Raw genomic sequence first — 57,671 nt, 5'->3', positions numbered from 1 at the left:
GTGACCCACTGCGCGCCGGGGATGCCGATGGAGTTGTCGAGCGTCTGGCCTTCGAGCTTGGTGGCCCAGCCCGCCATGTAGCGCACGAACTCCGCGCCCGCGCCCACGTCGACCATGCGCGCGATGCCGCGCAGCTTGCCGCTTTGCAGGGTTTCGAGCGCGCTGAGTTCGTCGGCGTGCGACTCGATGAGCGTCGAGAGCGTGTACAGCATGCGCTCGCGGTCGGCCGGGCGCAGCGACTTCCAGGCGGCGCTCTCGAAGGTGCGGCGCGCGCCGGCGACCGCCGCGTGCACGTCCTCCGCGTCGCTGTCGGGCGCCTCGGCCACGGTCATCTCGGTGGCCGGGTCGACCACCGGCAGGTACTGCCCGTTGCGGGGCACGACCTCGTGGCCGTCGATGTGGTTGCCGCGGCGGCGCTGCGCCAGCAGGCCCACCTGGCCGAGGTGTTCGATCGAGAGGTCGCGCAGATTCATGGGCGGGCTCCGGGAAGGGATGCGAAAGAAAGAGGCATCACGGCTGCATGGCACGGGCCACGAGCAGCGTGTCGGTGAACTGCTCGAAGCGCCGCACCTGGCCGCCCTGCACCTGCCACACATGCGTGACGCGGGCCTGCATCGGCTTGCCCGTGGTGCGGTGGCGCGCGTGGTAGTCGCCGATGCCGACCACGGTGTCGCCGCCGTCGACCAGCCGCTCGAGTACGAAGCGGTAGCCCTCCCATTCGGCGCCGAGCACCTGGAAGACCTTCTCGACCACCTGCGCGGGGCCGACGTGCGTGCCGGCGCAGGGAAAGCCGGCCATCTCGGTCCACTGCACGTCGTTGGCCACGTCGGCGAACATCGCGGCGAGGTCGTGGCGGTCGGAGGCGGCGTAGTGGTCGGCCACGATCTGGTAAGGGGTGCGCATGACAAAAGCTCCTGGACAACGGTGAAATCAGACGGGCCCGAACTCGGGCGGATAGAAGGTCTGCGAGGCCTTGCGCATGAAGGCGCCGGCGGGGTTGTTGGCGATCGCGCCGGTGCCGGTGAGCCCGAGGAACTTGCCGGTCGAGCGGCCGTTCGCGAAGTCGAAGAAGAACACCGACGCAACCGGAATCAGGAACTCGCGGAAGGTGAAGACGTACTGGTCGTCGTCGAACTTCCAGTAGCTCGCGAGGTCGACGTCGCCGTGGCCGCGCTGCACGCCCACGAGGCACTGCCAGGCGTAGCGCTCGGCGCTCAGGTAGGTGTGCTCGTAGGTGTGGTTGGGGCTGTAGGTCTGCCAGGTGCGCAGGCCGATGAGGTCGCGCGTGGCGTGCGGCGCGAGGCCGGTGGCGGCGGCGCCTTCGAGCGTGCCGGGCCAGAAGTCCTGCGGCACGCGCGGCTGGCCCGCGGCCTCGTCGGCGCCGATGATGCGGCAGCGGATGGCGAGCACGCGGCGCGTGCGCGTGTTGAGGACGACGGTCAGCGCCTCGCTGGGTCGGCTGGCCTGCGTGATGTCGAGGAAGAAGGTGTCGGGCGCGACCTCGATGGCCTCGTACCAGTCGCCCTGGCCTTCGCCCCCGCGTGCGCCGTCTTCGTGCCAGTCGAGCGTGTGCTGTGCGCGCGGCTGCAGCGTGAGCTGGAAGCCGGGCAGCGCGAGCCGCAGCGTCTGGCCGGCGAGCGCGTCGGTAGCGGGCAGGCGGTTGGTTGCGATGCCGAGGGCGAACTGGTCGTAGGTCTTCCAGTCGGCGGGCTTGGTGGTGTCGGTGCTCATGGTGCGGCCCCTTTCAAGCGTCGTGCGCGAAGGCGATGGTGGGCAGGTCGACCGCGGACGCACCGCCATCGACCATCAGCGAACTGCCGCTGACCATCGCGGCCAGCGGCGAGGCCAGGAACAGCACGGCGTTCGCCACGTCGTCGGGGCTGGCGGCGCGGCCCATGGGCACGTCGCGCGTGACGAGGGCGTAGGCCGCGTCGGCATCGGGCAGGCGGTACTTGTCGACGAGCACCTGCATCTGCTCGTCGGCCATCTCGGTGCGCACCCAGCCGGGGCACACGGCGTTCACGCGCACGCCCTGCTGTCCGTAGTCGCGCGCCAGCGAACGCACGAGGCCGATGAGCGCGTGCTTCATGGTCACGTAGCCGACCACGCCCGGCCCCGCGAAGTGGCCCGCGAGCGACGAGAGCACGACGATGTTGCCGCGCCGCGCGATGAGCTCGGGCAGCAGCTCGCGTGCGCAGACGAAGGCGGTGTCGAGGTTCAGGCGCGTGGACAGCGCCCACGAGGCGTCGTCGGTCGCAAGCGCATCGCCCACGCCGTGGCCGCCCGCGTTGGCGACCAGCACATCGACGCCGCCGAAGCGTTCGCGCGCGGCGGCCAGGGCGCGCTGCACGTCGGCAGTGCTCGCTGCATCGCCCGCCACCGCGAGCCCGCCGAGCGTCGACGCCACCGCTTCGAGCTGCGCGAGGCGGCGCCCCATCAGCACCACGCGGCCACCCGCCGCGACAAACTGCGCGGCCACCGCCGCACCGATGCCGGTGCCGCCGCCGGTGATGAAGGCGACCTTGCCGGCCATGGACTCTGTAGCACTCATTCGCTCTGTCTCCTTGTTGGAAAGGACTCTAGGTTTCAGTGCGCTTCGGCGATTGACCGAGCGCGCAACTTCAGTTGCCCGACAGCGCGAAGTCCGCGCAGCGTTCGGCCAGCATCACGGTGGGCGCGTTGGTGTTGCCGCTGACGAGCGAGGGCATCACCGAGGCATCGCACACGCGCAGCTTCGCCACGCCGTGCACGCGCATGCGCGCATCGACCACGGCCATGGCGTCGCGGCCCATGCGGCAGGTGCCGCTGGGGTGGTAGACGGTCTTGGCGCGCTCGCGCACGTAGGCCTCGAGGGCCTCGTCGGACATGTCGTCGGCGGCCGACGGCGCCAGCTCTTCGGACACCACCTCGCGCAGCGCCGGCGCGCGCAGGATGCGGCGCGCCAGCTTCACGCCGCGCACCAGCGTGTCGACGTCGGCCTGCGCCTGCAGGTAGCCACCGTCGAACAGGATCGGCGCCATCGGGTCGGCGCTGCGCAACGCCACGCGCCCGCGCGACTGCGGGCGCAGGAAGCAGGGGTTGATCGACAGGCCGTGGCCGGCCAGCGGTGCGCGGTCGACGTCGCCCACGAGCACGGGCAGCACATGGAACTGCAGGTCGGGCCGGCCTTCGCCGGTGGTGTCGACGAAGCCGCCGCTCTCGACCACGTTCGACGTGAGCAGGCCGGAGCCGAACAGCATCCATTGCAGGCCGTGCTTCAGCGCCGCCAGGCCGCGGTCGTTGCCCAGCAGGCTCACGGGCTCGCGCGTGCGGCCGTAGACCGACACCTCCAGATGGTCCTGGAAGTTCTCGCCCACGCCGGGCAGGTCTTTCACCACCGGCAGGCCCAGCGCCTGCAGCTGCGCGCCGGGGCCAATGCCCGACAGCAGCAGCAGCTTGGGCGAGGCGAGCGCGCCGGCCGAGAGGATCACTTCATCGCGCGCGGTGGCGACCACCTCTTCGCCGCTGCCGTTGCGGCCCGTGCGGTAGACCACGCCGGTGGCCGCGCCGTCCTGCATCAGCACGCGCAGCACGTGCGCGCCGGTCACCACGGTGAGCTTCGGGTCGTCGCGCACGGCCGCGAGGTAGGTGGCGGCGGTGCTCGCGCGCCGGCCTTCGAAGGTGGTGGTCTGGTAGAAGCCCACGCCGGCCTGGGCGGCACCGTTGAAGTCGTCGTTGTAGGCCAGTCCGCTTTGCTGCGCGGCGCGCAGGAAGGCCAGGCTCAGCGGATGGCGAAAGCGCGTGTCGCTCACCTTCAGCGGCCCGTTCGTGCCGTGCAGCTCGCAGGCGAAGCGCGCATTGCCCTCGGCCTTGCGGAACCACGGCAGCACGTCGCGCCAGCCCCAGCCCTCGCAGCCCTGCGCCTCCCAGCCGTCGTAGTCGGCCGGCGTGCCGCGCACGTAGACCATGGCATTGACCGAGCTGCCGCCGCCCAGCGTGCGGCCCTGCGGCACGAACATCTTGCGGCCGGCGGCGGCGGGCTGCGGCTCGCTCTCGTAGGCCCAGGTGCGCTCGGTGCCGATCACGCGCACGAAGGTGGCGGGCATGTGGATGAAGCGGTCGTCGTCGGGCGGGCCCGCCTCCAGCAGCAGCACGCGGCGCCCGGCGCGCACCAGCCGGTGCGCCAGCACACAGCCGGCCGAGCCGGCGCCCACCACCACCACATCGAAAACCTGCTGCGCCATGTCCGTTCCAGACCGAAGTTGTTATGCGGAACGGATGCTCGCGGCTGGCGCTCGGCCTGGCGCACCGGGGCGGGTTGATGCAACGCAAAGTGCGCTGTCGGTCAACTCACGGTGAACGCGGGGGGCCCTGCGACAATCGGGCCATGCCTTTCGCCCCTTTGCAAAACGACACCTTCCTGCGGGCCTGCTGGCGCCAGGCCACCGACCACACGCCCGTCTGGCTCATGCGCCAGGCCGGCCGCTACCTGCCTGAATACGTTGCCACGCGCGCCAAGGCCGGCAGCTTCATGGGGCTGGCCACCAACACCGACTACGCCACCGAGGTCACGCTGCAGCCGCTGGCGCGCTACCCGCTCGACGCGGCCATCCTGTTCTCGGACATCCTCACCGTGCCCGACGCGATGGGCCTGGGCCTGTCGTTCGAGGCCGGCGAAGGCCCGCGCTTTGCGCGCCCGGTGCGCGACGAAGCGGCCGTGGCCGCGCTCGAAGTGCCCGACATGGACAAGCTGCGCTATGTGTTCGACGCCGTGGGCTCGATCCGCAAGGCACTGAACGGCCGCGTGCCGCTGATCGGTTTCTCGGGCAGCCCGTGGACGCTGGCCTGCTACATGGTCGAAGGTGCGGGCTCGAGCGACTACCGCCTCGTGAAGAGCATGCTGTACGGCCGCCCCGACCTGATGCACCGCGTGCTCGCGGTCAATGCCGATTCGGTCGCCGCCTACCTCAATGCCCAGATCGACGCCGGCGCGCAGGCCGTGATGATCTTCGACAGCTGGGGCGGCGTGCTCGCCGACGGCGCCTTCCACGAATTCAGCCTGGCCTACACCGCGCGCGTGCTCGCCGGCCTGAAGCGCCACGGCCCCGACGGCCAGCCGGTGCCGCGCATCGTCTTCACCAAGGGCGGCGGCCTGTGGCTGGGCGCCATGCGCGCGCTCGACTGCGAAGTGCTCGGCGTCGACTGGACCGTGAACCTCGCGGCCGCGCGCCGCCTCGTGGCCGAAGGCACCGAGGACAAGGCCAAGGCGATCCAGGGCAACATCGACCCGAACGTGCTGTTCGCCCCGCCCGCGGCCATCGAGGCCGAGGTCGGCAAGGTGCTGCAGGCCTTCGGCAAGCCCCACACCGACCGCACCACCGCGGGCCCGACGCACATCTTCAACCTGGGCCACGGCATCAGCCAGTTCACGCCGCCCGACCACGTCGCGGCGCTGGTCCAGGCGGTGCACGACCAGTCGCGCGCGCTGCGCACTTGAGCTAACAAATGTGAACTGCCGACCGCCCGGTTGGCAGACTCAGCGCCCCCTGAAAGCCAGTCGCCCGGCGTTTGTCAAGCCCTAAAACGGCCCCGGACGCCCGACTTATGCACAAAACGCGTGTTGCACTGCGCAAGATTATCTGAGGGGGCATTGGTTCTGCTCCTAAACCAATAGCGACGCTAAGTGGTTGATTTATATAGGTTTTGATTTTTGCTTTTTTTACAGGCATTCCAGCGGAAGCCTTGAAAATCAAGGCTTCGGCGACTATCCAGCCGTCTTGTCAACAAAGTTATCCACAGAAACTCTGGATGACCGCCAAAGCGCTGTGAAATCAACAACTTAAGCGGTCTTGCTCCAAAACGCATTAACAAACCTTGCCAAAAAGGACGCCCAGCCCCTCCGCCGAATCGCCGCCCGAAGCCGGCGCGCCGACGGTCACATCCGCCACAAACGTCTCCTGCCCCTGGCGACTCGACATCGCGGTGCAGACGCCCGCGCATGCGGCGCTGGGTGACCTGCTGAGCTACGCCGGCGCCGAGCCGCTGGTACCGGGCACGCTGGTGCGGGTGCCGCTGGGCAAGCGCGAGGTGCTGGGCGTGGTCTGGAACGAGCCGACCTCGCTGGAGGGTGCCGAGCCCGACATGGCGCTGAAGCCCGTGGGCGCCGCGCTCGACGCGCTGGCGCCGCTGGGCGAGGCCTGGCGCGACCTCGTGGCCTTTGCCGGGCGCTACTACCAGCGCTCGATCGGCGAGATCGCGCTGGCCGCCCTGCCGCCGCAGCTGCGCGACCTGAGCACGACCCAACTGGCGCGCCGGCTCAAGCGCAAGACCACGGCCGGGCCGGTGGCCGAGACGGCCGAATCCGCGAACCTGATTGCCCTCTCCGACGAACAGTCGGCCGCGCTGGCCCGCATCGAGGCCGGCACCGGCACCTTCCTGCTGGTCGGCAGCACGGGCAGCGGCAAGACCGAGGTCTACCTGCGCTGCGTGGCCGACCTGCTCGCGCGCGACCCCGAAGCGCAGGCGCTGGTGATGGTGCCCGAGATCAACCTCACGCCGCAGCTCGAGGCCCGCTTCAAGGCGCGCTTCGGCGACGAGGCCGTGGTGTCGCTGCACAGCGGCATGACCAACCCGCAGCGGCTGGCGAGCTGGCTGGCGGCGCACAGCGGCGCGGCGCGCATCGTGCTGGGCACGCGCATGGCGGTGTTCGCGTCGATCCCGGGGCTGAAGCTCATCGTGGTCGACGAGGAACACGACCCGAGCTACAAGCAGCAGGAAGGCGCGCGCTACTCGGCGCGCGACCTCGCCGTGTGGCGCGGCCAGCGCGAAAAAGCCAAGGTGATCCTGGGCTCGGCCACGCCCTCGCTCGAGAGCTGGCACCAGAGCCGGCCGCCCGAGGGCGACGACCCGGGCGGGCGCTACGTGCGGCTGGCCATGCCTTCGCGCATCGGCGCGGGCGCGCTGCCGGCGGTGCGGCTCGTGGACATGAACCTGCAGCCGCCGAAGACGGTGATCTCGGGCGCGCTGCTCGACGCCATCGGCCAGCGCATCGCGCGCGGCGAGCAGAGCATGATCTTCCTGAACCGGCGCGGCTATGCGCCGGTGCTGGCCTGCGGCGACTGCGGCTGGAAGAGCGAATGCCCGCACTGCAGCGCCTACCGCGTGTTCCACAAGATCGACCGGACGCTGCGCTGCCACCACTGCGGCTTCACCGAGCGCGTGCCGCGCGCCTGCCCGGCCTGCGGCAACCCCGACATCGCGCCCGTGGGCCGCGGCACCGAACGGCTCGAAGAGCATCTGGCCGAGCTGTTCGCCGGCGTGAAGCATGCGGACGGCAGCGCGGTGCGCATCGCGCGCATCGACGCCGACAGCACCAAGAAACAGGGCGCACTCGAATCGCAACTCGCCGCCGTGCACGCGGGCGAGGTCGACGTGCTCGTGGGCACGCAGATGATCGCCAAGGGCCACGACTTCCGCCGCATCACGCTGGTGGCCGCCGTGAACCCCGACGGCGCGCTGTTCTCCAGCGACTTCCGCGCGCCCGAGCGCTTGTTCAGCCTCTTGATGCAGTCGGCCGGCCGCGCGGGCCGCGACGCCGCCTACCTTGCGGCACAGGGCGCCAAGGCCGAGATGTGGATCCAGACGCACCACGCGCCGCATCCGCTGTTCGCGGCGCTGCGCCGGCATGACTACGAGGCCTTCGCCAAGCAGCAGTTGGAGGAACGCCAGGCCGCCGCCATGCCGCCCTTCGCGTTCCAGGCGCTGGTGCGCGCCGACGCGCGCGAGCAGGCGGTGGCGCAGGGCTTCCTGAACCTCGCGGCCGACCAGGCCGAGGCGCTGCCCGGCGCCGACCTGGTCACGCGCTACCCGGCGGTGCCGCTGGCGATCCAGCGCGTGGCGAATGTGGAGCGCGCGCAGATGCTCATCGAAAGCCCCTCACGCGCCGCGCTGCAGCGCCTGCTGGCCGCCTGGCAACCGCTGCTGCACGAACTGCGGCGCACGCCCGAAGGCAAGGGCGTGATCCGCTGGCTGGTGGACGTGGACCCGCACAGCATCTGAGCGCGGCGCGCGTGCCTGCGCCTGCGCCTGCTTCAGCGCGGACGCAGGATGCGGTTGCGCAGGCCTTCGGGCTTGTGCAGCAAGGGCGCGGCGGGGCCGGCGACGGCACGCTTGGCGAGGCGCCCGGCCGGTGCGGCGGGGCAGGCCCCCGAGACCTGGTGCGCCAGTGCGGCGGCCAGGCGCGCCTCCTGCGGATCACCGAGCGCACGGCTGAAATCGTCGGGCACGAAGCAGGTAGGCACGATGCCGTCCGGGTAGTCGCCGAAGCCCTTGGCGTTCACGCCCTGGAACTGCACGCTGAAGTAGGTGGTGCCGCAGTTGTCCTCGGGATAGAAGCCGTAGGGCTTGCCGCAGGTGGTGTCGCCGATCTGGACCACGTCGATGTCGATGCCGCGCAGGCCGTTGATGAACGCCTCGCTGGCCGAGCAGGTGTCGGGGCCCGTGAGCACGTAGACGCGTCGCAGGTCGAGGCTGGGCAGGGGAAGGGGCGGGTCGATGGGAGAAAGAAAGCCCAGGGTGGTGGCCCAGAACGGCGTGGGCGCGAGCGTGTTGCCAGTCACCGGATCGCGCTCGGTGTGCTTGTTGTTGAACCGCACGGTCTCGAAGGTCTTGCCGCGCGTCTGCGTCTCGCCGGCGACCATGAAGCCCAGTTGACTGGCCAGGTCCAGATAGCCGCCGCCGTTGTAGCGCAGGTCGACGACCAGCTCGGTGGCCCGCTGCGCGCGCAGCCACTCCATGGCGGCCTTCAGTTGTAGTTCCGCCGTGCCGATGTGGTCGTTGAATTGCAGGTAGCCAACCGTGCGGCCCGCGTTCGGGAGCGTCTTGACGTTCTGGACGGGGGTCGAGATCACCGGCGCCGCCGTCAGCGTGATGTCGCGCGGGGTGTTGCTGCCCGCGTCGACGACGGTGAACCGCGTGGACGTCCCCGGTGCAGCGCCAAAGAGCGCCGCGTTGATGACATCGACGCCTTCCTGCGTGGGGTCGTTCACGAAATCGACGCCGTTGACCCCGAGCACCCGGGCGCCGCGCGGCAGGCCGGCGCCCGTCGTGGCCGCGGGAGAGCCGGGCTCCACGTACGCCACGCGCAGATCGCGCGGCGGGGAGAGGGCAAAGAAAGCCCACTGCGCGCCGTATCCGACGGACGAGCCGGCGCCCGAGAGCGCATTCCACTCCTCGGTGGTGTAGGTGAAATGGAACTGGTCCTTGTCCCTGCCCGAAGGCGTCACGGCGTGGGTCTTGAGCAGGTCGAAATAGTCGGCCGTGGCGTACAGCGCCGGGTCCAGGTCCGGCACCTCGTCGTACCAGAGGTAGGTGTCGTTGGTCCACGACCGCAGCCAGTTGTTCTCGTCGAGCGTGCGGCCGGTCTTGTCGGCGAAGGGCTTGCCGTCGGGGTCGGTGCCGGTGCGCGGTGCCGCGCAGCGGTCCTTGTAGAGGCTCGCGGTCCGGAACACGCCCTCGACCCAGGGCGTGTTGCGCAGGGCATCGCCGTCGTCGGGCACGTCGGGCGGCGTCGTGGGTGGGGTGGTGACGGGCAGCGGGGTGGTCGTGCCGCCGTTCGGCCAGAAGCCGACGGCCGAGCCGCCGTCTCCCCCGCCGCCGCAGGCGACGAGCACGGCCATCGGAACGGCCAGCAGCAGAAGACGGGCGAGACGAAAACGCAGAGGGAAAAGAGGCACGGCGAGATTCCTGGAGGGCGGTAAGGCGCCGCCATCCTAGGAAGCTCTGCGTCGTTGCGCATTGGACCAAAGTCCTAGGCGCTGCACGAACGCGCCGCGCCGGTCGTCAGCCGTCGTCAGTGATAGCCGGTGGGCTCCTTGCCCATGTCGACGTAGCGCAGCTCGTTGTGCCGTCGCCGCGCAATGCTGTTCGGCCAGGCGAACACGACGAGGCTCAGCGCGGCCAGCGCGAGCGCGGCGCCCGTGCCGATCGTGCCGGCATGCCAGAACCAGCCCACCGCAGCGAGCCAGGTCAACCACATCAGGATGCGAACCAGTATTGCCATCGCGCGCCCCACTTGGACCCTTCACACCTTGGACTCGGAACCACTGTAGCAGTGCAACTGCATACGCAAGCATTCATCTGAAGAGATAACGCACGGTATGCCTTTAGACATGCCCTGGGATTACCCCGAAATAATCTGCAAAAAGAGTTGACGGTACCCCCGCCCTTGCACAAGCTGTGCCTGTGCGGTTCCATCGCTGGGTCCGCGGTGTTTCGTGCCCGCTCGCTTGATGCAAAGGTCGCCGTGAAATCGTCGTCTCTTCTGGCTGGGGTTGCTGTGGCTGTCGCCGTGTCGCTCTCGTACCTTGCCGCTGCAGGGTCCGCGGGCGCGGCGGAGCTCGAACTGCAGGGTCGGCGGTTGGTGGTGTCGGGCACGCTCGACGGCAGCAAGGTCAAGGCCTTCACCGAACTCCTGAGCAGCGGCACGGTGCGCACCGTGGTCTTCGAAGATTCGTTCGGCGGCACCGCCGAAGCGGCCGGCGCGTACGCCGACGCGATCCGCGAGAGCGGCGTGCAGACCGAGGTGCGCGGCCATTGCATGGCGGCCTGCGCCTACGCCTTCCTGGCCGGCAAGACGCACCGCTTCGGGCACGGCCTGCAGGTCAACGGCATCCTGGTGCCGGTGGCGACCCGCCCCACGGCGGCCGAGCTGGCGGTGCGCTGGCGCGGCGAGGAAGCCCGCAAGACGCTGGCCGATTTCACGCCCGCCCCCGGCACCACCGACGCGGCCCGCCCGATGGAAGCCACCGCGCCCGCCCCCAAGGACAACTGGCAGCCGGACCACGGCGTGCTCTTCACGGCCAGCCCGACGCTGTTCGGCCGTATCTACAACACCTACTACTGCGACGGCACGCAGGGCCGCGACTTCTCGAAGTGCGAGCGGCTCTCCGACGCCGATCCGTACAAGCTCGGCGTGCTGACCGAGTAGCGCCCCCGGTCAGCGCAGCGCGCCGACCGCCACCGGGAAGGTGAAGAACGCCGCCACCGTCGTCCACAGGATGATGCGTGCGATGCGGCCGTTGTCGGCGCCGAAGCGCTCGGCCAGCATCGACACGTTGCTCGCGCTCGGCAGCGCCGCGACCAGCACGATCACGGCCAGCGCCGAGGGTGCCAGCGGCAGCCCCAGCACGATGGCGCCGCGCCCCAGCGCCCAGACCGCCAGCGGATGCAGCACCAGCTTCACAAGCACCACGGGCAGCACGTCGGCCAGCGGCGCTTTCGGCGTGGGCCCGGCGCCGGTGCCCATCGCCGCCGCCACCATGGCGCTGGCGCCGTGCTCGCGCGCCAGCAGCGCCGAACGCGCCAGCACCGCGCCGATGGTGAAGAGCGCCACGGGCGAGGCTGCGTCGGCCAGCATGGCGATGGTGCGCTCGACCGGCCCGGGCAGCTGCCAGCGCACCGCCGACAGCAGCACGCCCAGCAGGATCGACCACGGCATCGGGTTCACGAGGATGCCGCGCAGCGCCTTGCGCGCGGCCAGCGTGGCGCCGTGGCGGCCCGCACTGCCGGCCCCGTCGAGCCGCGACAGCGCGATGCACAGCGACGAGGTCACGACGAGGTCGAACGCGATGGTGATGATGATCGGCCCGGCCGCCTGCGCGCCCAGCAGCGCCACCAGCAGCGGCACGCCCATGAAGCCGGTGTTCGGAAAGGCCGCCACCAGCGCGCCGAAGGCCGCGTCGTTCCAGCCGATGCGCGCATTGCGCGTGAACAGCACCACGCCCGCCACCACGGCCAGCGCGCAGATGCCCCAAATCAGTGCAACGCTGCCGTCCAGCAGCTGCGCGATGGGCGTACCGGCGCCGAAGCGCAGCAGCATGCAGGGCAGCGCGAAATACAGCACGAAGGTGTTGAGCCCCGGGATCGCATCCAGCGGCAGGATGCGGGTGCGGGCGGCGGCGTAGCCGGCCGCGATCAGGGCGAAGAAAGGAAAAGTAACAAGGAAAACAGGCAGCACGCCGGCATTGTCGTCCTCCTTCGTCGCGCGATGCCCGCTGACACGGACGGCCGCAGCCGGGCCCGTATCATTGCCCGCTTTGCGACGGCCGCGCCCTGCGGCCCCTCCTGCCTTTTTCGCGTTCCCGCTTTCCCGGTTCCCCCTCCCCCATGTCCCACGGTCTCAATCTCGCCCAGCAAGAAGCGGTCAACTACATGCACGGTCCCTGTCTGGTGCTCGCGGGTGCGGGCTCGGGCAAGACGCGCGTGATCACGCACAAGATCGGCCGGCTGATCCAGTCGGGCCTGAAGCCCGAGCGCATCGCGGCCATCACCTTCACGAACAAGGCGGCGGCCGAAATGCGCGAGCGCGCCAAGGACCTGATCGGGCGCGACGCGCGCAAGGTGGTGGTGTGCACCTTCCACGCGCTGGGCGTGCGCATGATGCGAGAAGACGGCCACGTGCTGGGCCTGAAGAAGGCCTTCAGCATCCTGGACGCCGACGACGTCACCAAGATCTTGAAAGACTGCGGCGGCACCGTCGACATCGCCACCGCCCGCATCTGGCAGTGGACGATCAGCAAGTGGAAGAACATGGGCCTGAACGCTGCGCAGGCCGCGGCCGCCGCGGTGGACGACAACGAGCGCATCACGGCCGAGATCATGGTCCAGTACGAAGAGCGGCTGCAGGCCTACCAGAGCGTGGACTTCGACGACCTCATCGGCATGCCGCTGAAGCTGCTGTACGAGTTCCCCGAGGTGCGCGCGAAGTGGCAGGCCATGCTGGGCCACATCCTGGTCGACGAATACCAGGACACCAACGCCACGCAGTACGAAGTGCTCAAGGCGCTGGCCGGCGAGCGCGGCCAGTTCACGGCGGTGGGCGACGACGACCAGTCGATCTACGGCTGGCGCGGCGCCACGCTGGACAACCTGAAGAAGCTGCCGGTCGACTACCCGACGCTCAAGGTCATCAAGCTGGAGCAGAACTACCGCTCCACCAGCGCCATTCTTCGCGCGGCCAACAACGTGATCGGCCCCAACCCCAAGCTGTTTCCGAAGACGCTGTTCTCCGAACTCGGCGAAGGCGAGCCGGTGCGCATCGTCGATGCCGACACCGAGCTGCACGAGGCCGAGCGCACGGTGGCGCGCATCATCAGCCTGCGCGCGGGCGACACGGTGTCGCAGGGCAAGCAGTACAAGGAGTTCCGCGACTTCGCGATCCTGTACCGCGCCAACCACCAGGCGCGCATCTTCGAGCAGGCGCTGCGCAAGGCGCAGATTCCCTACAAGGTGTCGGGCGGCCAGAGCTTCTTCGACCGCGCCGAGATCAAGGACCTGTGCGGCTGGTTCCGCCTGTGGGTGAACAACGATGACGACCCGGCGTTCCTGCGCGCCATCACCACGCCCAAGCGCGGCATCGGCCACACGACGCTGGCCAGCCTGGGCAGCTTCGCGAGCCAGTACAAGCTGAGCCTGTTCGCGGCGCTGTTCAGCCCGTCGCTGCCGAGCGTGATCCCCAAGCGCACGCTCGACGGCGTGCACGAGTTCGGCCGCTACATCAACGACCTGGAATACCGCGCGCGCCGCACCATGGGCGCCGAAGCCTCGCGCGCCTTCATGCTCGAGTGGCTCAAGGAGATCGACTACGAGCGCCATCTGTACGAAGGCGAAGACAGCGAGGCCGCCGCCGCCACGCGCTGGACCAACGTGCTGGAGTTCGTCGACTGGATGTCGCAACGCGCCGGCGGTTCGCTCGACGACGCCTCGGGCGCCGACGACACGAACCCGAACGAACACAAGAGCCTGCTCGAGGTGGCGCAGACCATCTCGCTGCTGTCGACCATCAGCGAGCGCGAGCAGGACCAGAACGTGGTCACGCTCTCGACACTGCATGCGTCCAAGGGCCTGGAGTGGCCGCACGTGATGCTCATCGGCGTGACCGAGGGCCTGCTGCCCTTCAAGCTCGATGACGACAACGGCCGCCAGAAGGTGGTGAGCGACGAGACCACGCAGCGCCTGCAGGAAGAGCGCCGCCTGATGTACGTGGGCATCACCCGCGCCCAGCGCAGCCTGGCCGTGAGCTGGACGAAGAAGCGCAAGCAGGGCCGCGACATGGTGCCCTGCATGCCCAGCCGCTTCATCGCCGAGATGGGCCTGGACAAGGCCACGACCAAGGAAGACCCGCGCGAGAAGCTGAAGGCGCTGCGCGCCGAGTTCGCACGCAAGGCGCTGGACAGCGCGGCCAAGGCCGCCGCCACGCCATGAGGACGACGGCGACGGTCGCAGTCGCGCTGCTTGCCGCCGCCCTGGCGGCCGGTTGCGCCGCGCCCCGCGACCCCAACTGCCCCGCCGACGCACGCGAGCTGCCGCTGCAGGCGCTGTACGGCCAGTGGGACGCCCACTTCGACGACCTGCCCGGCACGGCCGTCGTGCAGTTGGGCAAGCACCCCGAATACGCCGGCGTGCGCGGCACCATCACGCGCCGCGCCGACAGTGCCGCCACGAAGACCACCGTCGCGCAGCTCGCGGGCGATGTCGACGACGAGGGCGCGCTGTCCATCGACGAATCGCTGGACGGCCGCGCCATCAGCGGCGTCTGGTCGGGCACGCTGCAACCCGGCGCCTGCGGCCGCGAGTTCCGCGGCACGTGGCGCGATGCCGCGACCGAGCGCACGCACCCGTTCGTGCTGCGCAAGACCGTCGCACAGGAAGGAAAGCCATGAAGACGACACGACGACACCCTGCTTCTCTGTTCACGCTGCGCACCGTGGCTGCCGTGGCCGCATGCCTCGGCGCCGCATCTGTCGCACAAGCACAAGCCGTCGACAAGCCCGCCAGTCCGCTGGCCGATGCACAACTCACCTGGCAGCAGTGCGCCGCGCTCGGCGCGAACAACGAAGCGCGCCTGGCCTGCTACGACCGCTGGTCGCAACAACAGACGCTGCCCTCGGTGTCGGTGCCCGTGGCGCCGCCGGTGCTCGCGAGCACGCAACCGCCGGTGGACGGCGCGATTCCGGCCACGCGCGTGGTCTCGGTCGCCACCACCGAAGGCTGCCGCGACCGCCAGTACTCGACGCTGTCACGCTTCTGGGAACTCGAGAATGCCACCGACTGCGGCACCTTCGGCTTCCGCGGCTACCGCCCGCTCACGGTGTCGGCCTCGGCCGCCACCGACAAGCCCCAGCCGCCGACCTCGCCGTCGGCCGGCCACACGGCCGAGCCCGTGGCCTACCAGGCCAACGAGATGCGCATCGGCCTGTCGGTGCGCACCAAGCTCGCGCAGGGCATGCTCACGCAGAACGACCCGATCAAGAAAGACTCGCTGTGGTTCGCGTACTCGCAGCAGTCGACCTGGCAGCTGTTCAACGGCTCGATCTCGCGGCCCTTCCGCACCACCGACCACGAGCCCGAGCTGATGTATGTCTACCCGACCGACGTCCACCTGCCCGGCGGCTGGCGCTGGCGCTATGCGGGCGTGGGCATCGTGCACCAGTCGAACGGCCAGAGCCTGCCGCTGTCGCGCAGCTGGAACCGCGTGTACCTGATGGGCGGCGCCGAGCTCGACGACCGCTTCACCGTCACGGGCCGCGTCTGGCAGCGCATGTCCGAAAGCGCCGCGAAGGACGACAACCCCGACATCGCCGACTACATCGGCCGCGCCGAAGTCACGGGCCGCTGGAACCTCAACCGCGACAACCAGCTGGGCATCACGGTGCGCAACAACCTGCGCGACAGCGGCCGCGGTTCGGTGCGCCTCGAATGGCTGAAGGCCATCGGCGATCCGACCAAGAGCAACCTGCGCTTCCACACGCAGCTGTTCCATGGCTATGGCGACACGCTGGTGGACTACAACCGCAAGCGCACCGTGCTGAGCATCGGTCTCAGTCTTGTCGATTTCTGATCTTCATCCTCACATCCAGGCCCCACAGATGAGTGCAGACCTTTCTCCCGTCGATGCCACGCAGCGCGAGATCATCGCGGCCCTGCACGTGGCGCCCATCTTCGATGCCGCCGCCGAACTCGCGCGGCGCACCGACTTCCTCGCCGACTACCTGCGCAGCACCGGCCTGAAGACGCTGGTGCTGGGCATCAGCGGCGGCGTCGATTCGCTCACGGCCGGCTGCCTTGCGCAGCGCGCGGTCGAGAAGCTGCGCGCCGAAGGCCGCGACGCCACCTTCATCGCGATGCGCCTGCCCTACGGCGTGCAGCGCGACGAAGCCGAGGCGCAGGCGGGGCTGGCGGTGATCCGCCCCGACCGCCTGCTGACGGTGGACATCCGCCCCGCCGCCGATGCGATGCTGGCCGCGCTGCACGCCGGCGGGCAGGCCTTTCGCGATGCGGCGCACGAAGACTTCGTGCTCGGCAACATCAAGGCGCGCCAGCGCATGATTGCGCAGTTCGCGGTGGCCGGCGCGCACGACGGCCTCGTGATCGGCACCGACCACGCGGCCGAAGCGCTCATGGGTTTCTTCACCAAGTTCGGCGATGGCGCGGCTGACATCACGCCGCTCACCGGCCTCAACAAGCGCCGCGTGCGCGCGGTGGCGCAGCTGCTGGGCGCGCCCGATGCGCTGGTCTACAAGGTGCCTACGGCCGACCTCGAGTCGCTGGTGCCGGGCAAGCCCGACGAAGACGCCTTCGGCGTGAGCTACGAGCAGATCGACGATTTCCTCGAGGGCAAGCCGGTGTCGGCCGCGGCGCGCGCGGTGATTCTGTCGACGCATCGCAAGAGCGCCCACAAGCGGGCGCTGCCGGTCGAACCGCCTGTACTTGGGTGACAAACGGATCACATTGAAGTCCCCGAAAGGGATGCTTCGATGCATGTGTAAAGCATCGGACGAAAAAAAGTCGCGAAATACCAGCCTGAGAGGGACTTGATTAACCTTTAGGTATCAATTGGTGCGCTTTTGTCTGCAAGAATTTTGGACGACCGGACACACAGTCCGGCCTTCTGGAACCTCATGCTTGACGTAGTGAAACCCGAAATCCTGGTGGTCGACGACGATCCCGAAGTCTGCGAGACGCTGGTCGACCTGCTGGAGTCGTCGGGCTTTCGCGCACAGGCCGTGCCGGACGGCCTGGCCATGGCGGCCCGCCTCGACCAGCGCGCCTTCTCGCTCGTGATCATCGACCTGCGTCTGAAGAAGGAAGACGGCATCGAGCTCGCACGCCAGCTGCGCACGCGCTCGCGCATCCCGATCATCATCCTCACCGGCCAGGGCACGGCCGCCGACCGCATCCTGGGCCTGGAAACCGCCGTCGACGATTTCATCGCCAAGCCCTTCGACAACCGCGAGCTGGTCGCGCGCATCCGCGCGCTGCTGCGCCGCTCGGCCGAGACCGGCATGCCGCGCTCGCTGCGCACCGACCGCCTGAGCCACGAGCGCTACCTGTTCGGTCCCTGGACCCTCAACATCACCGCGCGCGAGCTGCTGCACGGCGACGGCACGCCCTGCGACCTGACGCACGGCGAGTTCGCCCTGCTCGAGGTCTTCGTGCTGCATGCAAACCGCGTCATCGACCGCGAGCAGCTGCTGCTCAAGACGCGCAGCGCCCAGTCGGACGCGGTGAGCCGCACGATCGACGTGCTGGTGTCGCGCCTGCGCCGCAAGATCGAAGAAGACCCGGACCATCCGCGCTTCATCTGCACGGAACGCGGCGCGGGCTACCGCTTTGCAGCGAACGTGGTGCGCTGCTGAGGCAGCAGCGCCCGCACCCGCCCGCCCCATGCAAGGCCCCCGCACCTCCTCGAACGCGAACGCGCCTGCGCGCGGGCGCAAGCGCTCGTGCAGCCTGCGCGGGCGATGGCTCTCCGCGTTCGCCGTACTGGCCATCACCACGCTGGTGCTGGCCGCCGTGGCGATGGTGGCGCTGTTCAACGCCAAGGCCGCGATCCAGGGCTTCGACGAGCGCATCCTGCCGTCGGTGGCGAAGTCGCTCGCGCTGTCGGAGCGCGTCACGCACCTGGCGGCGGCAGCGCCGTACGTGGCGGAAATGTCGATATCGGCGCGGCTCAACCAGGAAAAGGCCGATCTGCTGAAGCGACAGGAGGAGGTGCGCGTGCTCGCGGCGCAACTGCCGCCGGCGAGCGGCGCAGCCACCGGTGTGCCGAAGGTGCTGAGCGCCATGCAGGTGGTGCTGGACGATCTGATCGAGTTCAAGCGCCTGGACCTCGCGCTGCGGGAAGAAGGCCGCGGGCGCATTCACGCGCTGAGCCAGATGGAGCACCGCATCGCCGATCTGCCCGAGCGTTCCAGGTTCGTTGCAGACCACACGCTGCATCTGCTGCGGGTTGCCTTGTACGCCCACAACACGCTCGACCTGGACGAGGCCGAGCGGGTCTATCTCGCCTACGCCGGCTCAGCCAACGCCTTGCGCATCGATGCGGCGATCCGCGCCCAGATCGCCGCGCAGGCTGACAGCATCTTCGCGCTGCGCAGGCAGCACCTCGCGCTGCGCGATCGCAAGACCCTGCTGCTGACCTCCACGCGCGTGCTCTCGGAAGAGCTCACGCGCTCGGTCGACCGCCATGTGGCGGCGCTCAGCGCCGAGGTGTCCTCGCGCGAACATTCGGTGGGCCTGATCGTGCGCTCGGGGCTGATCGCGGTCACGCTCGCGCTGCTGGTCGCGGCCGCCGCGCTGGTGCTCGGGTACTGGAGCCTGCGCGAATCGCTGCGCGACCTCACGCGGGTCACCTCCGCCATCACCGAGCTGTCGCATGGCAATGCCAGCGCGCCGCCCGATGTCTCACGGCGCGACGACGAGGTCGGTGCGCTCGTCGGTGCATTCAACGTGTTCCGCGACAACACGCTGTCGATGCGTCGGATGGGCGCGGACATTTCGGAGCAGCGGCGCCTGTTGCGCACGGTGCTCGACAGCATCGACGACGGCCTGGGTGCATTCGACGCCGAAGGCCGCCTGGTGGCCTGGAACCCGCGCTTCGCCGCGCTGCTGCGCCTGCCCGCACAGGCGATCCATACCGGCGCGACGCTCGACACGCTGCGCGCGGCGTTGCCGGCGCTGGCCGACGGCCGCCCCGCCGTCGACCTGCTGGGGCCACCCGATGCGCAGCGGCGGCGCGACGACTACCTGCTCGACAACGGCCAGGTGCTGGCCGTGCGCAACCACCCCATGCCGGCCGGCGGCTTCGTCACGCTGTACAGCGACCAGAGCGAGAGCCGCGCGCTCGAACGGCAAGTGCGGCAGGCGCAGAAGATGGAAGTGCTGGGCCAGCTCACGGGCGGCGTCGCGCACGACTTCAACAACCTGCTGGCGGCGATCTTCAGCAACCTGCAGCTGCTGCAGTCGCGCGACGACCTGTCGCCCGACATGCGCCGGATCGTGGACCGGGCGTTCCGGGCCTCGGAGCGCGGCGCCGTGCTCACGACGCGCCTGCTGGCCTTTGCCCGCCGGCAGACGCTGCGCGCCGAAGTGATCGATGTCGACCAGATGCTGGCCGGACTGCAGGACCTGATCGAGTACTCGCTCGGCCAGGGCATCCGCGTCGAGCTCGACCTGCAGGCCGACGGGGCGTGCGTGCTGGCCGACGGCGGGCAGCTCGAGAACGCGATCCTCAACCTGGCGCTGAACGGGGGCGCGGCGATGCCGCGCGGGGGCGTGCTCACGCTGCACAGCGCGTGGCACGCGGCGGCGGCCGGCACGGTGGCGCATGGCGTGAATGGCGCGCAGGGCAGCCCCGGCCCGGTGGTCGAGATCCGCATCAGCGACACGGGCCACGGCATGCCGCCGCACGTGCTGGAGCACATCTTCGAGCCCTTCTTCTCGACCAAGGAGAACGAAGGCAGCGGACTGGGCCTGAGCATCGTCTACGGCTTCGTCAAGCAGTCGGGCGGCGACCTGCGTGTGCGCAGCACGGTCGGCGAGGGCACCGCGTTCACGCTGGTGCTGCCCGAGGCCGCGCCGTCGGCGGCGCCGGCCTGCGCACCGCCGCCACCCGCGCTGTCGCTCGACGCCTTGCAGGTGCTGCTGGTGGACGACGACACCGACGTGCGCGACGCCACCTTCGAATTTTTCAAGGAGCACGGTGCGCGGGTGCAGGCGGTGGCGTCGGCCACCGACGCCACCGCCGCGCTCGAACGCCAGGCCTTCGACCTGGTGCTGTCGGACGTCAGCCTGGGCCCCGGCGGTGATGGCCTGCAGCTGATGCGCGACGTGCAGCGCCTCTACCCGCGCACTGCCGTGGTGTTGATCTCGGGCCTGCCCTCCGACCTGCTCGCGCACCGCTACGCCGTGCCGCCGCGCACGCGGATCCTGCGCAAGCCCTTCCTCACGGCCGACCTGGTGAGGGCCATTGCGCAGGCCCTGGCCCGCTACCGCACAGACGCACCAGCGACCACGGCCCACGCGGCCTGACCGAGTTACCTGAGCGGGCGCCCCCGGGCCGCGGGCCTCCGCATGCGCAGAACACTTGTTTGCATTGCGCGTGTTTCTTTGTGCTTTTGAATTGTTTACTTTTTATTTACAGAGCTACGCCCCAATAGGTCTTGAGCGCCGACCGTTCGCCTGCCGCGAATCCGGACGGCCCGGCAACCGCCACAAGACACACACAAAGGGGAGTGCTCGATGCCAGGACGAGGGACACGCAGGAAGACCGCACGGGGCGCCGCCGCGCCGCATTCGCGATGAGGAGCGCCATTAAGCCGCAAGGCGTGCGCCGCAACCCCGCCCCGGAGATCGAGCACAGCTTCATGCACCATCCGCAGACCGGGCCGGTGCCTTCGGGCCAGCGTGGCTTCCTGCACAGCCTGCAGCACGGCAGCCCGTCACCGCAGGAGCGCTGGCACTGCCATGACGCGTACGAGCTGCACCTGATCGCCGACACGGGAGGCTGGGCCTTCGTCGGCGACCACGTCGAGCGCTTCGAGCCCGGCCACCTGGTGCTCACCGGGCCGCGCTTGCCGCACAACTGGGTGTCGCTCAACCTGCCGTCCGAAGGCGTGGAACTTCGCAGCCTCGCCTTGCAGTTTCCGGACGCACCGCTGCGCCAGGGCATGCAGGTGTTCGCCGAACTGCAGGAAGCAGCCCCGCTGCTCGAAATGGCCCGCTACGGGATCGAGTTCTTCGGCATCAGCGACGACGTGCGCGAACACCTCGAGCGCCTGCAGCGCAGCGAAGGGCCCGAACGGTTCTCCGAGTTTCTCGGCCTGCTGAGCCTGCTCACGCGCTGCAGGCAGCATCGCGTGCTCTCGTCGGGCTGGCTGCCGGTCAAGGGCAACGCGGAGACGGTCACTGGCATCGGCAAGGCCGTCGCGTACATCCGGCAGCACCTCGATCAGCCGTTGTCACTCTCGGAGGTCTGCGCGCAGACAGGCCTGAGCCAGGGTAGTTTCTCGCGGCTGTTCAGCCAGGCCACGGGCGTGCCGTTCACCGATTTCGTGAACCGGCTGCGCGTCGGCAAGGCGTGCCAGCTGCTGATGGAAAGCGACCAGCAGATCTCGAGCATCTGCTACGCCGCCGGGTACAACAACATCGCCAACTTCAACCGACGCTTCCTGGAGATCAAGGGCATGACGCCCAAGGAGTTCCGCCTGCGGATGGCCATGCGCCACAGCCAGAGCCAGACGCTGCCGATCTCGCGGCTCGACATGGCGGGCATCAGCGTCGGTGCGATGGCCGCCACCGACTCGGTTCACGCCATCGCCGCGATATCGCAGCGTCAGTCGTAGGCGAGCGTCACCAGTGCGGCCGATGGGCCGCCCGCTTGCGGCTGCGCCAACGCAAGCAGTGACAGCGTGCCGCCCTGCTGACCGATCGCATGCCACTGCGCGGGATCGATGGCCTGCGTGCGCCCCCGGCTGTCCACGAAGCGCGCCGACACCGCCTGCGTGCGCGCCATCTCGACCTTCATTCGCGCGCTGGGCCGGTCCACGGTTTCACGGGAAAAGGCCAATTCGGCCTGGCGTTCGCCCGTCGATGTCGCCTTCATCCGCTGCGGCTGTTGTCGTTGATGTTGCTGGGGTTGCACCAGGGCCACCTGGTAGGGCGCGGCGACGATGGCACCGGTGAAATGAATGGTGCCGTCCCCGGCGTGGCTGCCAAGCGCCAGCCCGCCCAGCCAGGACATGCCGGCCATCGCGGCGAGCCGACGAAGAGAAACCGCGCGTTGTTCCATGGTGCTCCCTCCTTGCCATCCGCCGCTGAAGCGGCACATTCAAGAGCGCCTTGGGCAAGGCGACCGGAGCGATGTTACGCGTGCAATGTGACGCGTTTCTCAGTGCAATCACTCCACCCGACGGCGCTGTCTAGGTGCAAGATGGCGTGTTGTGCTACGCGCGTGTGACTTCAATCCGCGAGGTCGGCCGCCAAGGGCATGACCACCTATTGGTAGTTCATCGCAAAGATCAACACGGCGTTTGCCGTCCCCGGTGTGACCGTTGCATCGATCTGTTGATAGGCGGCCTGGAATTTGACCGAATGGCTGCTACCGGAGGTGACGTCGTAGTCCAGGCGATAGGCACTCCCGGCACCGAATGGGACAGACGCCGAATTGCTGATGCGCAAGGCAATCCCCTTGGCTGTCGACCCGGAAGAAAGCGCAAACACGTTGGTACGCGGGTTCTCTGTGCCATTTGAGTAGATTCGGTACGCGACAGACACGGGGCGCGGCAAAGGCCCCGTGGTCACAAGCATCATCCCCGGAGGACAGGTGACCGAAACTTCGAAGTCCTTCGCTGGCGTGGTCGTGCCGATGCCTGCGAACGCCGAACTCTTGTACGAGCCCATCGCGACGGTCAGGTCCTTCACTGTGCAAGTCGGAAGACCTTGGACCACCGTCGGCCCTGCCGTAACGCTCCACGTGCCCTTTGTCAGCACCCCGTCGAGGCTGTAGCTCGACTCGAGCATGGGGGCAAAGGGCGTTACGGTTCCTCCGCTGATTGCTCCCGTTTTCACAAACTGCATCAATACGGAGGCGCTCACTCGGCCAACTCCTGCGGTACCGCACTTGACCCATACGCCTGAAGAGGGTGTGAACTGAACCGTTGCAGCTGCTCCCGATCCAGGGGCCGTTGATGGCAGGCCACCAGCGTCGACGACACCGCTGTTGCACGGCCCCACGAAAAGGGAGGCGGCAAACGCAACGCCAACGCCCTGGACATTCGTGTCAAAGACGCTGATTGGGGTACCGGAATATAGAACCTGAATACCTGATTTCGACAACCCCACAACCTTGATCGCAGCACCAAGAAGCGCGTTTCCGGTGCAGGTATACATAAGCCCCCCTCCCCCCTGCATTAGAGGCAACCAAGACGTCAGCCCCCCTCCCGTCCCCAGATTCGGGTTCACGTAGATCGTGGCGGGCAGCGCGGCGACCACGCTGGGCGAAGCCGTGCATTTCGATTGCGCGCTCACGGAAAGAGGCAACCCCAGCAAGCACATGGCAAGACACGCCAGCGCCGCGCGCACGGTGCGATTGATCGATTTCGATAGCCATCTCTTGCAGTTCATCGCTTGTCCTTGTTTGTCCGTTGTCTGGAGACTGGTCGCCCTCTCACTGGGCGCACTGAGCGTCCACCACCTGCCACGGCGACGCAGGGGCATCGGTAGACGCCGCGCCCAACAGAAGCGGCAAGCTGCATCGCTGCCCTTTCTCCTCGCCCCACGCCAACTCGTACTGCGCGGCCTCGGCCATCACGCTGCGCAGCAGAAGCCGCCCGTCCTGCGCCACCGTGCCGACCTCCTGCCCCGCCGCGTCCGTCACCCGCGCACCGAACGGCACCGGCGTTCCGTCGGCCAGGGTGACGCGCACGAGCACCGAGCGCCCGCCGCCCGAGGTCTCGAACTTCAGCTTGACCACGGCGCCCGCGGTGGGTGCGACGCGCTGCGTGCTCGACTTCAGTTCCACGCTCATCGGCAGGCCCTTGGGATCGAGCTCGACTTCGTTGCTCGCAAAGGGCGCGAGGTTCGACACCACGGCCTGCCCTCCTGGCCCGACACGCAACCCGCTTGCATTGGCGACGCGAGCGCCGCTCGCACCCTTCGCCTCGACGATGGCGAGCGTTTCTCCCATCGCAGGCGCGAACACCACGCCACCGCCGTGGGCCACCACGCCGCCCGATACGCCCACGCCCAGCTGCGAATAGCCTTCGCCGGCCGACGCGCTGCCGCGCCAGGTGGCGACGGGCGAGACATGGGCCACCGTGGCGCCGCCGCCGGTGCGTGACGACTTCGATGCCCCTTCGCCCCCGCGGCTGTGGCTCGCGTTGAGGCTGTAGCTCCACGCGTTGTCTTCGCCGAACACGCCGCCTGCGGAGGTGCGCATGTCGATCGCGCCGCTGGAATCGCGCTGCACGCTCGACGTGGTGTAGACCTCACGCGACCCGGCGTCCAGCGGAATGCCGAAGGTCAGCATGACCGTGTTGTTCCAGCGCTTGCGCAAGGGGTCGAACTGCCGGGCGGCCGAGAGCCCGAGGTTCACGCGACCGAAGCTCTTGCTGTAGCCGGCCTGGAACTGCGTGTCCCGGCCCTCGCGGTTCCAGTAGTCCTGGGTCGAGCCACTCAGGTAGAACGACCCCATGTTGCCCGGCAGGTTCTGGTTGAGCATGAGCTGAAGGCGGCCGCGCAGGTGTCCGCCCGGCAGGCCGCTGCCGTCGCCGCGCGAGGGCCCCGGGGCCTCGCCCAGCGCCACGGCTTCGCGCAGACCCAGGTAGCCCTTGCTCGAATAGCGGTAGGCCGCAAGCGTGACGTGGGTGTCGGTGGGCGCCAGGATCTTGGTGTAGGCCAGCCGCACGCTGTGGCCGCTTCGGCGCTCCTGCCCGGACAGGCTGGCCGCGGTGCCGGTCAGGTCGACGCCGAAAGCGCCCCATTCGGTATTGAGCGCGGCCCCACCCACCAGGGCGCGATAGCCGCGTGCAAGCAGCACGCCGCCGTAGCCCGTGAGCATGTTCGTGAAGCCATGCTGCACCGTGCCCTGAAACAATGCGCGCCGGCTGTGCAGCTGTGAATCGCGCAATTGGCCCGCCGTCACGCGGTAACGCGTGATGCCGGGACGCAGCGCGTTCACCGCGGCCGCATAAGGCACCTTCGACACCTGCACGCTGCCGTCGGCTTCGGTGACTTCGACGTCGAGGTCGCCGCCGTAGCCCGTGGGGTACAAGTCGTCGATCACGAAGGCGCCGGCCGCCACCGTGGTCTCGCGCAGCAGGTTGCCGTTCTGTCTGACGCGCACCACCGCGTTGCCGCGAGCGATGCCGGTGATGCGCGGCGCATAGCCGCGCTGAGACTCCGGCACCATGCGGTCGTCGGTGGCCAGCTGCACACCGCGAAAGCCGAAGCTGTCGAACAGCGCGCCCTCGGTGAAGGCATCGCCCACCACCAACTGACTGCCCCAGGGCTCGACGGCGCGCTGCACGTAGGTCTGCGTGCCCTGGTAGTGGGTGCCGCGCGCCGAGCCGGTCGTGAGGCTGCCGTGGTGCCGCAGCCGCCAGGGGCCGATGTTGCCGCCCGCCACCAGGCCCACGTAGCCCTGGCTGTCCGAGCGTCCTGCGGTCTTCGAGCGGTAGTAGTTGGCGTCGTACTGCAGCAAGGCGGCGGGCACGCCGTCGTCCCATTGGCTCGGGTCCACATGGCCGCGCGCCTGGCGCCGAAGCGCCGCCTGCGGCACGCCGATGTCGAGCCGCTGTTCGCCGTTGTCGAAGAACGCGGTCGCGTCAGGCACCAGCTGGGCCAGCGCCACGCAATCACTTGGCGACGGCGCGGCGCCCGGCAGCAGGGCTGTTGCCTCCGGCGACAGGCGCTGCAGATCGATGCCGACACGCTCGAGCAGGTCGCGGTCGAAGCAGGTCGCGACATCGCCGCTGCGCGCGCCCACGGCCTTCAGCGTGACAGTGCTGCGCCCAAGCCAGATCTGGTTGACGTAGAGGTCGGCACGATAGCGCCCCGCCTCAGCGGGGTTGCCCTTGTTGTAGCGGCTCAGGTCCAGCGGCACGCCGTTGCCCAGCCGCAGGAAGTCTTCGTTGAAGCGCACTTCCGCAGGCTGCGTTGCGGCGGCCGGCGTGTCGGCCCTGACCTGCGTGCTGGCCGCCATCGCCAGAAGCGCCGCCAACGCGCAGGGGGACAACCGCCGCACGGTCCGCACGGCGTTCTTCGAGGCCTTCATGCGTCGCCATCCGCTAGCGTGCGGCGCCCTTGGGGAGCACGGCGTTGCCTTGCACGGCGCCACCGTAGTCGTTCAGCGTCTGATAGCGAAACTGGAGGTCTGCGGCCGCACGGCCATCGAGCGAACCCTTCAGCGGGAGCTCCCTGGTTTCGCCCGGCGCCACCATCACCCCGTCGTCGAACCCTGCGCGCTTGCCGTCGCCTTCGAGTTCCACCGAGACGAGGTTCAGGTGATAGGGCGTCGGGTTGCGCACCTCGAGCGCCGGCGCGCCCTCGCGCCCGACCAGCCGCCAGACCGCCTTGGCCGGGGCCCCCTCGGCCTTTCCTGCCAGCCCGGCCGGACGGAAAAACAGCTTGATCCGCGAACGGAACGCCAGCTGCAGCTTGTTCGCGTCGGCCATGGCCCCTTCGGGACGGGGCGGCACTTCGAGCATGTTGAGCCAGAACACCGACTCGCGGTCGGAAGGCAGCGGCTCACCCGTGTAGGCGATGCGCAGGGTCTGGCTGCGCGTGGGATCGATGCGGGACACCGGCGGCGTGACCAGGAACGGCGCGCCCTTCGCGGCAGGGCCGGCTTCGGCATTGCCGTCATCGGTCCAGACCTGCACCAGGGCGGGCGACGCCCCCTCGTTCGAGAGCCTCAGCGTGACCTCGGTTTCTTTCGCGGGATAGATGACGCGGGTGGCGGCGATCACCACGGCCGCCTGCACCCCGCCACACAGGACGAGCGCGCCGACGGCCGCCGTCACGGTCCGCATCGCAGCCGATACATGCGCAGTCTTCATGGGTTCTCCCGAAGCGGTCATTCCGGACACGGGCGACCGCTGGCTGCGGCCGCCCGCGCAACCCGTCACTGGTAGGCGATCGAATACACGACGCTCGTCGTGACCTTGCCGACGGTGGCGGCACCGCCGCTGGCGACGTACTCGGCCGTGTAGCGCAGCGAGGCCGCGCCGTTGACGATGTCGGCGGCCTTGGAGCTCTGCGCCGACAGCGCCAGGCCAAGCTTGATGGGGCTGGCGTCGTCTGCGTTGCTCAGGCCGACCTGCACATTGGTGGCCCCACCCGGGGAGGGAATGAGACGGCCGGTCGTGCTGTCTACCGTGGCGCCCGGCTCGAACTGGACCTGCACCTTGGCGGGTGTGGCGGCGCAACCGGTCAGCTCGATGCTGAACGGCGTCTTGCCGGCCGTCTTGCCGGTCGCGCTGAGCGTGCTGGCGGCGACGGTCGGCAAGGTCACGACGATGTCTTTGTTGCCGCCGTTGATCACGCAGGTCTGGCCCGTGATCTCGCCGTTGAAAGAGATGTTCCCGTCCGCCGCCGAGGCGGATTGCGAGAGGGCGAGCGCGCCAGTGAAAGCAACGGCGGCAATGAAATGGGTACGCATATCGAGTGAACTCCTGAAGACGTGGGTTTGGATGTTGTGCGCGCGGGGTTTGTCTTCGGAGGCCCTGTCACGCCGGTGCTCCTGCGCCGGTCGCGTGGGAGTCAAGCCAATTTATGAACGGCATGCGTCCCTCAGGCATACGCGTTTGGAACCGTGTGATATTCCAATGACCTGCGGACATTCAAAAGTGAACTAAATCACTCGAAAATTAACCGTTTGGCCAAGAGCTGCTGCCGCCGGCCCAGAATCAAGCGGAGCTTTGCAAAGACTCTGCCGGCGGGTTGGCCTGCATTTTCGATTAACAATTCGGACGCAATTTCTTGAACGCCGACAACCCTCAATCGGCGATCCTCCTTTAAATCTCCATTTTCATTCGCCTGCGTGCGGTGAGTTTTTCAATTTCACCAATCCGCATTTCACATGAAATATGTCACCATTTCTTCACAAGAACAAACAACCAAACACAACCAAAGTTAATCACTGAAAACTTCGCATTTCATCCAGAAGATTTAAGAAATAGACTCCGCCCGCCTTACAAAGGCAAACGTTATTCATTCTTAAAAGTTCAGGGAAATCAAATGCAAAAGGGTAGTTTTTTCAAGGCTGCAGCAGTCGCGGTCACCGTGGTTCTCTCGCAAGGCGCGCTGGCCGCCGACGGCACCGTGAACTTCACCGGCGAAATCGTCGACACGCTGTGCTCGATCGCACCGAGCAGCCAGAACCTGACCGTGCCGCTGGGCAAGGTGTCGCGCACCGTGTTCGACGGCGCCACCGCCGGCACCGCGGTCGTCGGCAAGAAGGCCACGCCCGCCAGGTTCAACATCGACCTGCTGGGTTGCGGCGCCACCGCCAAGGGCGCGACCGTGACCTTCAGCGGCACCGCCGACCTCGACGACGCCAGCAACCTGCGCCTGGCCAACGCCGGGCAGGTCGGCGTGGGTGCCGCCAGCGGTGTCGCCATCGAACTCGGCGATTCCGCCGGCACCAAGCTCCCGCTGGGCTCGCCGTCGGCGGTCTACATCCTGGGCCAGGGCGACAACGCACTCAAGTTCCAGGCTGCGTACGTCGCCACCCGCTCGGCCGTCACGGCGGGTCCGGCCAACTCGGTCGCGCAGTTCACGATCGCCTACAAGTAATCGCCGCATCCGCGGTCTTCGCACGCCGACCGAAGCCCTTCGCATCGCGTCGGCGCGATACCGCCCCGGCCTCACGGCACCACCGCCCGATCGACACACGGCGGCAGATGCCACCTCCCGTTTTCATTTCTTGCCCGCACGCCGGGCGCACTTCGTGGTGCGCCGGCACGGTCGGGTGCGCGCGGTTCATGTGTTGGAAACGCGCCGAGGAATTTTTTCTATGTTCAGCAAGAACCGCTTCCAATGGACCTTTGCCGTCCTGCTGGCGCTGTGCCTTCCGTGGCCGGCCGGCGCGGGCATCACGCTCAGCGGCACGCGCGTGATCCTGGGCGAGAAGGACCGCGAGGCCTCCATTCCGGTGAAGAACACCAGCACCTCGCCCTACGTGGTCCAGACCTGGATCGACGCCGGCGAAGGCCAGAACAAGACCCCGCTGCTCGTCACGCCGCCGCTGTCGCGGCTCGATCCGGGCATGGAGAACATCCTGCGCATCATGCGCGTGGCCGGCGACCTGCCGGCCGACCGCGAGTCGGTGTTCTGGCTCAACGTCAAGGAGATCCCCGAGCGCTCGAAGGAGGAGAACGTGCTCCAGATCGCGGTGCGCAGCCGCATCAAGCTGTTCTACCGGCCGGCGCGGCTGGCGGGCAAGCCGGAAGAGTCGCGCGCGCAATTGCAGTGGGTGGTGAGCCCCGGCCCCGAGGGGCGCGGCGCGGTGCTGCGGGTGGCCAATCCGTCGGCCTACCACGTGACGTTCACGGCGCTGGACATCAACGACGGCCAGCAGAAGATCAACGCGGACATGGTGCCGCCCTTCGGCGAAGCCAGCTACCCGCTGACCGCGGTGAAGACGCCCGAAGCGATCCGGGTGAGCTTCACCACGCTCAACGACTACGGCGGCGAAACGCCCGGGGAGCAGGTCCGCGTTCCCCAGGGCACCACGCCCGTGGCGGTGAAGGCCGAGCTGCTGCCGCCGCCCGTCGCCCCGGCGGACGGCAGCAAGCAGTGATGACCCCGCGTCCGGGACGAATCGCCATGCGTCACTCCTGCGTCTTTCGCGCACCCGCCCGATCGGCACTTCATGCCGCCATGCTGGGTGCGCTCGGCATGCTGAGCGTGCCGGCCCTCGCACAGCAACCCGCGCCACGGCCGCCATCGGGCGGTGCCGACTTCAATGCGGAATTTCTCAGCATCGGCGGCGACCAGCCGCACGCAGACCTGTCCCTGTTCTCCACGGGCAACCGCGTGCTGGCGGGGACGTACCTCGTCGATGTCTCGCTCAACGAGCGCAGCACCGGCCAGACCGACATCCGCTTCACCGCGGTGGAAGGCCAACTCGACGCCACCCCTTGCCTCACTCGCGGCATGTTCGATACATGGGGCCTGAACGTGCCGGTGTTTCCCGGCCTGGCGAGCCTGCCGGACGACGCCTGCGTCGACCTGGTCTCCGCCATTCCCGAATCCGCCGTCACCTACGACGGCAGCAAGCAGCGCCTGACGCTCAGCATCCCGCAAGCGGCCTTGAAGCGGTCGGCACGCGGGGCCGTCGGCCCCGAAAAGTGGGACCGCGGCATCACCGCCGCGATGCTGGACTACCAGCTGAACTTCGCACGCTACAGCGGCAACAGCACGCGCGACACCGCGCCGATGCCGACGGCGCCACAGAACATCTTCGACGGCAATCCGTTCACCGACAACGCGCGCAAACCGCAGCGCAACACGCTCTTCGCCGGACTGCGCGCGGGCTTCAATGTCGGCGACTGGCGCTTTCGCCATTTCTCGACCTACAACCGCGGCCTCGACGGCCACAGCCGCTGGCAAAGCGTGAGCACGTACGCGCAACGCGACCTGGCATCGATCAACGCCTACCTGCGCATCGGCGACGGCAACACGCCCGGCAATTTCTTCGACAGCCTGCCATTCCGGGGCGTGCAGCTGGCCTCCGACGACGCGATGCTGCCCGACAGCCAGCAGGGCTACGCCCCCACCATCCGCGGCGTCGCCCAGACCAACGCGCGGGTCACGGTGCGCCAGAACGGCTACATCATCTACAGCACCTACGTCGCGCCCGGCCCGTTCGTCATCGACGACCTCTACCCCACCTCGTCGAGCGGCGACCTCGAAGTGAGCATCGCCGAGGCCGATGGCCGGCAGACGCGCTACACGCAGACCTTCTCGGCCGTGCCCACGCTGCTGCGCGAAGGCACGTGGCGCTTCTCGGCCGCCGTCGGGAGGTACCGCAATGGCGAAGGCGTCGAGACCTCGCCGACCACGCCTGCGGCGGCACGACCGGCCTTCCTGCAGGCCACGCTGGCGCGCGGGCTGGGCAACGAGCTCTCGCTGTACGGCGGGCTGATGGGGGCGAACATGTACCAGTCGCTGCTTGTCGGGGTTGGCAAGAACCTGCGCGATTTCGGCGCCGTCTCGGTCGATCTGACGCACGCGCGGACCACCGATCGCACGCCCCTGAACGGCGCGTCGGTCTACAACGGGCAGTCGCTGCGCTTCCTGTATTCGAAATCCTTCCTGGACGCCGGCACCAGCTTTCGCGTGGCAGGCTACCGCTACTCCACGAGTGGCTACCGCACCTTCCAGGAGGCGGTGCAGATGCAGGACCTACAGCCGCAGGAGTCGTTCCACAGCCGGCGCAACGAGCTGCGCTTCGAGCTGTCGCAGCAGCTCGGCGAGTGGGGATCCGTGTACGCCTCGGCGCGCCAGCAGAGCTACTGGGGCACCTCCGCCCAGGACCGGCTGGTGCAGGTCGGCTACTCGGGCAGCTACAGGCAGTTCGGCTACAGCCTCTTCTACAACCACAGCACCAGCCTGAACCGCGCGCCGAACCGGCAGATCATGTTCACGCTGACCATTCCCCTGGGCGACACGCGCGCCCACGCGCAGTACGCCGCCACGCGGGAGATCGGTGGCCGGCTGGTGCAGCAGGCGAGCGTCTACGGCGCGGCGTTCGACGACAGCCGCCTGACCTACAACCTGACCGCGGCGCATGCCAACCAAGGCGGCGACAGCAGCGGCAGCGCAAGCGCCAGCTACCTCTCGCCCGTGGGCCGCTTCGACCTCGGGCATTCGCGCGGCCCGGGCTACGGCCAGACCACGGTCGGCGTGGCCGGCGGCCTGCTGGCGCATGCGGGTGGCGTGACGCTGTCGCAGCCTCTGGGCGAAACCGTGGCGCTGGTGCAGGCGCCCAAGGCGCAGGGCGTCGGCCTCGAATCGCGTCCGGGCGTGAGCACCGATTGGGCGGGCGACGCCGTCATTCCCAACCTCAGCCCGTACCGGCTCAACCGCGTCGCGCTTCGCACCGGCGACCTGGGTGACACCGTGGAAGTCAGGAACGCCGCCATGGACGTGGTGCCCACGCGCGGCGCCGTGGTGGCCGCGCGCTTCGAGACCTCGGTGGGCTACCGGCTGCTGATCACGCTGACCAACGGCAAGGGACGCGCACTGCCGCTGGGCGCGCGGATCGAGAACGAGAGCGGCCAGGAAGTCGGCGTCGTCGGACCGGACGGCCAGGCCTTCGTCACGGGCGCGGGCGACAGCGGCCAGCTCACGGTGCGCTGGGGCCAGGACGCGGCGGACCAGTGCAACGTGCCCTACCGCCTGCCGGTCGATCCCAGCCCCCCGCCCATCCGCGAACTGACCGCGCAATGCCAGGCGACAGACAGCGCGCCACCGAAGGGAATGAAATGAGCAGATGCCCCCTGTTGAATGCCTGCACGGCAGCCTCGGCCCTGGGCCTGCTGCTGTGCGCCTCGCCAGTGCTGGCCGAGTGCTACGTGACCAAGGGCTACGTGGAAAAAATCGTCAACATGAACATCGGCCGCGTCGTCATTCCCAACGACGCCAGCGTGGGCACGGTGTTCAAGCAGCAGTTCTTTCCCCTGCCCCTTTCCGGCACGACCGACAAGCCATGGACCTGCAAGAAAGGCGGCGTCGTGAAAGGCGTGATGCTGCAGGGCACCCCCGTGCCGGGCTACGACCACGTGTTCACCACCAGCGTCCCCGGGGTGGGCATCCGCCTGTCGCGCTACTTCGACCAAAGCTCGGTCTCCTACTACCCGCACGAGCGCTCGACCACCGACGACTTCGGCGATTTCAACGCGGCGTCCCGCTTTCAGGTGGAACTGTTCAAGACCGCGCCCGTCACCGGCAACGGCCCGCTCGCGCAGGGCACCTATACCCGGTACTACAGCGTCGCCGACACGCAGTCGGTTCTCACGACGAACCTGCTGGGCGAAGGCATCACCATCATCACGCCCTCGTGTTCGGTCGACCTGGGCTCGCGCAACATCCTGGTGCAATTCGGCAAGGTGCCCAAGGACGGCTTCAAGGGCCGCGGCAGCACCACGGCCGAACGCAAGTTCAGCATCAAGCTCAACTGCAAGGCGGGACAGAACGCGCAGAACACGGTGTACCTGCGCATGGACGCGGCACAAGACCCGTCGAACGAACCCGGCGTGCTGCGACCCACGCGAGGCACGCCGAACCTGGCGACCGGCGTGGGCATCCAGGTGATTGACGCGAAGAACGTGCCCGTGAAGTTCGGGGAAGAAGCGCTGGTCGGCACCTCGATGAACGGCGACTACGTACTGAACTACACCGCGCGCTACTTCCAGACCGGCAACCAGGTGACGCCGGGCCGGGCCGACGGCACCGCCACGTTCAGCATCGAATACAAGTAAGAGCCCATGGAGAGGCTCGCTCCGTACCAAGAAGCGGGCAAGGAAGGATCACCCAGCGGCAGGATCGGATCAAGAAAAGCCCCCCCCCTGACCAGAATCAAGATTCTTCGCGCACCGCGGAGGCAGCTTCGGCGCCTTGCAAGCAGGTTCAAGGTCGCTGGCTGATTCCGCTGTGAGTTACCGCCGTCTTTTGGAATCGACCCATCCCATGACCCTCGAGGGAAAACTGTCCCTGGCCCTGCTGGACAACAGCAGCTCGCGCAGCACCTTGCTCCAAGAGCGCCTGCGCACCATGGGTCACCGGCCCGTGATGTTCAGCACCATCGGAGAGTTGCTGTCCACCTTGAGCCGCGGCAGCCGCTTCGACCTGCTGCTGGCTGCGCCCGATGCCATGGGCAGCGAAAGCCTGCTCACCGTGTGCTGGGTGCTGGGCATGCCCGCGCTGCCCATCACCGCACAGGGCGAACCCGACGTGGTCGCGCTGCCCTCCTATTTCGACGACATGCCCCTGCTGGGCAGCGGCACCAACTTCGACTTGCGCCGCATCTCGAACGAAGCGCTGGTGCAGCACATGCACACGCTCTACACGGAGCAGGACACGAGCGCCGCCACGCGCCAGGCCCCCTCCACGGACCGCTGGACCTGGGGCGAGTACCGCTTCGTGGACGGCAACAACACCGTGCTGCACCGCGACCGCGAGATCGCGCTCCAGCCGCGGCAGTTCTCCTTCGCACTCGAGCTGTTCCGCAACCTCGGCAACGTGCTGACGCGCTCGTGGCTCATGAGTTCGGTGTGGAAGCTCCCGCCCGAACGCCCCGTCACGCGCTCGCTCGACGCCTGCGCCACGAACGTGCGGCGCAAGCTGTCGCTGCAGCGCGAAAACGGGTACGTGCTGCGCGCGGTCTACGGACAGGGCTACCAGCTGGTGCCTGTCTCGTCGCCTGCGCCGTCGTATCGCATGTGACACCCGGGTGCAACGGCACCCTCGCGCATCCAAAGAAAAGCGACCGCTTCAGACGGTCGCTTTTTCTTTTTGGGGGGCGACTTCTTGCGGGTCCGAGGTCTACGCAGAAGATCGCAAGACCGCCCAAGCTCAGGGCCGCGGCGTCCCGCCCTCGCGCTGCCGCATGCGCCACTCCCCGACGAAGTAGTCGGCGCGAAACTTCAGCCGTTCGATCACGGCCTCGCGCGTCGGCTGCTGCGCAATCACCAGCACGCACCGCGGCTCGTTGCCCTCGCGAAGTTCCGCCTTGCCCGAACAGGCGCCTTCGGCGGATTGCTGCAGTTCGAGCCAGCAACTCCACCCGTCAGGCAGATCGAGATCGATGCGTGTGGCGGCCATGGCGACCGGAGGATAAGTCGGCGCGGCGCATCCACTCAATACCCTGGCATTGCCCCTGTTGGCCGTGGGTGGGATGACGCGGTCACGCGCTCAATGTCGGCGTCGACCGACATCGCTGCGCGCCGTCTGTCCTCAAAGCCGATCCGTCGCGCGATCTAGGCTGACGCCCATGAGACGAAGGCGCTGCGTCGTACATGACGGCGCACGCGGCCCTCTCCTTCAAACACTCCCGACCCCGCACAACCACCCCAAGGACATCAGCCCGTTGACGACCGCCCCCGTTCCCGCCGGCCTTCCCGGCACCCACTCGCCAGGCCCGACGCCGCACCGCTGGCAATTCCTCCGTGCGGGCGGCGTGGACCAGGTGGTGTTCCGCAACGGCGAAGACATCGCACGCATCGCCGAGCTCGACCAGAAGCTCTGGGTCGCACTCGCCTGCCCCACGCGCGGCATCGACTTCGATGCGCGCACGCTCGACCTCATCGACACCGACAACGACGGCCGCGTGCGACCGCCCGAAGTCATCGCGGCCTGCCAATGGGCGTGCGAGCGGCTGCGCAGCGCCGACGTGCTGCTCGCGGGCGGCGGCACGCTGTCGCTGGACGACCTCGACGACACGCGCGCGCCAGGTGCCGATCTCGCGAAGGAAGGCCGACGCATCCTCGACCTGCTCGGCAAGCAGGACACGCACACGCTGACCCTCGCCGACATCGCCGATCGCGGCGAATGGCTGGCCGCGATGCGCTTCAACGGCGACGGCGTGGTCACGCCGGCCACGGCCGGCACGGACGACGCGCTGCGCGCCACCATCGAGGACGCGATGCGCACGCACGGCAGCACGCCCGACCGGCACGAACAGACGCCCGGCCTCGATCGCGCACGTGCCGAGGCCTTCATGGCCGAAGCGCAAGCGGTCCGCAACTGGCATGCGCAGGGCGACGCAGAGGCGCTGCTGCCGCTGGGCGCGCGCACGCTGGCCGCGGCCGAGGCCCTGCGCGCGGTCGCGGCGAAGGTCGACGACTTCTTCGCGCGCTGCCGCGTGGCCGCCTACGACGTGCAGGCGGTGGTGGCGCTCAACCCCTCGCCCGAGGCCTACGACGCGCTCGCGGGACACACCTTCGATGCGAACGTGCAGCCCGTGGCCGAGTTGCCGCTGGCACCGGTGACGCCCCATCGCGCATTGCCACTGAGCGGTGCGAGCCTCAATCCCGCCTGGGCCGAGGCCATGGCCGCGTTCGCGCGCGATGCGGTGGCGCCGTTGCTCGGCGAACGCGACACACTCGAAGAAGCCCAGTGGCAAGTGCTTCGCCAGCGGCTCGCGCCTTGCGACGCGTGGATCGCCGCGCGCCCTGCCAACGCCCTCGCAGGCCTGCCGCGCGAACGCATCGACGCCCTGCTCGCGACACGCGACGCGTTGCTCGCACTCATTGCCGAAGACGAGGCCGCCGAGCACCACAACCGCCTGCTGACCGACCTCGAGAAGCTGCTGCGGCTGCAGCGCGACCTGCGCGTGCTGCTGCACAACTTCGTGTCGTTCAAGGCGTTCTACCGGCGCGAGGGCGCGATCTTCCAGGCGGGCACGCTCTACCTCGACGGGCGCAGCTGCGAGCTCACGGTGCAGGTGCAGGACACCGCGCGGCACGCCTCGCTGGCCGGCCTGGCGAAGACCTGCCTCGCGTACTGCGACTGCACGCGCCAGGGAGAGAAGATGAGCATCGTCGCCGCGTTCACGGCCGGCGACGTCGACTTCCTTTTCGCCGGGCGCAACGGCGTGTTCTACGACCGCCAGGGCCGCGACTGGGACGCCACCATCACCAAGCTGATCGAAAACCCCACGAGCGTGGCGCAGGCCTTCTTCGCGCCGTACAAGAAGTTCGTGCGGCTGATCGAGGAACAGGTGGCGAAACGCGCGGCGGCCAGCGAGGCCGGCTCGCAGAGCGCGTTGCAGACGCTGGCCGGACGCGTCGCCACCGCAGACCAACCGACCGACGCAGCGGCCTCGTCAACGAAGACGCCGGCCAAGCCCGGGCCGATCCTGCCCACCGCCAGCCGCATCGACGTGGGCACCGTGGCCGCCATCGGCGTGGCACTGGGCAGCATCAGTGCCGTGCTGGTCGGCATCTTCGGCAAGTTCGTCGACCTGGGGCAATGGATACCGGTGGCGCTCGTCGGCATCGTGATCGCGATCTCGGGACCGAGCATGCTGATCGCGTGGCTGAAGCTGCGCCAGCGCAGCCTGGGGCCGATCCTCGACGCGAGCGGATGGGCCATCAACGGGCGCATGAAGGTCAACGTGCGCCTGGGCGGCATGCTGTCGCAGATGGCACGCGTGCCGCCGGGCGCCCAGCGCATCGCGCCCGATCCATACCGCCAGCGGCACGGCCTCGCGGGCGCGCTGGCCGTCACCTGCGTGGTCGGCGCGGTGCTGCTGCTGGCGTGGCGCATGGACTGGCTCGACCCTCGGTTGCCGCCTCGGTTGCAGCATGATCGGGCAGCTGCAACCACACCGGGCGCTTGACACACATGACCATCGACTGGCACCTCGAACGCTTCGTGGCGGCGCAAGAGCCCGTGTACGCCCAGGTCTGCGCGGAACTCGCGGCGGGACGCAAGCGCACGCACTGGATGTGGTTCGTCTTTCCGCAACTGAAGGCGCTGGGCCGCAGTGCGACCGCGCAGTTCTTCGGCCTCGACGGTATCGCCGAAGCGACGGCGTACTGGCAGCACCCCGTGCTCGGTGAGCGGCTTCGCCACTGTGCGGCGCTGATGCGCGATCTGCCCGTGGGCACCGATGTCCATCAGGTCTTCGGCTCGCCGGACGATCTCAAGCTGCGCTCCTGCATGACGCTGTTCGAGATCGTGGCGCCTGAAGCCCCCGTGTTCGGCGATGTGCTGGTGCAGTACTTCAACGGCGCGCGGGACGACGCGACGATCGCACTCGTCCGAGCTGCGTGATCAGAACCGGCCCTGGCCGTCGCCCGTGCGGTCATGCGCCCAGCGAATGGCTTGCTGCTCGGCATGGCGCAGCGCCTCGGCCTCGCTGCCGTACGCGACGTTGTCCGTGTCGGGCGGCAGGCGCTGCTCCGCGCCTTCGACGTCGCCGCCCCCATGGGCGCGGCAGAAGACCACCGGCCTGAAGGTCTGATCGTCCACCTTCTGCGCGGCGCACGAAAACCACCAGCCGAGGTAGCTGAAAGTGAGAAGGCGCTCGCCGACGCCGTCCGCAACTTCCGTCGCGGACGGCGCGCGGGGCATGGCGGGCGCGTGGCTGTCACCGGTCACGGTGGAAGGCATCCCGAGGTGCCGGCCGATCAGCCCTTGGCGCTGCGGAATTGATCGCGCAGCCCCTTGATCTGGTCGTGGTTAGCCTGCGCGCCGTCGGCCTGGCGCTGCACCAGCATGCGCACCTCGGCCGGCAGGTCGGCCTTGAGGGCCTTGCGGTAGCGCGCGAGTGCCGCGTCTTCGCCGCGCTCGCATTCCTCGAGCATCGACAGCGGGCTGTTCGCGCCAACCGCGCCCTTCACATGCACCCAGCCGCGATGCACGGCACCGCTGACCGTGCCGCCGTCGTCGGGTTTGCCGCCGAGCTGGCGGATGAGTGCGGCGAGTTCGGATGCCGCGCTGGCGCATTGCGAAGCGCGGCTTTCGAACACCGGCTTCAGTTGCGCCGAGTCGACTTCCTTCGCGCAGGCGCGAAAGCCGTACTCGCCGTCGCGCGTGTTCTCCAGAAGGTCATTCAGAACGTCGATCACCTGATCGTTGGACACCGCGTCCGCGGTGGTTGCCTGGATATCGTTGGCCATGGGTGGTTGCTCCTTGAAGGCCGGTCGCCAAAGCGAGGGCCGGGTTGAGAAAGAAAGACTGCAATGAGCCTTCATGGTCGACACGGTGCGGGAAGCGTCCTGTCGTCTCGACCCGACGACGCGTGTAAGCCGTGTCCGAGGCCACGGCCACGCGCCGCCATGCACCGACAGCCTCAGGGGAATTGCGATGCCATGCGAGGCGGGCCTCGGCTGACGCGCTCGCGCGCACCGCCGCGGCAGCATCGCCCCGACTGGAGGACACGCGCATGGAGCGACTCTTTGATTCCTTCGCCAACACCGTCGCACGCTGGACGGGCAGCCCGGCGGCCTTCCTGGTCTGCGTGATCGTCGTCGTGGCCTGGGCGGTCGCGGGGCCGTTCTTCGGCTTTTCGGAAACGTGGCAGCTGGTGATCAACACGGGCACCACCATCGTCACCTTCCTCATGGTGTTCCTGATCCAGAACACGCAGAACCGCGACAGCGTCGCCCTGCAGACCAAGCTCGACGAGCTGATCCGCACCTCCGACGCGGAGGACGACTTCATCGGCATCGAGAAGCTCACGGACAAGGAGCTGATCGCACTGCACGCGCGCTGCGAGGCGGCGGCCAAGCAGAGCCAGGCGACGCTGGCGAAGACGCGGGCCGAACGCAGGCGCCGCGGGCATGACGACATCAACGGGGATCGGGCCGGGTAGCGGGAGCGACATTCCCCAAAACACGGCGCCAGAATGCAAAAAGCCCAACCTCGGAAGGTCGGGCTTTTTGACTGAATTTGGTGGCCTGGGGCGGAATCGAACCACCGACACGCGGATTTTCAATCCGCTGCTCTACCAACTGAGCTACCGGGCCATTGTGTGCAGCCTTAAATTATACAGCGCTTCTGCGGCCTCGGGAAAGATCCACACCCAATTGTTTGAGTTTTCTGTACAGGTGGGTGCGCTCGAGGCCGGTTTTCTCGGCCACGCGGGTCATCGAACCGTTCTCCATCGCCAGGTGGAACTCGAAGTAGGCCTTCTCGAAACCGTCGCGCGCATCGCGCAGCGGGCGGTCGAGGTCGAAGCTCTGGGTCGACTGCGGGCCCGCGTCGGCCACCGGCACGGCCGCCAGCGACGCCATCAGCAGGCTGTCGCCCGTGGTCGTGATGGCGGCGGCCTGGTGGGCGCCCGTGGGCGGCGGCACCACGCCGGCGGCGGTGCGGCGGGCGCTCTCGCGCGCCAGCCCCTGCTCCACCGCCTTGAGCAGCTTCTGCAGCGTGATGGGTTTTTCGAGGAACGCGAAGGCGCCGATGCGCGTGGCATCGACCGCGGTGTCGATGGTGGCGTGGCCGCTCATCATGATGACCGGCATGCTCAGCAGGCCCGCGGTGGACCACTCCTTGAGCAAGGTGACGCCGTCGGTGTCCGGCATCCAGATGTCGAGCAGCACGAGATCGGGCCGGGCGCGTTGTCGGGCCGCGCGGGCTTCGGCGGCGTTTTCCGCGAGCTCCACGTTGTGGCCTTCGTCATTGAGAATTTCGAAGAGCAGGTCCCTGATGCCCAGCTCGTCATCGACCACGAGAATGTTTGCCATGAGTGCTGCTTGTTGTATGCGCTGGTGTGTATTGATCCGCTCCCGATCCAGCCCCTATGCGCTGGATTCGCCGGTACTCAGGCGGACGAAGATTTCGAATCTTCGGTGTGAGCGACCGCTGCCCGCGGTTCGCCTGCCAGCGCGAATGATAGCGAGACTTGCGCCCCCGCCACAGCCCCGTCGACGACACGGTTGGAAAGCTCGATGCGCGCGCCGTGTTCGTCGGCGATCTTCTTGACGACGGCCAGGCCCAAACCGGTACCTTTTGTTTTCGTGGTGACGTAGGGCTCGAAGGCGCGCTTGAGGATGTTTTCGGCAAAGCCGGGGCCGCTGTCCTGCACGGTGAGGCGCACGCGCTGGCCCGAATCGCCCAGCCGGGTGCGGATGACGACCTCGCCCACCCGGCCCGTGCCACTGGCGGCGGCCTCGGCGGCGTCCTGGGCGTTCTGCAACAGGTTGTGCACGACCTGGCGGATCTGCTGTTCATCGCCGCGCACGGGCGGGCAGCGCTCGTCGAGCTCCGAGCGCAGCGTGATCGGCAGGTTCTCGGCGTGATACAGCTGCAGCACGTCGGCCAGCAGCGCATTGAGGTCGACCGGCTTGAGGTCGGCCGCGGGCAGCCGGGCGTAATCGCGGAATTCGTTCACGAGCCGCTTCATCGCATCGACCTGGTCGACGATGGTCTTGACCGACTTCACCAGGATGGCCTGCTCGGGCGGCGCCACCTTGCCCGAGAGCTTCATCTCGAGCCGCTCGGCCGACAGCTGGATCGGCGTGAGCGGGTTCTTGATCTCGTGCGCGAGGCGGCGCGCCACCTCGCCCCAGGCCTGTGCGCGCTGGGCCGAGACGATTTCGGAGATGTCGTCGAACACCAGCAGCCGCGCGTCGCCCGGCAGCTCGGCACCGCGCGCGACGATGTTGATGGCGTCGTCCTGTTGCGGCAGGTCATTGCCGGTGGCGTGCAATTCGAAGGCGTGCTGCCAGTGATCGAGGCCGTGCTGCATGCGCTCGACCAGGAACTCGTCGAACTGCTGCTGCACCTTGGCGCCGAAATCGGCCAACCCTGGCACATCGACCAACGCCTTGCCTTCATAGGCAGCGAGCGGCGCGCGCAGCACGCGGGTGGCGCCCGGGTTGGTGGACAGCACGGTGCCCTTGGCGTCGAGCACGATCACGCCCGAGGTCAGGTTGTCCAGGATGGTCTGCAGGTTGCCGCGGGCGGCGTCGAGCTGGTCCATGGTCTTCTCGACCGCGCCGCGCGCGTCGGCCAGCTGCTGGGTCATGACGGCGAACGAGCGCGTGAGGCCGCCCAGCTCGTCCTTGCCCTGCAGCACGGCGGTGGGGCGCAGGTCGCCGGCGGCCACCTGGCGCACGCCGTCGGCCAGCACGAGCAGCGGCCGTGCGAGCTGGTTGCCGAACAGCACGGCCAGCAGCACCGCGCCGAACACGGCGAGGAACAGGCTCAGCGTGAGCGTGCCGATGTACATGCGCCGCAGGCCCTCGCGCGCCAGCGCGCGCTCCTGGTACTCGCGGTTGGCCTCCTGCACGGCCAGCGCGTTGGCGACCACGGCCGGCGGCAGCGGCCGCGTGACCTGCAAGTAGCGCGGCGCGGTGTCGAAGTCGAAGCCCGGGCGCTGCACCATGGCCAGCGCGCGCACGCTGGCACTCGACGGCGTGGCGCTGGGCAAGGCGGTTTCTTCCAGGCCCTCGACATGCGCGACGGCGCGGTCGGGCCGCACCTGGCGGAACTGCTGCGCCGTCGGCCGCTCGGGGTTGAGCTGGAAGCGCGACGCGCCCGCACTGGCCACGAGCTGGCCCGAACCGGTCCAGAGGATCACGTCACTGGCTTCGAGCTGGTCGCGGATGCGCTCGAGCAGCAGCCCCGCGCTCGCGTCGGGCACCTGCGACAGCTGGGCGCTGGCGGTGCGGGTCTTGGCGGCGAGGTCGTCGGACAGCGAATCGAGCGTGGCCCGGCCCAGGTTCAGGCCGGCATCGAGCGCACCCTCGACCTTGACGTCGAACCAGCTCTCGATCGAGCGCGCGACGAACTGGTAGGACACCACGTAGACCAGCGCCCCCGGCACCACCCCCACGAGCGCGAAGATGGCCGCGAGCTTGATCAGCAGCCGGCTGCCGAACTTGCCCTGCCGCAGCCGCCGCAGCAGCCGGAACGCGACCCAGCCGATCACCAGCACCAGCAGCACGGCCACCACCACGTTGATGCCGAACAGGCGCACGTAGTAGCGCTCGTACAGCGCGCGGTTGTTGGTGGCCTGGGCCAGCAGGAACATCAGCACCAGGCCGATGGCGGTGACCATCGCGGCGCCGACGCCCACGGCCCAGCGCAGCGCGCGCGAGCGGCGGGCGGCAGGCGTGGCCGCGGCGCCGCTGCGCGGCTTGCTGCTCACCGCTGCTTCTCCAGCGGCAGCCGGGCGGTGCGCTCGGCGGCGATGTTCCACTCGGCCTGCCCGACCATGCCGATCTGGAAAGGACGCGGCAGCTGCGAGGTGTCGAGCCGGAAACGGAAGGTGACCTGGTGCAGCGGCTCGTCGCCGATCTCGGCGGCGTCGCCCAGCCGCAGCCGGCCGATGCGCTTGATGGCCTCGAGCGCGTCGCCGAGGCTGTCGAAGTTCTGGTTCAGCGAGATGCCGAAGCCGGCGGCGCCGGTGATTGGCACCGGCGACACATTCAGCCGCCAGCGGCGCGTGAGGGGCTGGTAGGCCAGCCGCATGTGGCGCGCCACCTGGGCGACCTTGCGGTCGGTCCAGTACCAGCGCTCCTGGAAGACCTCGGCCTCGGCCACGAAATAGATGGCGATGCCCTTGTCGAGCACGTCTTCCACCAGCGTGGGCAGTTCGAACTGCACGGCCGCGCTCAGGTAGACGCCGTCGTCGGCCTGCTCCAGGCGCATCTGGGTGATGGTGGTGCCGCCGGGCCTGCCCTGGGCGGTGGCGGCGGCCGGGAACAGGGCCATCCACAGGGCCCAGGCCAGCCACAGGCCGGCCAGCAGGATCGACCGGCGGCCGTCAGTGCGGCGCGGGTTTTTCAAGCAGGGCGTAGAAGAAGCCGTCGTGGTCACCAGAGGGATTGTCCGGGACGCCACGGGCATTCGCCCCACTTTGAGGCAGCAAGTGTCCCGGGGACGGCAGCAAACGGGCGTCGGTGTTGCGTACAAGAAACGCATCAATTTGTTGCGAGCCTTCTTCGCGGAACACGGAACAGGTGCAATAAAGCAGCCGGCCGCCGGGCCGCACGAGCGGCCACAGCGCGGCCAGCAGCATCGCCTGCTGGGTCGCCAGCTGGGCCGTGTCGCTCTCGCGGCGCAGCCAGCGCACGTCGGGATGGCGCCGCACGATGCCCGAAGCGGTGCACGGGGCGTCCAGCAGGATGGCGTCGAACAGGGCGCCGTCCCACCAGTCAGCGGTGCGGCCGGCGTCGGCCACCACCACCTTGGCCTTCAGGCCGAGGCGCGCGAGCGTCTCGTCGATGCGGCGGCTGCGCACGGCGTCGACCTCCAGCGCGGTCACCTCGACGACGCCGGGGCCGGCCCGTTCGATCAGGTGCGCGGTCTTGCCGCCGGGGGCAGCGCAGGCGTCCAGCACGCGCAGCGGTGCGGCACCGGGTGTGGCGGGCAGCAGGCCGTCGAGCAGCAAGGGGGCCGCGAGTTGCGCGGCGGCGTCCTGCACCGAGCAGGCACCCTCGGCGAAACCGGGCAGTTGCTGCACTGGGCGGGCGCGCGCGAGTTGCAGGCCGTCGGCGCCGACGCGCGTGGCCGCGAGGCCCACAGCTTCCAGTTCCAGCAGGTAGGCGGCCGGCGTCGATTGCAGCGCGTTGACACGCAAGGTCATCGGCGCCTGGGCGTTGTCGGCCGACAGCACGCGCTGCCAGTCGCGCGGGTGGTCGCGCTTGAGGCGTTCGATCCACCAGCGCGGATGGTTCCACTGCGCGACCGGTTCGGTGTCGGTGGCGGCCACGAGCTCGTCGCGCTCGCGCAGGAAGCGGCGCAGGCAGGCGTTGATGAAGCTGGCCTGCGCCCGCGTGGCCGGGTTGCGCTTGGCGGCTTCCACGGCCTGGTCGACCAGCGTGAAGGGTTCGTAGGGGGCGTGGTCGCTGTGCCAGGCCAGCGCGAGCGCGGTGCACAACAAGGCGTCGGGCAGCGGCGGCGGCGTGCGCTTGGCCAGGTGGCGGCGCAGCGCCTCGGCGCGGCCGAGCCAGCGCAGCACCTGGAAGCCGAGCGCCTGCACGCCGGGGCGCAGCGCGGGCTCGACGGCCTCGAACGCGACGGTGCCCGAGGTGCCGGCGCGAATCGACGCCAGCGCCCCTGCGGTCAGTTGCAGTTGGCGCCAGAGCGGCGGTTGTTGCGGCGCCGAGGAAGCGCTGCCCGAAGAGGGGTCGGAGGAAAGATCTGCTGGCAAGTTGAAGCCGATGGTAACGGGCGAGAAAGACAGCACGCCGCGCGGTGGGAATGGAAACGAAGGCGTTACCGCCTGTCGCCGGGTCGGGTCAGGTCAAAGCAGCGGGGCCGCGGGCCGCAGTCGCACGATCCAGGCCACCAGCAGCGCCGGGAACTGGGCGATGCCCGCGTTGTACTGCGCCACGGCCTGGTTGAACTGGCCGCGTGCGATTTCCGCCGCGGCCGACGGCTCGGGCCAGGCGATGGGCGCGGCCGGATCGGACGCGCCGCCCAGGCCGGGCATCAGCGGCGCGGGCCGCGACAGCGTGCCGTCCGCGTCGAACACCGTGACCGCGCCCGGATACTGGCGCCGCCATGCCGCAATGAGCACCTGCAGCGCGGTGGCCAGCGCCGCCATGCTGCCCGGATCGAGCGGGCGCACCCGCGTCGCGCCGAGCAGGGTCGCGAGCTGCGTCGTGGCGGCCTGCAGCGGCGCCACGGTGGGCGCGCCTTCGGGCGGCGTCTCGGGCCGCGGTGCGGCGGTGATGCTGGCCTGGACGAAATCGAGCTGCTTGCGCAACGCCACGTCGAGCACGGCGTAGGCCTGGAGCACGGCCGCGCGCAGCCGCACCAGCCGGTTGTACGCGCCCACGAACCAGAACAGCAGCAGCGCGACAACAAGCCAGCCGGCCAGCGAATCGGGCAGGACGCTCATCGAAAACAGAACCTCTTGGTCATCGGTCGGAACCCTGCGAACACAAAGAAAAACGCCCCCCGACCGGAGCGGTCGGAGGGCGTGGGCAACCGGTCATGCCGGTGATGCTAACCAGTTATTCGGTCGCGGCGCCTTCGTTGGCGTCGACCGTGCTGGTCGCCGCATCGCTGTCGCCGGAGCCGGCCAGTTCGGCGGCTTCCGACTCGGCGATGGCGCGGCGCTCGGCCTCGTCCATGGCGTCCTTGACCTTGCGGGCCTGGTGGTACGCCATGCCGGTGCCTGCGGGAATCAGGCGACCGACGATGACGTTTTCCTTCAGGCCGCGCAGCTCGTCGCGCTTGCCCATGATCGCGGCTTCGGTCAGCACGCGCGTCGTTTCCTGGAACGAAGCGGCCGAGATGAACGAGTCCGTCGACAGCGACGCCTTCGTGATACCCAGCAGCAGGTTGGTGAACGTCGCGGGGATCTTGCCTTCGGCGCGCAGGGCGTCGTTGGTGTTGAGCATTTCGCTGCGTTCGACCTGTTCGCCGGAGATGTAGCTCGTGTCGCCGATGTTGTCGACCACGACGCGACGCAGCATCTGGCGAACGATCACCTCGATGTGCTTGTCGTTGATCTTCACACCCTGCAAACGGTACACGTCCTGCACTTCGTCCACGATGTAGCGCGCGAGTTCTTCCGAACCCAGCAGGCGCAGGATGTCCTGCGGGTCCGCCGGACCGTCGACCACGCTTTCGCCCTTGTTCACCACCTGGCCTTCGTGCACCAGGATGTTCTTTTCCTTCGGCACGAGGTCTTCGTAGACGCCGCCTTCGGGATCGGTGATCTGCAGGCGGATCTTGCCCTTGGTCTCTTTACCGAACGACACGGTACCGGTCATTTCGGCCAGCATGCCCTTGTCCTTCGGCGAACGGGCTTCGAACAGCTCGGCCACGCGCGGCAGACCGCCGGTGATGTCTCGGGTCTTCTGACCTTCGACCGGGATGCGTGCCAGCACTTCGCCGGGGCCCACGTCCTGGCCGTCGCGGATCTGCACCAGGGCGCCGATCGGGAAGCCGATCGTCACCGAGTGGTCGGTGCCGGGGATCTTCACTTCCAGGCCTTGGGCGTCGATCAGCTTGACCTGCGGACGCACGACCTTGGCAGCGCCGCGGCGCTTCGGGTCGATCACGACCAGGGTCGACAGACCGGTCACTTCGTCCACCTGCTTGGCGACCGTCAGGCCTTCCTCGACGTTCTCGAACTGCGCCTTGCCGGCGAACTCGGTAATGATCGGGCGGGTCAGCGGGTCCCAGTTGGCGAGCACGTGGCCGGCCTTGATCTGCTGGTCGGCCTTGACCGTCAGCGTGGCGCCGTACGGCACCTTGTGACGCTCGCGCTCACGGCCGTGCTCGTCATGGATGACGATCTCGCCCGAACGCGAAATCACGACCAGCTCGCCCTTGCTGTTGGTCACGTAGCGCATCGTGGCGTTGAAGCCGATCGAGCCGTTCGACTTGGCTTCCACGCTCGAGGCGATGGCAGCGCGCGAAGCGGCACCACCGATGTGGAAGGTACGCATCGTCAGCTGCGTGCCGGGTTCGCCGATGGACTGGGCAGCGATCACACCGACGGCTTCGCCGATGTTGATCAGGCCGCCGCGGCCCAGGTCGCGGCCGTAGCAGGTCGCGCAGATGCCGAAACGCGTTTCGCAGGTCAGCGCGGTGCGGACCTTGACTTCGTCGACGCCCTGGGCTTCCAGTGCTTCGATGTTGTCTTCGTCGAACATCTCGCCGGCCTTGAGCAGCACCGAACGGTTTTCCGGGTGCAGCACGTCGTCCGCAGCCGAGCGGCCGAGGATTCGGTCGCGCAGCGACTCGATCACTTCACCGCCTTCGACGATGGCGCGCATCAGGTAACCGCCGTGCGTGCCGCAGTCCTGCTCGGTGACCACCAAGTCTTGCGTCACGTCGACCAGACGACGGGTCAGGTAACCCGAGTTCGCCGTCTTCAGCGCCGTGTCGGCCAGACCCTTACGGGCACCGTGGGTGGAGATGAAGTACTCCAACACGTTCAGGCCTTCGCGGAAGTTCGCGGTAATGGGCGTCTCGATGATCGAGCCGTCCGGCTTGGCCATCAGGCCCCGCATACCGGCCACCTGGCGAATCTGCGCTGCGGAACCGCGGGCGCCGGAGTCGGCCATCATGTAGATGGAGTTGAACGACTCCTGCTCGACTTCCTTGCCGTGGCGGTCGATGACCTTCTGCTTGGACAGCTTGGCCATCATGACCTTCGACACTTCGTCGCCGGCCTTGCCCCAGATGTCCACCACCTTGTTGTAGCGCTCGCCGGAGGTCACGAGACCGGAGACGTACTGCTGTTCGATCTCCTTCACTTCCTTGGCCGAGCGCTCGATGATGCCGTGCTTCTCAGCGGGCACCAGCATGTCGTCGATCGCGATCGAGATGCCGGCCTTGGTCGCCAGACGGAAGCCGTTTTGCAGCAGCTTGTCGGCGAACACGACGGTCTCTTTCAGGCCGCACTTGCGGAACGAGACGTTGATGAGCTTGGAGATTTCCTTCTTCTTCAGCGCCTTGTTGATGTTCGAGAACGGCAGGCCCTTGGGCAGGATCTCGGACAGCAGGGCACGGCCCACGGTGGTGTCCACGAGCGAGGTCGACGGCGTGAACACGCCGGTTTCCTTGTCCTTGGTGTACTCCGTGATACGCACCGCGACCTTGGCGGTGAGCTCGACTTCGTTGGCGTCCAGCGCGCGCTGCACTTCACCGATGTCGGAGAAGATCAGGCCCTCGCCCTTGCCGTTGATGCGGTCGCGGGTCGTGTAGTACAGACCCAGCACCACGTCCTGCGAAGGAACGATCGACGGTTCGCCCGACGCCGGGAACAGCACGTTGTTGGAGGCCAGCATCAGCGTGCGGGCTTCCATCTGCGCTTCCACCGACAGCGGCACGTGGACAGCCATCTGGTCGCCGTCGAAGTCGGCGTTGAAGGCCGCGCAAACGAGCGGGTGCAGCTGGATGGCCTTGCCTTCGATCAGGATCGGCTCGAACGCCTGGATGCCCAAACGGTGCAGCGTAGGCGCACGGTTCAGCATGACCGGGTGTTCTTTGATGACCTCTTCCAGGATGTCCCAGACCACCGGCGTGCCCGATTCGACTTCCTTCTTGGCAGCCTTGATCGTCGTCGCGATGCCCATGGCTTCGAGGCGCGAGAAGATGAAGGGCTTGAACAGCTCGAGCGCCATCAGCTTGGGCAGGCCGCACTGGTGCAGCTTGAGCGTCGGGCCCACCACGATGACCGAACGGCCCGAGTAGTCCACGCGCTTGCCCAGCAAGTTCTGGCGGAAACGACCGCTCTTGCCCTTGATCATGTCGGCCAGCGACTTCAGCGCGCGCTTGTTGGCGCCCGTCATGGCCTTGCCACGGCGGCCGTTGTCCAGCAGCGAGTCGACCGCTTCCTGCAGCATCCGCTTTTCGTTGCGCGCGATGATTTCCGGAGCCTTCAGCTCCAGCAGGCGGCGCAGACGCGAATTGCGGTTGATGACGCGGCGATACAGGTCGTTCAGGTCGGAGGTCGCGAAGCGGCCGCCGTCCAGCGGCACCAGCGGACGCAGGTCCGGCGGCAGCACGGGCAGCACTTCGAGCACCATCCACTGGGGCTTGATGCCCGACTTGCGGAAGGCCTCGAGCACCTTCAGGCGCTTGGAGTTCTTCTTGACCTTGACTTCGGAGCCGGTCAGGTCGCCGCGCAGACGTTCGATCTCGCTGTCGAGTTCGATGCCTTCGAGCAGGTCCTTGATGCCTTCGGCGCCCATCTTGGCGATGAACTCGTCACCGTATTCCTTGCGCTTGGCGTCGTAGTCGTCCTCGGACATGATGCCGAACTTCTTCAGCGGGGTCATGCCGGGGTCGGTGATCACGTACGCTTCGAAATACAGCACGCGTTCGATGTCGCGCAGCGTCATGTCGAGCACGAGGCCCAGACGCGACGGCAGCGACTTCAGGAACCAGATGTGGGCGCAGGGCGCGGCCAGGTCGATGTGACCCATGCGCTCGCGACGCACCTTGGTCTGCGTGACTTCAACGCCGCACTTCTCGCAGATCACGCCGCGGTGCTTCAGGCGCTTGTACTTGCCGCACAGGCACTCGTAGTCCTTGATGGGGCCGAAGATCTTGGCGCAGAACAGACCGTCGCGCTCGGGCTTGAACGTGCGGTAGTTGATCGTCTCAGGCTTCTTCACCTCGCCGAAAGACCACGAACGGATCTTCTCGGGCGAAGCCATGCCGATCTTGATGGCATCGAAATGCTCATCGGGCGTGAATTGCTTGAACAGGTCGAGTAGCGATTTCATAAGACTCTTTCCCTTTTCAACTTAGGAACGCTCGAGCTCGATGTCGAGACCCAGCGAACGAATTTCCTTGACCAGCACGTTGAACGATTCCGGCATGCCGGCTTCGATCGAGTGCTCGCCCTTGACGATGCTTTCGTACACCTTGGTACGGCCTTGCACGTCGTCGGACTTCACGGTCAGCATTTCCTGCAGGACGTAGGCGGCGCCGTAAGCTTCCAGCGCCCACACTTCCATTTCACCGAAACGCTGGCCGCCGAACTGCGCCTTGCCGCCCAGCGGTTGCTGCGTGACGAGCGAGTACGGGCCGGTCGAACGGGCGTGCATCTTGTCGTCCACCAGGTGGTGCAGCTTCAAGAAGTGCATGTAGCCGACGGTGACGGGACGCTCGAACTGGTCGCCGGTGCGGCCGTCGTACAGGTACGCCTGCGTGCGCGTCTCGGTCAGGCCCTTGAGCTTGGCGATGTCGTCCGGGTAGGCGAGTTTGAGCATGCCGCGGATTTCTTCTTCCGAGGCGCCGTCGAACACCGGCGTGGCAAACGTCGCGCCGCTTTGCAGGTTCGCGGCCATGGCGAGCAGCTCGGTGTCGCTCAACTGGTCGAGCTCTTCCTTGCGGCCCGAGCCGTTGTACAGCTGCTCCATGAACTTGCGCAGCTCGGCCACCTTGGCCTCCTGCTGCAGCAGATCACCGATGCGCTGGCCGATGCCCTTGCCGGCCCAGCCCAGATGCACTTCGAGCACCTGGCCCACGTTCATCCGCGAAGGCACGCCCAGCGGGTTCAAGCAGATGTCGCACGGCGTGCCGTCGGCCATGTGGGGCATGTCTTCGACCGGAACGATCTTGGACACCACACCCTTGTTGCCGTGACGGCCGGCCATCTTGTCGCCGGGTTGCAGGCGGCGCTTGACGGCCAAGTAGACCTTGACCATCTTGAGCACGCCCGCGGGCAGCTCGTCGCCCTGCGTGAGCTTCTTGCGCTTTTCTTCGAACGCGAGGTCGAAGCTGTGGCGCGTCTGCTCGAGCGAGTTCTTGATCGACTCGAGTTGCGAGGCCACGTCGTCCTCCGCCGGGCGGATGTCGAACCAGTGGAACTTCTCGACCGACGACAGGTAGGCCTTGTCGAGCTTGGTGCCCTTGGCCAGCTTGTTCGGGCCGCCGTTGGCGACCTTGCCGGTCAAGAGCTTCTCGATACGGTCGAACGCGTCGGCTTCGACGATGCGCAGCTGGTCGTTCAGGTCGAGGCGGAAACGCTTGAGTTCATCGTCGATGATCTGCTGGGCGCGCTTGTCGCGCTGGATGCCTTCGCGGGTGAACACCTGCACGTCGATCACGGTGCCTTGCGAGCCCTGGTCCACGCGCAGCGAGGTGTCCTTCACGTCGGAAGCCTTCTCGCCGAAGATGGCGCGAAGCAGCTTCTCTTCCGGCGTCAGCGTGGTCTCGCCCTTCGGCGTGACCTTGCCCACCAGCGTGTCGCCCGGCTGCACTTCGGCGCCGACATAAATGATGCCGGATTCGTCGAGGCGGTTGAGCTGCTGCTCGGCCAGGTTCGGGATGTCGCGCGTGATTTCTTCGGCGCCCAGCTTCGTGTCGCGAGCCATCACCACCAGTTCCTCGATGTGGATCGAGGTGTAGCGGTCTTCGGCGACGACGCGCTCCGAGATCAGGATCGAGTCTTCGAAGTTGTAGCCGTTCCAGGGCATGAACGCGATCAGCATGTTCTGGCCGAGGGCCAGTTCGCCGAGGTCGGTCGAGGCGCCGTCGGCCACCACGTCGCCCTTGGCGATCTTGTCGCCGCGCTTGACGATGGGACGCTGGTGGATGTTGGTGTTCTGGTTCGAACGCTGATACTTGATCAGGTTGTAGATGTCCACACCGACTTCACCGGCCGCCGCTTCGGCGTCGTTCACGCGCACCACGACACGGGTCGCATCGACGTAGTCGACGATACCGCCGCGGGTGGCCGTGACCACGGTGCCCGAGTCGACCGCGGAGACGCGCTCGATGCCGGTACCGACCATCGGCTTTTCGGGACGCAGCACAGGCACGGCCTGACGCTGCATGTTGGCGCCCATCAACGCGCGGTTCGCATCGTCGTGCTCCAGGAACGGCACGAGCGAGGCGGCCACCGACACGATCTGCGCGGGCGACACGTCCATGTACTGGATGCGCTCGGCACCGACCAGGATCGATTCGCCGGCTTCACGCGCCGAGACCAGGTCGCCGGTCAGCTTGCCGTCCTTGTCCAGGACCGCGTTGGCCTGGGCGATGACGTACTTGCCTTCTTCGATGGCCGACAGGTAGTCGATGTCCATCGTGACCTTGCTGTCGACCACGCGGCGGTACGGCGTCTCGATGAAGCCGTATTCGTTCAGGCGGGCGTACAGGGCCAGCGAGTTGATCAGACCGATGTTCGGGCCTTCAGGCGTTTCGATCGGGCACACGCGGCCGTAGTGGGTCACGTGCACGTCGCGCACTTCGAAGCCTGCACGTTCACGCGTCAGACCACCCGGGCCAAGGGCCGACACGCGGCGCTTGTGGGTGATTTCGGACAGCGGGTTCGTCTGGTCCATGAACTGCGACAGCTGCGACGCACCGAAGAATTCCTTCAGCGCGGCCGAGATCGGCTTGCTGTTGATCAGGTCGTGCGGCATCAGCGGCTCTTGCTCCGCTTGACCCAGACGTTCCTTCACGGCCTTCTCGATACGTGCCAGGCCGGTGCGGTACTGGTTTTCGGCCAGTTCGCCGACGCAACGCACGCGGCGGTTGCCCAGGTGGTCGATGTCGTCGACTTCGCCGTTGCCGTTGCGCAGGTCCACGAGGATCTTGACCACGGCCAGGATGTCTTCGTTGGTCAGCACCATCGGGCCGGTCGATTCGTCGCGGCCGACCTTGGCATTGAACTTCATGCGGCCCACGCGCGACAGGTCGTACGTGTCCGGGTTGTAGAACAGGCGCTGGAACAGGGCCTGCACCGCGTCTTCCGTCGGCGGCTCGCCGGGGCGCATCATGCGGTAGATGGCCACGCGCGCGGCGAACTCGTCCACCGTTTCATCGATGCGCAGCGTCTGCGAGATGTACGCGCCCTGGTCCAGTTCGTTCGTGTAGATGACCTGGATGTCCTGCACGCCGGCCGTGCGCAGCTTCTTGAGCAGCGCTTCGGTCAGCTCGTCGTTGGCCTTGGCCAGGATTTCGCCGGAGTCGGCGTCGACGATGTTGCGGGCGATGACGCGGCCGACCAGGAAGTCTTCCGGCACGCTGATGTGCGTGGTGCCGCCCTGCTCGAGCTCACGCGTGTGGCGCGCGGTGACGCGCTTGTCCTTGGCGACCACGACCTTGCCCGACTTGTCGGTGATGTCGAAGCGCGCGACTTCGCCGCGCAGGCGCTCGGAGACGAACTCCATCTGCGCGCCGCTGTCCATCAGGCGGAAGTTGTCGTTCACGAAGAAGTTCGCGAGGATCGATTCCGGGTTCAGGCCGATGGCCTTCAGCAGGATCGTGACCGGCATCTTGCGGCGACGGTCCACGCGGAAGTACAGCATGTCCTTCGGGTCGAATTCGAAGTCGAGCCACGAACCGCGGTAGGGAATCACGCGGGCCGAGAACAGCAGCTTGCCCGAGCTGTGCGTCTTGCCCTTGTCGTGTTCGAAGAACACGCCGGGCGAACGGTGCAGCTGCGAGACGATCACGCGCTCGGTGCCGTTGATGATGAACGAACCCTTGTCGGTCATGAGCGGCACTTCGCCCATATAGACCTCTTGTTCCTTCACTTCCTTGACCACCTTCGACTGCGAGGTCGACGACTCGCGGTCATAGATGATGAGCTGCACCTTGGCGCGCACGGCCGAGGCGAAGGTCAGACCACGGGTCTGGCACTCGCGCACATCGAACGCCGGCTTCGCCAGGTTGTACTCGAGGAACTTCATCTCGACGAAACCGTTGTGCGAGACGATCGGGAAGGCAGCGTCGAACGCGGCCTGCAGGCCTTCGACGGTGCGGTGCTTGGGGGCGATGCCGGCTTGCAGGAACGCGGTGTACGCGTCTTTCTGCATCTGCAGCAGGTAGGGGATTTCGACGACGCTGTCGCGGTTACCGAAACTTTTTCGGATGCGCTTGCGTTCGGTGTAACTGTACGCGGACGATTGGGCCATGAGAGCTCCGGTGCTTGAGATCTTCAGCGACTTGTCAGCAGTGCCGGGCGAACGGCACCACTGCTTGGCGGCTGGCCACTACCAGCCGTTGGCGGACGGCGATGCATTGCACATCGCCCGAACCAAGGGGTCTTCTGCAGTCGGGTTCAGAAGACACTCAAAAATCGTCTTGGCTTTTGCTATTCCATCGACCTTTCGGCCTCTGAAAGAACCGGCGCCAAGCCGGCTTTTGGGTGCGCTCTGAAAGCGGCAAAGGCTGGAGGGCCTTTTCAGGCACCTCCAGCCCTCTAGGGGGTCTGAATTACTTCAGTTCCACCTTGGCGCCGGCATCTTCCAGCTTCTTCTTGGCGGCTTCAGCGTCAGCCTTCGACAGGCCTTCCTTGACAGCCTTGGGAGCGGCTTCCACCAGGTCCTTGGCTTCCTTGAGGCCCAGGCCGGTGATTTCGCGCACGGCCTTGATCGCCGACACCTTGTTCGCGCCAGCATCCATCAGCATGACGTTGAATTCGGTTTGCTCTTCAGCGACTGCAGCAGCAGCGCCACCGCCGGCAGCGGGTGCCGACATGGCTGCGGCGCTCACGCCAAACTTCTCTTCGATGGCCTTCACCAGGTCGTTGAGTTCCAGGACCGTCATTGCGTCGAGCGCGGTCAGAAATGCGTCTTTATCGAATGCCATTTTTGTTTCCTAACAATTGGGTTGAATATTCAAAAACGAGGGCGCGCTCAGGCGGCCTGCGCTTCTTCTGCCGGTGCATCGGCGACGGGTGCAGCTTCGCCACCACCACGCTTCTCGGCCAGCGCCGCGAGCACGCGGGCGGTACGAGAAATCGGGGATTGCATCAAGCCCAGCAGTTGCGCCAGCAGCACTTCCTTGGAAGGGATGTTGGCCAGTTGCTTCACGCCTTCGACGTCCAGGGCCTTGCCACCGAATGCGCCACCGCGAATCACCAACTTGTCGTTGGTCTTCGCGAAATTGGCCACCACCTTTGCGGCAGCCACAGCGTCTTCGGAGAAGCCATAGATCAGCGGACCGGTCATCTGGTCGCCGACGATCTCAAACGGGCTGCCAGCGACAGCACGGCGAGCCAGCGTGTTCTTCAGAACACTCAGGGTCACACCGTTGCTGCGCGCTTCGCTGCGCAGTTTGGTCATATCGGCCACCGTGATGCCACGGTATTCCGCCATCACGAGCGTTTGAGCTTTTGCGGCGAGGCTGGTCACATCACTGATGACCGCTTCTTTCTCACTGCGATTCAGACTCAAGGTCTACTCCTTTTAATGCGACCTTCGGCCGGGGCCTCGGATCGCGCTTCATGCAGCGACCAACTGTTTCGGAACAAAAATCAAATTCCTTGCAGTGGGGTCGCCATCTGCGCTGGATACCGGAAGGATCGATCCGGCGATTAAGTGCAGCGCCCTGCACACCAGCGGTCTTGGATGGCCCGCAGCAACCGAAGCTGCCGCGACCCACCACATCTGCCCTCTCCTTGCGGGATCGGGCAAATCTCTTTAGCTCGCCGAGATGGTTTGCGTGTCCACGCGGACACCCAGACCCATGGTCGACGACACAGCCACCTTGCGCAGGTACACGCCCTTGCTGGTCGCCGGCTTGGCCTTGACCAGAGCGTCGATCAGCGCAGCGAGGTTGCCTTGCAGCTTGTCGTTGTCGAACGAGCGACGGCCGATCGTGCCGTGGATGATGCCGGCCTTGTCGACGCGGAACTGGACCTGGCCAGCCTTGGCGTTCTTGACAGCGGTGGCGACGTCAGGCGTCACGGTGCCAACCTTGGGGTTGGGCATCAGGCCACGCGGGCCGAGGATCTGACCGAGCGTACCGACGACGCGCATGGCATCGGGGGCAGCAATCACGACGTCGAAAGGCATGTCGCCAGCCTTGACCATCGCAGCCAGGTCGTCCATGCCGACGATGTCGGCACCGGCGGCCTTGGCTTCTTCAGCCTTGGCGCCTTGGGCGAACACGGCGACGCGCTTGGTCTTACCGGTGCCGTTGGGCAGCACGACAGCACCGCGAACCACCTGGTCCGACTTCTTCGCGTCGATGCCCAGCTGCACGGCCACGTCGATCGATTCGTCGAACTTGGCGGTGGCGGCATCCTTGACGATGACGATGGCGTCAGCCAGGGGGTACAGCTTGTTGCTGTCGACCTTGCCTTGCAGCGACTTTTGCTTCTTGGTGATCTTGGACATTTACACGCCCTCCACATTCACGCCCATCGAGCGGGCCGAGCCGGCGATGGTGCGAACTGCTGCATCGAGGTCGGCGGCAGTCAGGTCCTTCATCTTGGCCTTGGCGATTTCTTCGAGCTGAGCGCGCGTGATCTTGCCGACCTTGTCGGTGTGCGGACGGGCCGAGCCCTTGTCCAGCTTGATGGCCTTCTTGATCAAGGTGATCGCCGGAGGCGTCTTGATGATGAAGGTGAAGCTCTTGTCAGCGAACGCGGTGATGACCACCGGCAGCGGCAGACCCGGCTCGACGCCTTGGGTTTGCGCGTTGAACGCCTTGCAGAACTCCATGATGTTCAGACCGCGCTGACCCAGTGCGGGACCGATCGGCGGGGACGGGTTGGCCTTACCAGCTGGCACTTGCAGCTTGATGAAGCCGACGATTTTTTTCGCCATGCTTTGCTCCTTGCGGGTGATATCGCCTTGGCTCTCGCCGCGGCTCCCCGGGGTTAAACGACTCTTCGATCAAGACCGCGCGCCGAGTCGGACAACGCGCAGCCGGAAACTGGCAGGCCCGCCCGAAGGCAGGCCATGGGATCAGGTCTTCTCGACCTGACCGAATTCGAGCTCCACAGGGGTGGCGCGGCCGAAGATCATGACCGACACGCTGACCTTGCTCTTCTCGTAGTTGACGTCTTCCACCGTGCCATTGAAGTCGGTGAACGGGCCTTCCTTGACGCGCACGAACTCACCCACGGTGAACTCGACCTTGTGGCGCGGCTTCTCGGTGCCCTGCTGCATCTGGTTGACGATGTCCTCGACCTCTTTCTGCGAGATCGGGGCCGGACGGTTCTTGGCACCGCCCACGAAACCCGTCACCTTGTTGGTGTGCTTCACCAGGTGCCAGCTCTCGTCGTCCATGATCATTTCGACCAGCACGTAGCCCGGGAAGAAACGGCGCTCGGTGGTGCGCTTCTGGCCGTTCTTGATCTCGACCACTTCTTCGGTCGGAACCAGGATGCGGCCGAACTTGTCCTGCATGCCGGCGCGGGTGATGCGCTCGGTGATGTTGCGCTCGACGGCCTTTTCCATGCCCGAGTAGGCATGCACCACGTACCAACGCAGATCAGGGTTGGCAGCGGGGGTCAGGAGAGGGTTCTGCTCCTCTTCCGGCGTGCTCTGCGTGGTTTCAACTGCGTCGTCGGTCATTATTTTCTCCAGCCCAGAATGAGGTCAAAGAACACCCATTCGAGCGTCTTGTCGGTGAGCCAGAGGAAGACGGACATGATCGCCACGAAGGCGAACACATAGGCCGTCATCTGCATCGATTCCTTGCGGGTCGGCCACACGACCTTCTTGACCTCGCGCCACGAGTCACGACCGAAAGCCCACAGCTGACGGCCATTCTCGGAGCTGCCGAAGGCGCCCACGGCCGCGGCCAGGCCGACCAGCAGCGCAGCCCATTGCACCAGCGAGCCTTGGCGCGACAGCAAGTAGAACGCCACGATGGCGCCCACTGCCAGCACCACCGCCGCAGCCAGCTTGGCTTTGTCGGCACCCGTGCTCACGGTTTCGATTTGAGAAGTGGCCATGTCGGCTGATTTCCTGTGACCTCGCGGCCTTCAATTCAATGCGTCTCTTGAGACGCCGAAGCCCATCGGATCGCGATGGGCTTGTCGGGGTGCCACCTAGGTGGCAGGGGCAGTAGGAATCGAACCTACAACCTTCGGTTTTGGAGACCGACGCTCTGCCAATTGAGCTATACCCCTCCGGTACTCTTTACGCTCGGCTTAGATGTCGAGGATCTTGGCCACGACGCCCGAACCCACGGTACGGCCGCCTTCACGGATGGCGAAGCGCAGG

47 protein-coding genes, 2 tRNA genes and 1 pseudogene (1 of these 50 running past the window's edge) are annotated in these 57,671 nt (G+C 67.5%); 18 read left to right on the top strand and 32 right to left on the bottom strand.

Going from position 1 to position 57,671, the window contains the following annotated elements; translation table 11 throughout:
* The 5 genes and pseudogenes from AC1RGU_RS30880 to AC1RGU_RS30860 form a co-directional block, all read right to left on the bottom strand.
* Positions 1-473, bottom strand: partial view of an aldehyde dehydrogenase family protein gene (locus AC1RGU_RS30880; protein WP_492700299.1) — the 5' portion only. It extends 1,030 nt beyond the left edge of the window; 473 of the gene's 1,503 nt are visible here — the first part of the coding sequence; it begins with the start codon at positions 471-473; its stop codon lies off the left edge, out of view.
* Positions 474-510: 37 nt separating this feature from the next.
* On the bottom strand, positions 511-903 hold the full coding sequence (locus tag AC1RGU_RS30875) for a nuclear transport factor 2 family protein (RefSeq protein WP_099794882.1): 393 nt from the start codon (positions 901-903) through the stop codon (positions 511-513).
* 27 nt (positions 904-930) lie between these two features.
* On the bottom strand, positions 931-1,731 hold the full coding sequence (locus AC1RGU_RS30870) for a MoaF C-terminal domain-containing protein (protein WP_492700296.1): 801 nt from the start codon (positions 1,729-1,731) through the stop codon (positions 931-933).
* Between the two features lie 13 nt (positions 1,732-1,744).
* Entirely contained in the window at positions 1,745-2,551 is an 807-nt protein-coding gene (locus tag AC1RGU_RS30865; RefSeq protein WP_492700294.1) for an SDR family NAD(P)-dependent oxidoreductase, read from the bottom strand.
* 79 nt (positions 2,552-2,630) lie between these two features.
* Positions 2,631-4,223: pseudogene (locus AC1RGU_RS30860) on the bottom strand (GMC family oxidoreductase); the annotation flags it as partial.
* A 143-nt stretch (positions 4,224-4,366) separates the two neighbouring features.
* Here AC1RGU_RS30860 and hemE point away from each other — a divergent pair.
* A complete protein-coding gene (gene hemE / locus AC1RGU_RS30855) occupies positions 4,367-5,476 on the top strand; it encodes a uroporphyrinogen decarboxylase (protein ID WP_447740826.1) in 1,110 nt (369 codons plus the stop codon).
* Positions 5,477-5,955: 479 nt separating this feature from the next.
* Positions 5,956-8,037: a replication restart helicase PriA gene (priA, locus tag AC1RGU_RS30850; RefSeq protein WP_455755310.1), complete on the top strand. Its 2,082-nt coding sequence runs from the start codon at positions 5,956-5,958 to the stop codon at positions 8,035-8,037.
* Between the two features lie 32 nt (positions 8,038-8,069).
* Here priA and AC1RGU_RS30845 read toward each other — a convergent pair whose 3' ends face one another.
* Both AC1RGU_RS30845 and AC1RGU_RS30840 read right to left on the bottom strand, forming a co-directional pair.
* A complete protein-coding gene (locus AC1RGU_RS30845) occupies positions 8,070-9,713 on the bottom strand; it encodes a S41 family peptidase (RefSeq protein ID WP_492700292.1) in 1,644 nt (547 codons plus the stop codon).
* A 116-nt stretch (positions 9,714-9,829) separates the two neighbouring features.
* Positions 9,830-10,039, bottom strand: a complete 210-nt coding sequence (locus tag AC1RGU_RS30840) for a hypothetical protein (RefSeq protein WP_447740821.1) — start codon at positions 10,037-10,039, stop codon at positions 9,830-9,832.
* A gap of 276 nt (positions 10,040-10,315) precedes the next feature.
* On the opposite strand from AC1RGU_RS30840, the gene AC1RGU_RS30835 reads away from it, so the two are divergent.
* A complete protein-coding gene (locus AC1RGU_RS30835) occupies positions 10,316-10,966 on the top strand; it encodes a hypothetical protein (protein WP_253252503.1) in 651 nt (216 codons plus the stop codon).
* 9 nt (positions 10,967-10,975) lie between these two features.
* Here AC1RGU_RS30835 and AC1RGU_RS30830 read toward each other — a convergent pair whose 3' ends face one another.
* A complete protein-coding gene (locus tag AC1RGU_RS30830; RefSeq protein ID WP_492700289.1) occupies positions 10,976-11,995 on the bottom strand; it encodes an AEC family transporter in 1,020 nt (339 codons plus the stop codon).
* A 149-nt stretch (positions 11,996-12,144) separates the two neighbouring features.
* Here AC1RGU_RS30830 and AC1RGU_RS30825 point away from each other — a divergent pair, with 149 nt between their 5' ends.
* The 7 genes from AC1RGU_RS30825 to AC1RGU_RS30795 all read left to right on the top strand — a co-directional run bounded on the left by AC1RGU_RS30825 (position 12,145) and on the right by AC1RGU_RS30795 (position 21,662).
* On the top strand, positions 12,145-14,241 hold the full coding sequence (locus AC1RGU_RS30825) for an ATP-dependent helicase (RefSeq protein ID WP_062476196.1): 2,097 nt from the start codon (positions 12,145-12,147) through the stop codon (positions 14,239-14,241).
* Complete coding sequence (locus tag AC1RGU_RS30820; RefSeq protein ID WP_492700287.1) at positions 14,238-14,699, top strand: hypothetical protein; 462 nt, start codon at positions 14,238-14,240, stop codon at positions 14,697-14,699. The genes AC1RGU_RS30825 and AC1RGU_RS30820 overlap by 4 nt, the downstream gene beginning before the upstream one ends.
* Entirely contained in the window at positions 14,696-15,877 is a 1,182-nt protein-coding gene (locus AC1RGU_RS30815) for a phospholipase A (RefSeq protein ID WP_354346687.1), read from the top strand. The genes AC1RGU_RS30820 and AC1RGU_RS30815 overlap by 4 nt, the downstream gene beginning before the upstream one ends.
* Positions 15,878-15,905: 28 nt before the next feature.
* Complete coding sequence (gene nadE, locus AC1RGU_RS30810) at positions 15,906-16,754, top strand: NAD(+) synthase (protein ID WP_492700285.1); 849 nt, start codon at positions 15,906-15,908, stop codon at positions 16,752-16,754.
* Between the two features lie 183 nt (positions 16,755-16,937).
* Positions 16,938-17,675, top strand: coding sequence for a response regulator (locus AC1RGU_RS30805; protein ID WP_070063911.1), 738 nt, complete (start codon positions 16,938-16,940; stop codon positions 17,673-17,675).
* A gap of 28 nt (positions 17,676-17,703) precedes the next feature.
* Entirely contained in the window at positions 17,704-20,349 is a 2,646-nt protein-coding gene (locus AC1RGU_RS30800; protein WP_492700284.1) for a hybrid sensor histidine kinase/response regulator, read from the top strand.
* A gap of 269 nt (positions 20,350-20,618) precedes the next feature.
* Positions 20,619-21,662 (top strand): helix-turn-helix domain-containing protein, encoded by a 1,044-nt coding sequence (locus AC1RGU_RS30795; protein ID WP_492700282.1) that lies wholly within the window; start codon positions 20,619-20,621, stop codon positions 21,660-21,662.
* On the opposite strand, the gene AC1RGU_RS30790 is transcribed toward AC1RGU_RS30795, so the two are convergent.
* From AC1RGU_RS30790 to AC1RGU_RS30770, 5 genes are all read right to left on the bottom strand, one after another.
* Positions 21,653-22,108 carry a hypothetical protein gene (locus AC1RGU_RS30790; protein ID WP_492700280.1) on the bottom strand — a complete coding sequence of 152 codons (456 nt, stop codon included), beginning with the start codon at positions 22,106-22,108 and terminating at the stop codon, positions 21,653-21,655. The genes AC1RGU_RS30795 and AC1RGU_RS30790 overlap by 10 nt on opposite strands.
* 206 nt (positions 22,109-22,314) lie before the next feature.
* Positions 22,315-23,442: a fimbrial protein gene (locus AC1RGU_RS30785; RefSeq protein WP_492700279.1), complete on the bottom strand. Its 1,128-nt coding sequence runs from the start codon at positions 23,440-23,442 to the stop codon at positions 22,315-22,317.
* Positions 23,443-23,485: 43 nt separating this feature from the next.
* Positions 23,486-26,092, bottom strand: coding sequence for a fimbria/pilus outer membrane usher protein (locus AC1RGU_RS30780; RefSeq protein ID WP_492700277.1), 2,607 nt, complete (start codon positions 26,090-26,092; stop codon positions 23,486-23,488).
* A 13-nt stretch (positions 26,093-26,105) separates the two neighbouring features.
* Positions 26,106-26,876, bottom strand: a complete 771-nt coding sequence (locus AC1RGU_RS30775; protein ID WP_492700275.1) for a fimbrial biogenesis chaperone — start codon at positions 26,874-26,876, stop codon at positions 26,106-26,108.
* Positions 26,877-26,941: 65 nt separating this feature from the next.
* A complete protein-coding gene (locus AC1RGU_RS30770) occupies positions 26,942-27,478 on the bottom strand; it encodes a fimbrial protein (protein ID WP_492700273.1) in 537 nt (178 codons plus the stop codon).
* A 578-nt stretch (positions 27,479-28,056) separates the two neighbouring features.
* Between AC1RGU_RS30770 and AC1RGU_RS30765 the strand changes: the two genes are divergently transcribed.
* The 5 genes from AC1RGU_RS30765 to AC1RGU_RS30745 all read left to right on the top strand — a co-directional run bounded on the left by AC1RGU_RS30765 (position 28,057) and on the right by AC1RGU_RS30745 (position 34,269).
* Positions 28,057-28,614, top strand: a complete 558-nt coding sequence (locus AC1RGU_RS30765; protein ID WP_095743456.1) for a fimbrial protein — start codon at positions 28,057-28,059, stop codon at positions 28,612-28,614.
* Positions 28,615-28,834: 220 nt separating this feature from the next.
* Complete coding sequence (locus AC1RGU_RS30760) at positions 28,835-29,620, top strand: fimbrial biogenesis chaperone (RefSeq protein ID WP_492700271.1); 786 nt, start codon at positions 28,835-28,837, stop codon at positions 29,618-29,620.
* Positions 29,621-29,700: 80 nt separating this feature from the next.
* A complete protein-coding gene (locus tag AC1RGU_RS30755; protein WP_492700269.1) occupies positions 29,701-32,313 on the top strand; it encodes a fimbria/pilus outer membrane usher protein in 2,613 nt (870 codons plus the stop codon).
* A complete protein-coding gene (locus AC1RGU_RS30750; RefSeq protein WP_492700266.1) occupies positions 32,310-33,305 on the top strand; it encodes a fimbrial protein in 996 nt (331 codons plus the stop codon). The genes AC1RGU_RS30755 and AC1RGU_RS30750 overlap by 4 nt, the downstream gene beginning before the upstream one ends.
* Before the next feature lie 208 nt (positions 33,306-33,513).
* Positions 33,514-34,269, top strand: coding sequence for a winged helix-turn-helix domain-containing protein (locus AC1RGU_RS30745; RefSeq protein ID WP_095949443.1), 756 nt, complete (start codon positions 33,514-33,516; stop codon positions 34,267-34,269).
* A 129-nt stretch (positions 34,270-34,398) separates the two neighbouring features.
* Here AC1RGU_RS30745 and AC1RGU_RS30740 read toward each other — a convergent pair whose 3' ends face one another.
* The gene (locus tag AC1RGU_RS30740) at positions 34,399-34,647 is read right to left on the bottom strand and encodes a hypothetical protein (protein ID WP_095743452.1); all 249 of its coding nucleotides are present in this window, start codon (positions 34,645-34,647) and stop codon (positions 34,399-34,401) included.
* Between the two features lie 265 nt (positions 34,648-34,912).
* Between AC1RGU_RS30740 and AC1RGU_RS30735 the strand changes: the two genes are divergently transcribed.
* Together AC1RGU_RS30735 and AC1RGU_RS30730 are read left to right on the top strand one after the other, a co-directional pair.
* The gene (locus AC1RGU_RS30735) at positions 34,913-37,165 is read left to right on the top strand and encodes a hypothetical protein (protein ID WP_492700264.1); all 2,253 of its coding nucleotides are present in this window, start codon (positions 34,913-34,915) and stop codon (positions 37,163-37,165) included.
* Positions 37,166-37,170: 5 nt separating this feature from the next.
* Positions 37,171-37,602: a DUF1810 domain-containing protein gene (locus AC1RGU_RS30730; protein WP_492700262.1), complete on the top strand. Its 432-nt coding sequence runs from the start codon at positions 37,171-37,173 to the stop codon at positions 37,600-37,602.
* Here the strand turns inward: AC1RGU_RS30730 and AC1RGU_RS30725 are convergent, their stop codons facing one another.
* Positions 37,603-37,929, bottom strand: a complete 327-nt coding sequence (locus AC1RGU_RS30725; RefSeq protein WP_492740815.1) for a hypothetical protein — start codon at positions 37,927-37,929, stop codon at positions 37,603-37,605. It abuts the gene before it with no gap.
* Between the two features lie 29 nt (positions 37,930-37,958).
* Positions 37,959-38,525, bottom strand: coding sequence for a ferritin-like domain-containing protein (locus tag AC1RGU_RS30720; protein WP_492739403.1), 567 nt, complete (start codon positions 38,523-38,525; stop codon positions 37,959-37,961).
* A gap of 191 nt (positions 38,526-38,716) precedes the next feature.
* Here AC1RGU_RS30720 and AC1RGU_RS30715 point away from each other — a divergent pair, with 191 nt between their 5' ends.
* Positions 38,717-39,145 (top strand): low affinity iron permease family protein, encoded by a 429-nt coding sequence (locus AC1RGU_RS30715; protein WP_492700256.1) that lies wholly within the window; start codon positions 38,717-38,719, stop codon positions 39,143-39,145.
* Positions 39,146-39,223: 78 nt separating this feature from the next.
* Here the strand turns inward: AC1RGU_RS30715 and AC1RGU_RS30710 are convergent.
* The 16 genes from AC1RGU_RS30710 to AC1RGU_RS30635 form a co-directional block, all read right to left on the bottom strand.
* Positions 39,224-39,299: transfer RNA gene (locus AC1RGU_RS30710), tRNA-Phe, on the bottom strand.
* 18 nt (positions 39,300-39,317) lie between these two features.
* Positions 39,318-40,019, bottom strand: a complete 702-nt coding sequence (locus AC1RGU_RS30705; RefSeq protein WP_062480363.1) for a response regulator — start codon at positions 40,017-40,019, stop codon at positions 39,318-39,320.
* 77 nt (positions 40,020-40,096) lie between these two features.
* A complete protein-coding gene (locus AC1RGU_RS30700) occupies positions 40,097-42,427 on the bottom strand; it encodes a sensor histidine kinase (protein ID WP_070063903.1) in 2,331 nt (776 codons plus the stop codon).
* Complete coding sequence (locus tag AC1RGU_RS30695; protein ID WP_492700319.1) at positions 42,424-42,993, bottom strand: DUF4390 domain-containing protein; 570 nt, start codon at positions 42,991-42,993, stop codon at positions 42,424-42,426. Before AC1RGU_RS30695 ends, AC1RGU_RS30700 begins: the two co-directional genes overlap by 4 nt.
* A 52-nt stretch (positions 42,994-43,045) precedes the next feature.
* Positions 43,046-44,434, bottom strand: a complete 1,389-nt coding sequence (gene rsmB, locus AC1RGU_RS30690) for a 16S rRNA (cytosine(967)-C(5))-methyltransferase RsmB (RefSeq protein WP_492700254.1) — start codon at positions 44,432-44,434, stop codon at positions 43,046-43,048.
* Positions 44,435-44,527: 93 nt separating this feature from the next.
* On the bottom strand, positions 44,528-45,127 hold the full coding sequence (locus AC1RGU_RS30685) for a LemA family protein (RefSeq protein ID WP_099794857.1): 600 nt from the start codon (positions 45,125-45,127) through the stop codon (positions 44,528-44,530).
* A gap of 115 nt (positions 45,128-45,242) precedes the next feature.
* The gene (rpoC, locus tag AC1RGU_RS30680; protein WP_062479330.1) at positions 45,243-49,478 is read right to left on the bottom strand and encodes a DNA-directed RNA polymerase subunit beta'; all 4,236 of its coding nucleotides are present in this window, start codon (positions 49,476-49,478) and stop codon (positions 45,243-45,245) included.
* Between the two features lie 21 nt (positions 49,479-49,499).
* Positions 49,500-53,624 carry a DNA-directed RNA polymerase subunit beta gene (rpoB, locus tag AC1RGU_RS30675; protein ID WP_095743426.1) on the bottom strand — a complete coding sequence of 1,375 codons (4,125 nt, stop codon included), beginning with the start codon at positions 53,622-53,624 and terminating at the stop codon, positions 49,500-49,502.
* A 301-nt stretch (positions 53,625-53,925) separates the two neighbouring features.
* On the bottom strand, positions 53,926-54,300 hold the full coding sequence (gene rplL / locus AC1RGU_RS30670; RefSeq protein WP_070063901.1) for a 50S ribosomal protein L7/L12: 375 nt from the start codon (positions 54,298-54,300) through the stop codon (positions 53,926-53,928).
* Between the two features lie 47 nt (positions 54,301-54,347).
* Complete coding sequence (gene rplJ / locus AC1RGU_RS30665; protein WP_056584633.1) at positions 54,348-54,887, bottom strand: 50S ribosomal protein L10; 540 nt, start codon at positions 54,885-54,887, stop codon at positions 54,348-54,350.
* Positions 54,888-55,133: 246 nt separating this feature from the next.
* Positions 55,134-55,832 (bottom strand): 50S ribosomal protein L1, encoded by a 699-nt coding sequence (gene rplA / locus AC1RGU_RS30660; protein WP_062479319.1) that lies wholly within the window; start codon positions 55,830-55,832, stop codon positions 55,134-55,136.
* Positions 55,833-56,264 (bottom strand): 50S ribosomal protein L11, encoded by a 432-nt coding sequence (rplK, locus tag AC1RGU_RS30655; RefSeq protein WP_056584627.1) that lies wholly within the window; start codon positions 56,262-56,264, stop codon positions 55,833-55,835.
* A 141-nt stretch (positions 56,265-56,405) separates the two neighbouring features.
* Positions 56,406-57,017: a transcription termination/antitermination protein NusG gene (nusG, locus tag AC1RGU_RS30650; protein ID WP_062479316.1), complete on the bottom strand. Its 612-nt coding sequence runs from the start codon at positions 57,015-57,017 to the stop codon at positions 56,406-56,408.
* A complete protein-coding gene (gene secE / locus AC1RGU_RS30645) occupies positions 57,017-57,400 on the bottom strand; it encodes a preprotein translocase subunit SecE (RefSeq protein WP_062479313.1) in 384 nt (127 codons plus the stop codon). Before secE ends, nusG begins: the two co-directional genes overlap by 1 nt.
* Positions 57,401-57,501: 101 nt before the next feature.
* Positions 57,502-57,577 (bottom strand) — tRNA-Trp (locus AC1RGU_RS30640).
* A 21-nt stretch (positions 57,578-57,598) separates the two neighbouring features.
* The coding region (locus AC1RGU_RS30635) for an EF-Tu C-terminal domain-related protein (RefSeq protein ID WP_487861899.1) at positions 57,599-57,671 on the bottom strand (73 nt) is incomplete at its 5' end.

The sequence above is a fragment of the Variovorax sp. GW823-FHT02B07 genome (assembly GCF_058797695.1).
Note: the sequence above shows the minus strand (reverse complement) of the source record. Positions and strands in the feature narration are given on the sequence as shown.

Coding starts and splice junctions, on each gene's coding strand:
- AC1RGU_RS30875 (WP_099794882.1), bottom strand. CDS start 903: ATGCGCACCCCTTACCAGATCGTGGCCGACCACTACGCCGCCTCCGAC.
- AC1RGU_RS30870 (WP_492700296.1), bottom strand. CDS start 1,731: ATGAGCACCGACACCACCAAGCCCGCCGACTGGAAGACCTACGACCAG.
- AC1RGU_RS30865 (WP_492700294.1), bottom strand. CDS start 2,551: ATGAGTGCTACAGAGTCCATGGCCGGCAAGGTCGCCTTCATCACCGGC.
- hemE (WP_447740826.1), top strand. CDS start 4,367: ATGCCTTTCGCCCCTTTGCAAAACGACACCTTCCTGCGGGCCTGCTGG.
- AC1RGU_RS30840 (WP_447740821.1), bottom strand. CDS start 10,039: ATGGCAATACTGGTTCGCATCCTGATGTGGTTGACCTGGCTCGCTGCG.
- AC1RGU_RS30825 (WP_062476196.1), top strand. CDS start 12,145: ATGTCCCACGGTCTCAATCTCGCCCAGCAAGAAGCGGTCAACTACATG.
- AC1RGU_RS30820 (WP_492700287.1), top strand. CDS start 14,238: ATGAGGACGACGGCGACGGTCGCAGTCGCGCTGCTTGCCGCCGCCCTG.
- AC1RGU_RS30815 (WP_354346687.1), top strand. CDS start 14,696: ATGAAGACGACACGACGACACCCTGCTTCTCTGTTCACGCTGCGCACC.
- nadE (WP_492700285.1), top strand. CDS start 15,906: ATGAGTGCAGACCTTTCTCCCGTCGATGCCACGCAGCGCGAGATCATC.
- AC1RGU_RS30805 (WP_070063911.1), top strand. CDS start 16,938: ATGCTTGACGTAGTGAAACCCGAAATCCTGGTGGTCGACGACGATCCC.
- AC1RGU_RS30800 (WP_492700284.1), top strand. CDS start 17,704: ATGCAAGGCCCCCGCACCTCCTCGAACGCGAACGCGCCTGCGCGCGGG.
- AC1RGU_RS30795 (WP_492700282.1), top strand. CDS start 20,619: ATGAGGAGCGCCATTAAGCCGCAAGGCGTGCGCCGCAACCCCGCCCCG.
- AC1RGU_RS30790 (WP_492700280.1), bottom strand. CDS start 22,108: ATGGAACAACGCGCGGTTTCTCTTCGTCGGCTCGCCGCGATGGCCGGC.
- AC1RGU_RS30785 (WP_492700279.1), bottom strand. CDS start 23,442: ATGAACTGCAAGAGATGGCTATCGAAATCGATCAATCGCACCGTGCGC.
- AC1RGU_RS30780 (WP_492700277.1), bottom strand. CDS start 26,092: ATGAAGGCCTCGAAGAACGCCGTGCGGACCGTGCGGCGGTTGTCCCCC.
- AC1RGU_RS30775 (WP_492700275.1), bottom strand. CDS start 26,876: ATGAAGACTGCGCATGTATCGGCTGCGATGCGGACCGTGACGGCGGCC.
- AC1RGU_RS30770 (WP_492700273.1), bottom strand. CDS start 27,478: ATGCGTACCCATTTCATTGCCGCCGTTGCTTTCACTGGCGCGCTCGCC.
- AC1RGU_RS30765 (WP_095743456.1), top strand. CDS start 28,057: ATGCAAAAGGGTAGTTTTTTCAAGGCTGCAGCAGTCGCGGTCACCGTG.
- AC1RGU_RS30760 (WP_492700271.1), top strand. CDS start 28,835: ATGTTCAGCAAGAACCGCTTCCAATGGACCTTTGCCGTCCTGCTGGCG.
- AC1RGU_RS30755 (WP_492700269.1), top strand. CDS start 29,701: ATGCTGGGTGCGCTCGGCATGCTGAGCGTGCCGGCCCTCGCACAGCAA.
- AC1RGU_RS30750 (WP_492700266.1), top strand. CDS start 32,310: ATGAGCAGATGCCCCCTGTTGAATGCCTGCACGGCAGCCTCGGCCCTG.
- AC1RGU_RS30745 (WP_095949443.1), top strand. CDS start 33,514: ATGACCCTCGAGGGAAAACTGTCCCTGGCCCTGCTGGACAACAGCAGC.
- AC1RGU_RS30740 (WP_095743452.1), bottom strand. CDS start 34,647: ATGGCCGCCACACGCATCGATCTCGATCTGCCTGACGGGTGGAGTTGC.
- AC1RGU_RS30730 (WP_492700262.1), top strand. CDS start 37,171: ATGACCATCGACTGGCACCTCGAACGCTTCGTGGCGGCGCAAGAGCCC.
- AC1RGU_RS30720 (WP_492739403.1), bottom strand. CDS start 38,525: ATGAAGGCTCATTGCAGTCTTTCTTTCTCAACCCGGCCCTCGCTTTGG.
- AC1RGU_RS30715 (WP_492700256.1), top strand. CDS start 38,717: ATGGAGCGACTCTTTGATTCCTTCGCCAACACCGTCGCACGCTGGACG.
- AC1RGU_RS30705 (WP_062480363.1), bottom strand. CDS start 40,019: ATGGCAAACATTCTCGTGGTCGATGACGAGCTGGGCATCAGGGACCTG.
- AC1RGU_RS30695 (WP_492700319.1), bottom strand. CDS start 42,993: ATGGCCCTGTTCCCGGCCGCCGCCACCGCCCAGGGCAGGCCCGGCGGC.
- AC1RGU_RS30685 (WP_099794857.1), bottom strand. CDS start 45,127: ATGAGCGTCCTGCCCGATTCGCTGGCCGGCTGGCTTGTTGTCGCGCTG.
- rpoC (WP_062479330.1), bottom strand. CDS start 49,478: ATGAAATCGCTACTCGACCTGTTCAAGCAATTCACGCCCGATGAGCAT.
- rpoB (WP_095743426.1), bottom strand. CDS start 53,624: ATGGCCCAATCGTCCGCGTACAGTTACACCGAACGCAAGCGCATCCGA.
- rplL (WP_070063901.1), bottom strand. CDS start 54,300: ATGGCATTCGATAAAGACGCATTTCTGACCGCGCTCGACGCAATGACG.
- rplA (WP_062479319.1), bottom strand. CDS start 55,832: ATGTCCAAGATCACCAAGAAGCAAAAGTCGCTGCAAGGCAAGGTCGAC.
- rplK (WP_056584627.1), bottom strand. CDS start 56,264: ATGGCGAAAAAAATCGTCGGCTTCATCAAGCTGCAAGTGCCAGCTGGT.
- nusG (WP_062479316.1), bottom strand. CDS start 57,017: ATGACCGACGACGCAGTTGAAACCACGCAGAGCACGCCGGAAGAGGAG.
- secE (WP_062479313.1), bottom strand. CDS start 57,400: ATGGCCACTTCTCAAATCGAAACCGTGAGCACGGGTGCCGACAAAGCC.